The 41,769-nt window shown below is 72.7% G+C and carries 35 protein-coding genes and 1 tRNA gene (1 of these 36 only partly in view); 22 read left to right on the top strand and 14 right to left on the bottom strand.

Going from position 1 to position 41,769, the window contains the following annotated elements; translation table 11 throughout:
* The 4 genes from ACZ6RT_RS17755 to ACZ6RT_RS17770 form a co-directional block, all read right to left on the bottom strand.
* Positions 1-90, bottom strand: partial view of an NUDIX domain-containing protein gene (locus ACZ6RT_RS17755; protein WP_399194794.1) — the 5' end (the start) only. It extends 411 nt beyond the left edge of the window; the window shows 90 of its 501 coding nt (coding positions 1-90); it begins with the start codon at positions 88-90; the stop codon falls past the left edge of the window.
* Positions 91-233: 143 nt separating this feature from the next.
* On the bottom strand, positions 234-953 hold the full coding sequence (locus ACZ6RT_RS17760; RefSeq protein ID WP_470154721.1) for a cellulose binding domain-containing protein: 720 nt from the start codon (positions 951-953) through the stop codon (positions 234-236).
* Between the two features lie 359 nt (positions 954-1,312).
* A complete protein-coding gene (locus tag ACZ6RT_RS17765; protein ID WP_470154723.1) occupies positions 1,313-2,131 on the bottom strand; it encodes an NmrA family NAD(P)-binding protein in 819 nt (272 codons plus the stop codon).
* 372 nt (positions 2,132-2,503) lie between these two features.
* Positions 2,504-3,328 (bottom strand): helix-turn-helix transcriptional regulator, encoded by an 825-nt coding sequence (locus tag ACZ6RT_RS17770; RefSeq protein ID WP_470154725.1) that lies wholly within the window; start codon positions 3,326-3,328, stop codon positions 2,504-2,506.
* Between the two features lie 77 nt (positions 3,329-3,405).
* On the opposite strand from ACZ6RT_RS17770, the gene ACZ6RT_RS17775 reads away from it, so the two are divergent.
* Positions 3,406-4,389 carry an aldo/keto reductase gene (locus ACZ6RT_RS17775; RefSeq protein ID WP_470154727.1) on the top strand — a complete coding sequence of 328 codons (984 nt, stop codon included), beginning with the start codon at positions 3,406-3,408 and terminating at the stop codon, positions 4,387-4,389.
* Positions 4,390-4,425: 36 nt separating this feature from the next.
* On the opposite strand, the gene ACZ6RT_RS17780 is transcribed toward ACZ6RT_RS17775, so the two are convergent.
* Positions 4,426-4,608 (bottom strand): hypothetical protein, encoded by a 183-nt coding sequence (locus ACZ6RT_RS17780; RefSeq protein WP_399194787.1) that lies wholly within the window; start codon positions 4,606-4,608, stop codon positions 4,426-4,428.
* Between the two features lie 152 nt (positions 4,609-4,760).
* Positions 4,761-4,834 (bottom strand) — tRNA-Arg (locus ACZ6RT_RS17785).
* 481 nt (positions 4,835-5,315) lie between these two features.
* On the opposite strand from ACZ6RT_RS17785, the gene ACZ6RT_RS17790 reads away from it, so the two are divergent.
* From ACZ6RT_RS17790 to ACZ6RT_RS17805, 4 genes are all read left to right on the top strand, one after another.
* Positions 5,316-6,122: a phosphotransferase enzyme family protein gene (locus ACZ6RT_RS17790; protein ID WP_470154729.1), complete on the top strand. Its 807-nt coding sequence runs from the start codon at positions 5,316-5,318 to the stop codon at positions 6,120-6,122.
* Positions 6,123-6,174: 52 nt separating this feature from the next.
* Entirely contained in the window at positions 6,175-7,080 is a 906-nt protein-coding gene (locus ACZ6RT_RS17795) for a cobalamin biosynthesis protein (protein WP_470154833.1), read from the top strand.
* Between the two features lie 318 nt (positions 7,081-7,398).
* Positions 7,399-8,910: a cobyric acid synthase gene (locus ACZ6RT_RS17800; RefSeq protein ID WP_399194730.1), complete on the top strand. Its 1,512-nt coding sequence runs from the start codon at positions 7,399-7,401 to the stop codon at positions 8,908-8,910.
* Positions 8,911-9,093: 183 nt separating this feature from the next.
* Positions 9,094-9,312 (top strand): SHOCT domain-containing protein, encoded by a 219-nt coding sequence (locus tag ACZ6RT_RS17805; RefSeq protein ID WP_344895488.1) that lies wholly within the window; start codon positions 9,094-9,096, stop codon positions 9,310-9,312.
* Positions 9,313-9,471: 159 nt separating this feature from the next.
* Here ACZ6RT_RS17805 and ACZ6RT_RS17810 read toward each other — a convergent pair whose 3' ends face one another.
* Positions 9,472-10,506 (bottom strand): 1-acyl-sn-glycerol-3-phosphate acyltransferase, encoded by a 1,035-nt coding sequence (locus tag ACZ6RT_RS17810; RefSeq protein WP_399194728.1) that lies wholly within the window; start codon positions 10,504-10,506, stop codon positions 9,472-9,474.
* Between the two features lie 118 nt (positions 10,507-10,624).
* Positions 10,625-11,497 carry a patatin-like phospholipase family protein gene (locus ACZ6RT_RS17815; RefSeq protein WP_399194726.1) on the bottom strand — a complete coding sequence of 291 codons (873 nt, stop codon included), beginning with the start codon at positions 11,495-11,497 and terminating at the stop codon, positions 10,625-10,627.
* A gap of 186 nt (positions 11,498-11,683) precedes the next feature.
* On the opposite strand from ACZ6RT_RS17815, the gene ACZ6RT_RS17820 reads away from it, so the two are divergent.
* The 3 genes from ACZ6RT_RS17820 to ACZ6RT_RS17830 are packed head-to-tail and all read left to right on the top strand — an operon-like array spanning position 11,684 to position 14,566.
* On the top strand, positions 11,684-12,604 hold the full coding sequence (locus ACZ6RT_RS17820; RefSeq protein WP_399194724.1) for an ABC transporter ATP-binding protein: 921 nt from the start codon (positions 11,684-11,686) through the stop codon (positions 12,602-12,604).
* Entirely contained in the window at positions 12,573-13,376 is an 804-nt protein-coding gene (locus tag ACZ6RT_RS17825) for an ABC transporter permease subunit (protein ID WP_470154731.1), read from the top strand. The genes ACZ6RT_RS17820 and ACZ6RT_RS17825 overlap by 32 nt, the downstream gene beginning before the upstream one ends.
* Positions 13,376-14,566 (top strand): PucR family transcriptional regulator, encoded by a 1,191-nt coding sequence (locus ACZ6RT_RS17830; protein ID WP_470154733.1) that lies wholly within the window; start codon positions 13,376-13,378, stop codon positions 14,564-14,566. The genes ACZ6RT_RS17825 and ACZ6RT_RS17830 overlap by 1 nt, the downstream gene beginning before the upstream one ends.
* A 100-nt stretch (positions 14,567-14,666) precedes the next feature.
* Here the strand turns inward: ACZ6RT_RS17830 and ACZ6RT_RS17835 are convergent, their stop codons facing one another.
* Positions 14,667-15,626 (bottom strand): quinone oxidoreductase family protein, encoded by a 960-nt coding sequence (locus ACZ6RT_RS17835; RefSeq protein ID WP_470154734.1) that lies wholly within the window; start codon positions 15,624-15,626, stop codon positions 14,667-14,669.
* A 128-nt stretch (positions 15,627-15,754) separates the two neighbouring features.
* Positions 15,755-17,635, bottom strand: a complete 1,881-nt coding sequence (locus ACZ6RT_RS17840; protein WP_470154735.1) for a serine/threonine-protein kinase — start codon at positions 17,633-17,635, stop codon at positions 15,755-15,757.
* Positions 17,636-18,003: 368 nt separating this feature from the next.
* Between ACZ6RT_RS17840 and ACZ6RT_RS17845 the strand changes: the two genes are divergently transcribed.
* Positions 18,004-18,282 (top strand): DUF6504 family protein, encoded by a 279-nt coding sequence (locus ACZ6RT_RS17845; protein WP_344895512.1) that lies wholly within the window; start codon positions 18,004-18,006, stop codon positions 18,280-18,282.
* Positions 18,283-18,310: 28 nt separating this feature from the next.
* On the opposite strand, the gene ACZ6RT_RS17850 is transcribed toward ACZ6RT_RS17845, so the two are convergent.
* The 3 genes from ACZ6RT_RS17850 to ACZ6RT_RS17860 form a co-directional block, all read right to left on the bottom strand.
* The gene (locus ACZ6RT_RS17850) at positions 18,311-19,219 is read right to left on the bottom strand and encodes a DUF4328 domain-containing protein (RefSeq protein ID WP_470154737.1); all 909 of its coding nucleotides are present in this window, start codon (positions 19,217-19,219) and stop codon (positions 18,311-18,313) included.
* Between the two features lie 138 nt (positions 19,220-19,357).
* A complete protein-coding gene (locus ACZ6RT_RS17855; protein WP_344895518.1) occupies positions 19,358-20,008 on the bottom strand; it encodes a response regulator transcription factor in 651 nt (216 codons plus the stop codon).
* A 198-nt stretch (positions 20,009-20,206) separates the two neighbouring features.
* A complete protein-coding gene (locus ACZ6RT_RS17860) occupies positions 20,207-21,226 on the bottom strand; it encodes an LLM class F420-dependent oxidoreductase (RefSeq protein WP_470154739.1) in 1,020 nt (339 codons plus the stop codon).
* Between the two features lie 110 nt (positions 21,227-21,336).
* Between ACZ6RT_RS17860 and ACZ6RT_RS17865 the strand changes: the two genes are divergently transcribed.
* Entirely contained in the window at positions 21,337-22,857 is a 1,521-nt protein-coding gene (locus ACZ6RT_RS17865; protein ID WP_470154741.1) for a sulfatase family protein, read from the top strand.
* Here ACZ6RT_RS17865 and ACZ6RT_RS17870 read toward each other — a convergent pair.
* Positions 22,816-23,553 carry a FadR/GntR family transcriptional regulator gene (locus ACZ6RT_RS17870; protein WP_399194707.1) on the bottom strand — a complete coding sequence of 246 codons (738 nt, stop codon included), beginning with the start codon at positions 23,551-23,553 and terminating at the stop codon, positions 22,816-22,818. The genes ACZ6RT_RS17865 and ACZ6RT_RS17870 overlap by 42 nt on opposite strands.
* Before the next feature lie 58 nt (positions 23,554-23,611).
* Here ACZ6RT_RS17870 and ACZ6RT_RS17875 point away from each other — a divergent pair, with 58 nt between their 5' ends.
* The 12 genes from ACZ6RT_RS17875 to ACZ6RT_RS17930 all read left to right on the top strand — a co-directional run bounded on the left by ACZ6RT_RS17875 (position 23,612) and on the right by ACZ6RT_RS17930 (position 41,512).
* Positions 23,612-24,508, top strand: a complete 897-nt coding sequence (locus tag ACZ6RT_RS17875; protein WP_470154743.1) for a (Fe-S)-binding protein — start codon at positions 23,612-23,614, stop codon at positions 24,506-24,508.
* 62 nt (positions 24,509-24,570) lie between these two features.
* On the top strand, positions 24,571-25,956 hold the full coding sequence (locus ACZ6RT_RS17880) for a lactate utilization protein B (protein ID WP_470154835.1): 1,386 nt from the start codon (positions 24,571-24,573) through the stop codon (positions 25,954-25,956).
* 113 nt (positions 25,957-26,069) lie between these two features.
* Positions 26,070-26,780: a LutC/YkgG family protein gene (locus ACZ6RT_RS17885; RefSeq protein WP_470154836.1), complete on the top strand. Its 711-nt coding sequence runs from the start codon at positions 26,070-26,072 to the stop codon at positions 26,778-26,780.
* A 375-nt stretch (positions 26,781-27,155) separates the two neighbouring features.
* Positions 27,156-27,983 (top strand): sirohydrochlorin chelatase, encoded by an 828-nt coding sequence (locus ACZ6RT_RS17890; protein WP_344895537.1) that lies wholly within the window; start codon positions 27,156-27,158, stop codon positions 27,981-27,983.
* An 89-nt stretch (positions 27,984-28,072) separates the two neighbouring features.
* Positions 28,073-29,155: a nicotinate-nucleotide--dimethylbenzimidazole phosphoribosyltransferase gene (cobT, locus tag ACZ6RT_RS17895; RefSeq protein WP_399194702.1), complete on the top strand. Its 1,083-nt coding sequence runs from the start codon at positions 28,073-28,075 to the stop codon at positions 29,153-29,155.
* A 156-nt stretch (positions 29,156-29,311) separates the two neighbouring features.
* Positions 29,312-30,544: a uroporphyrinogen-III C-methyltransferase gene (cobA, locus tag ACZ6RT_RS17900; RefSeq protein ID WP_344895543.1), complete on the top strand. Its 1,233-nt coding sequence runs from the start codon at positions 29,312-29,314 to the stop codon at positions 30,542-30,544.
* A gap of 911 nt (positions 30,545-31,455) precedes the next feature.
* Positions 31,456-34,452: a GTPase gene (locus ACZ6RT_RS17905; protein ID WP_470154746.1), complete on the top strand. Its 2,997-nt coding sequence runs from the start codon at positions 31,456-31,458 to the stop codon at positions 34,450-34,452.
* Positions 34,449-36,089, top strand: a complete 1,641-nt coding sequence (locus tag ACZ6RT_RS17910) for a GTP-binding protein (protein ID WP_470154748.1) — start codon at positions 34,449-34,451, stop codon at positions 36,087-36,089. Before ACZ6RT_RS17905 ends, ACZ6RT_RS17910 begins: the two co-directional genes overlap by 4 nt.
* A 216-nt stretch (positions 36,090-36,305) precedes the next feature.
* Positions 36,306-37,295: a single-stranded DNA-binding protein gene (locus tag ACZ6RT_RS17915; protein ID WP_470154749.1), complete on the top strand. Its 990-nt coding sequence runs from the start codon at positions 36,306-36,308 to the stop codon at positions 37,293-37,295.
* 659 nt (positions 37,296-37,954) lie between these two features.
* Entirely contained in the window at positions 37,955-39,184 is a 1,230-nt protein-coding gene (locus ACZ6RT_RS17920) for a GGDEF domain-containing protein (RefSeq protein WP_399194693.1), read from the top strand.
* A gap of 25 nt (positions 39,185-39,209) precedes the next feature.
* On the top strand, positions 39,210-40,874 hold the full coding sequence (gene ettA, locus ACZ6RT_RS17925; RefSeq protein WP_399194691.1) for an energy-dependent translational throttle protein EttA: 1,665 nt from the start codon (positions 39,210-39,212) through the stop codon (positions 40,872-40,874).
* Positions 40,875-41,068: 194 nt separating this feature from the next.
* Positions 41,069-41,512 carry an acyl-CoA thioesterase gene (locus ACZ6RT_RS17930; RefSeq protein WP_470154751.1) on the top strand — a complete coding sequence of 148 codons (444 nt, stop codon included), beginning with the start codon at positions 41,069-41,071 and terminating at the stop codon, positions 41,510-41,512.
* Positions 41,513-41,769 lie beyond the last annotated feature (257 nt).

Consider the following 41,769-nt stretch of genomic DNA (forward strand, 5'->3'; position numbering starts at 1 on the left):
GACCAGCAACAGGCGGCCGTGGTCGTCGAAGAAGAGCGCCCCGGCCGCGGCGTGAGGGCTGGCCATGGGCGGGGCCCCTTGTTCGGTCATGGTGCCTACGGTACGGGAAGCACCTGGCGTGACGATCGCCCAGGTGACGTGCAGGCGGTGAGCGGGATCGGTGGGCCGGTGGCCGGGTCCGCCCCCTGACGACGGACCCGGTTCGGGACGGGCCGACGGCCGGGACGAGCGTCCTAGTCGTTGTCCTGCTCGACGGCGTCCCACAGGAAGGCGCTGCTGCCGGTGATCTGGCTGCTGCGGGAGTCGAACGTCGCCGAGCCGTTCACCGCGTCGTCGTCCTCGGCCGCCGTCACGGTGAGAGGCTGGGGGACGTCCCAGTTGTCCGGGGTGAAGGTCAGCGGCGGTCCGGCGGACAGGCTCGTGTCGCCGTAGACCCGCCCGGTTCCCACGATGACGTTGCCCGGGGGCCGCTGGCTGAGCCGTACCTGGACGCTCGCCGTGCCGCCCTCGGGCACCGTGAGGTCGGAGGGGGAGATGAGGATCCGCAGCCGCGGGGGTGAGGGCGAGGGGCTGGGTGAAGGGGTGGGACTCGGCACCAGCTTGACCGTGCACGGCACACCGTTGAGGGCGAAGTCCGTCGGCGGCGGGTTGCTACCGGTCCAGGTTCCGTTGAAGCCGATGCCGAAGGTCTTCCCGGAGGGGATCGATCCGCCCCAGGTGGGGTTTCTGGCGGTGACCAGCCGGTCGCTCTGGCTCCACTGCGCGCTGAAGCCGGTGGTGATCCGCTGGGTGCCCGGGAACGTGAAGGTCAGCGCCCAGTCCGAGAGCGGGTCTCCGGTGTTGGTGATGTCGATGAAGGCGGTGAAGCCGCCCGACGAGGTGCCCCAGGTGTGCGAGGTGTAGGTCACGGCGCAACCGACCGCCGCGTCGGCGGAGGCGGCCGTAGTGCCCATGACGGCCCCGGTCCCGGCCGCGAGGAGCGCGGTGGCCGCGGCCGATGTCAGAACCCTGTTCCGTAACGAACCCTTACCGAGTCTCACGAATGATCATCCTCCCGTTGAAAACCCCGTCGGCCGCCGCCCGTCCACGCCGGTGGTTTCAGGTTCGGACGGTTCCCGGAGGATGTACAGATACCGCCGTCGCCGTGCGGTCACCGCCTCCCCGGGGCCCGTACCAGGGCCTGGGCAGGGGTCTTGAAGACCTCGGGAAACACCTCCCTCCCACCCGCCGTCCAGGTGGGACGGCAGACGGAACCAGGTGAAAGTTTCACGTGGCGCCGACGACCTGAACCAGGGAGATCGGCCGACAGAGATCATCCTCCGGCCTGGAAACGGTCTGCGTGCTCGTCCGCCCACTGCGTGAACGTTCGTGCCGGACGGCCGGTCACCTGTGCGACCGTGTCGTCCACGGTCGTGGAGGAATCACTGGGCTCGGCATACCAGCCGACGACATACTCGGCGTCCGCCCGGGACACGCCGGTGGCCATCAGCCTGTCGATCGCCTGTTCGTGCGTTATCGGCTCGAAGGTGATGTCGCGGCGGACAGCTCGGGACAGGATCGCGATTCGCTCACGTGGGGTCAGCGCTTCAGGTCCGGTGAGGTTGTAGGACCGTCCTGCGTGGCCGTCATCCATCAGTGCGACGGCTGCCACGGCCGCGATGTCGGCCTCGTGCACCAGCGCGCTGGGAAAGTCGTACGGTTCTCGGACCACTCCCTCGGCTCGGATCGATTCGGCCCAGCTCAACGTGTTGGACATGAACTCCTGTGCTTCCAGCCGTGTCCACTCCACACCTGAGTCCGCCACCGCCTGCTCGACCGGGCCCACCCAGCCGCCCCACAGCACGGTGATGCGCTGAACGCCCGCGGCGACCGCCCGCTGGACCAGCTCGGGCCCGACCTCGGCCAGCCCCGCCGTCACCGTGATGTGCAACCGGCTGACGCCGTGGAGTGCGGCGTCCAGCTTCTCCGGTGTGTTGTGCGTGCCGGCCACGAGCTCCACCTCGGCCGGAAATCTTCCCGCGTTCGCCGCCGGGTCTCGCGTCAGAGCCCGAACCCGCTCTCCTCGGCGGACCAGCTCTGCCACAACGTGCCGGCCGGTGTTCCCGGTGGCACCTGTCACCAAGGTCGTCACAGTCGAGTCCCTAGATCGTCTTGTCCGGATGAGTCGCCGACGAGCCTAGAAACTCAACCGCACTCGAGGTCAAGAAGTCCGCCCGCCACCGGCGTGCCCGTCGGTCCGGTCGCTCACCTGACCGATGATCACTACCGCACCTGGCATCCTGAGCCGCTGGGGCCACGTCGCCCCGGACACAGGCGCTCACACAGCACCCCGGCACCCCCGGCACCCTCTGATGCCTCGTGCCCTCACCCGTACCGCCTCCATGTCAGGCGCAGCCCGCCAGGAGTTCCGCGGGGCGTTCAGCGGGGGTGTGATCAGGAGTCCGGCACCACAGAGTTTCGGCTGCCGCCGGTCGGTATCGGTTGCTGCTGAAAGGGGCCGCCCCTACCGCAGCAGCTCGGAGATCCGGGCCTGGTCCTGGTCCGTGGCGGTGAAGGTGACGAGTTTCTGCTCGGGTGCGTCGGCGACCTGAAGCACGACGTGGCGCAACTCGAACTCTCCGAGGGCCGGGTGGTACAGCCGCTTGATGCCGGAGCCCAGAGGTACGACTTTGTGCTGCGGCCACCAGTCCCTCACCTCGGGGCTCGCCGCGTGCAGGCGATCGAGCAACGTGCTGAAGCCGGAGTCACCCGGGTGCCGTGCAGCGGCCGTGCGGAATCGGCCGAGCAGCGCGGACGCCTCGCCCGGCCAGTCGACCATGACCTTCCGTGCGTCGGGATCGGTGAACATCCACCAGAGCATGTTGCGAGCCTCCGGCGGGCGGGCCGGCCAGTCGGTCCACAGCGCCCGGGCGGCCCGGTTGGAGGCCAGCACATCCCAGCACCGGCCGGTGACGTAGGTCGGGCACGGGTCGAGCCGGTCGACGAGCGAGACGACGGCGGGTGAGAGCGATTCGACGACGGCGGATGTCCCGGTGGGCGGAGCGCCGTGAACGAGCTCGTGGACATGGCTCCGCTCGGCGGCGTCGAGGCGCAGCGCCGCCGAGAGCGCGTCGAGCACCTGGCGCGACGGACGCACCTCGCGGCCCTGCTCCAGATAGGTGTAGTACGTCGGGGAGATGGCCGCGAGCTGGGCCACCTCCTCGCGGCGCAGTCCGCGGGTCCGGCGCCGGGTCCCCGCGGGCAGGCCGACGTCGGCGGGCTGAAGCCGCTCGCGGCGGGAACGCAGCAGGTTCCCCAGCTCTCTCGCCCTGATCGCGGAGTGAGACATCCTGGCACTTCCATTACTAGGAAAAACGACCTGTGGATACCAGGATAAGCCGTGGCTACGTTGCCCTCATGAACGTCATGAGCACACGAATCCTCGGGCCGGAAGGTCTCACCGTCTCTGCGGTCGGCCTCGGCTGTATGGGCATGTCCCAGGGCTACGGGGCGGCCGACGACACCGAGTCGATCGCCACCCTGCACCGGGCCGTCGACCTGGGCGTCACCTTCCTGGACACCGCCATGAGCTACGGCCGCGGCCACAACGAGCGGCTGCTCGGCCGGGCGCTCGCCGGACGCCGCGACAAGGTGGTCGTGGCCACCAAGTTCGGAATCATCCGTGATGACGACGGCGTACGGGTCGACGGCCGGCCCGAGAACGTCCGCGCCTACTGCGAAGCGTCACTGGCCCGCCTCGGCGTCGACCACATCGACCTGTATTACCAGCACCGCGTCGACCCGCAGGTGCCGATCGAGGAGACCGTCGGCGCGATGGCCGAACTGGTCACCGAGGGCAAAGCCCGACACCTCGGGCTGTCCGAGGCGAGCCCCGGCGAGCTCGAGCGAGCGGCCGCCACCCACCCGATCAGCGCGGCGCAGTACGAATGGTCGCTGTGGTGGCGCGACATCGAGGACGACGTGCTGCCCACGGCCCGGCGGCTGGGCATCGGGCTGGTCCCCTACAGCCCGCTCGGCCGAGGCTTCCTGGCCGGCGCCGTCACCGCGGACACCTTCGGGGCCGGCGACTTCCGCGGCGGCGACCCGCGGTTCCAGGGCGAGAACCTGGAGCGCAACCGGGCGCTCGTCGCCGAGGTGCGCCGACTGGCCGCCGAGCGCGAGGTGACCCCGGCTCAGCTGTCTCTCGCCTGGCTGCTGGCGCAGGGCGACGACGTCGTCCCGATCCCCGGGACCCGGCGCGCCGCGCGTCTGGCCGAGAACGCCAGGAGTGCCGAGATCGTGCTGTCCCCCGCCGATCGCGACCTGCTGGAGGCGGCCGTACCCCGGGCGGCCTGGTCGGGAGACCGCCGGGCGTTCGCCGCCCACCGCACCGTCCGGACCCCGGCCTGACCGGGCCCTACGCCATCCGTACCGGACGCGTCGACGTCACGATGGGCTGCTGATGGAGGGTTGCCTCGCCCGGCCGGACTCGGGTTCGTGGCGCTCACCCTCGGCGTTCATCACCGGACCGCCCCGGACGGCACTCGGCGGCGTCGCTGATGCCTCGACGGCGGGCGTGGCGGTGAAGGTCGTGTCGGAGACGCTCGGTCGCAGCAGGTTCTCGTCCACCGCGGATCTCTACACGTCGGTGATTCCCAAGGTCGTGGAGGCTGCGGAGTCCACGCTGGCCTTGATCCCGTGCCTTCCACGGCAGGCCGGCAGTTGGCTCGATGGTCTGGCAACGGTCCGCTGCGGTGGTCGTGGATCACTGTCGTACCCAGCGCACCCTGCAGGATTCGAACCTGCGACCGTCGGATTAGAAGTCCGATGCTCTATCCAGCTGAGCTAAGGGTGCTCCCGATCAATTGTGCATGATCCGGGGAGTGCCCACGTATCGGTTTCGGGGCTGTGTCGCGAAGGTCACTCCATGATTCCGTCATCTCCCGGCGGGTGGCCTTCCCTCCACCGGTCGGAGGGCGGGTACGGGGCGCCGTTCGGTCTCCTCCTGGAAGCCGCGTGCCGACCGCGGAAGCCGCGCACCGGCCCGGAGGTGGCGGGCCGACCTCCGGAAGCCGCAGCCCCCCGGAAGCCGCAGACCGCCCCCGGAGGTCGCAGACCCTCTGGAGGTCGCGGACCGCCCCCGGCCGACTCCCGGTCTCCCCTCGACCACCCCGAGATCGATCTTCGATCGGGCCGTCGGGACCGATCGGGCCGTCGGGACGGTCCCCACCTGCCCGCCGGGAAGCCCGCGACCGGCATCCGGCCCTTCCGCTCCGCCCACGCGGTCCGCCCGAATCGTTCCCGTCGGAAGGCGGACCGGTCTAGGCTCGTATGCCATGTTCGTCGCCACGGTCCGAGAGGAGATCCCCCTCCTGGGGGGTGACGTCACCGAGGGAGTGGTGCGGGTCGGGGACACCGTACGCCGTCCTCGCAGGCCCTCCACGGAGTCGGTGCACGCGTTGCTGCGCCATCTGGAGCGGTCCGGGTTCGAGGGTGCTCCCCGGGCGCTGGGCGTGGACGAGCAGGGCAGGGAGGTACTGAGCTACGTCGAGGGCGAGTCCGCGGCCAGGCCGTTGCCCGCGTACGCGCTCACCGGCGAGGCGCTGGTCGCGCTGGCGCGACTGCTGCGGCGGTTCCACGACGCCGCCGAGGGGTTCGTCCCGCCCGAGGGGGCCCGCTGGGAGGCGGGGTCCAACGACGACGCGGCCCCGGCCCTGGTGGGGCACTGCGACGTCAACCTCGACAACGTGATCTTCCGCGACGGGCTCCCGGTGGCGCTGATCGACTTCGACATGGCCAGGCCGACGACCAGGCTGTTCGACGTGGTGACCACGCTGCGCCACTGGGCGCCGATCGCCGATCCGGTGGATCTGGAGCCGCTCCAGCGCGAACTGGAGGTCGGCCCGCGGCTCCGGTCGTTCTGCGACGCGTACGGCCTGGAGGCCCGTGACCGGCGCCGTCTGCTGGACCTCGCCCGGCTCCGCTTCGACCGTTCCTACCACGCGATGCGGGTCAAGGCCGAGCGCGACTCCGCGGACGGAGGGTGGGCCCGGATGTGGGCCGGCGGGGCGGGTGAGCGCATCCGGCGGGCCTGTGCCTGGCTGGAGACACACCAGGATGAGCTTCATGAGCATCTCGTGTAGGAGATCGAAGGACGGGCGCCGGTACGGGCCGGGAAGGGCCGAAGGGCTGGGGATGCTCGCCGGGATCGCGATCGACGCGGTGTTCGCCGATCCCCGGCGCGGGCACCCGGTCGCGCTGTTCGGCACCGGCGCCGCCACGGTGGAGCGCCGGCTGTACGGAGACGACCGGTTCCGGGGCGTGCTGCACGTGGCCGCGTGCGTCATCCCGGTGGCGCTGCTCGGTCTCGCCGCGACCAGGCCGCGTGACCCGGTGGTCCGGGCCGTGCTGAGCGCGGCCGCGACCTGGGCGGTCGTGGGCGGTACCACGCTGGCCCGGGAGGGCACGGCGATGGCCGTCCTCCTGGAGGACGGTGACCTGGCCGGGGCCCGGGGGAGGCTGTCGCATCTGTGCGGGCGCGACCCGTCGGGGCTGGGGGCGCCGGGGCTCGCCAGGGCGACCGTCGAGTCGGTCGCGGAGAACACCTCCGACGCGGTCGTGGCCCCCCTGTTCTGGGGTGCGGTGGCCGGGGTGCCCGGCCTGCTGGCGTACCGGGCGGTCAACACGCTGGACGCGATGGTCGGTCACCGCAACGCGCGCTACGAGCGTTTCGGCTGGGCCGCGGCCCGTCTCGACGACGTGGCCAACCTCGTGCCCGCCCGCATCACCGGACTGCTCGCCGTGCTCGGTGCCCCCCTGGTGGGAGGGTCGGTCCGGGAGGCGGCGGCGGTGCTGCGCAGGGACGGCCACCGCCATCCCAGCCCCAACGCGGGCCGCTGCGAGGCGGCCTTCGCGGGCGCGCTGGGCCGCACGCTGGGCGGCGTGAACGTGTACGGCACCCGCGTGGAGCACCGGCCGGAGATGGGTGACGGGCCCGCGCCCTCGGTCGCGGACATCCGCCGGTCCGTACGGCTGGCGCGCGCGGTGGGCCTGGGGGCCGCGGCCCTGGCGGTGACGGCCCTGCTGCTGCGGCGCCGGTGAGGGGAACGGTCAGGTGCCGCCGCGGCGCCGGTGCAGGGAGCGGGCGGGAGAAGGCGCGGGGGCGGATGGGCGGCACGGTCGCGGGCCCGGCATGCTGGTCGGCATGACGGCCGATCCCACCGCAGGACCCCCCACGACCGCGATCCGTCCCGGACCGCCGCGCCGCACCGGCAGCGCCCTGCCCCCGGGTGACGGACCCGGCGCGTTCCCGGGCCGGACACCTCGCTCGCCGTACGGCCGCGCGCCCGCGGAAGCGGGAACGGGAACGTACGACGGGGACGTGCCGGTCGCGGGCCGGACCGGGGCCGGAGCCGGGGCGTGAAGGGGGCGCTGCTGGTCGCGGGGACGACCTCGGACGCCGGCAAGAGCGTCGTCACCGCGGGCATCTGCCGCTGGCTGGCCCGCCAGGGCGTGAAGGTCGCGCCGTACAAGGCGCAGAACATGTCGCTGAACTCGTTCGTCACCGCCGACGGCGCCGAGATCGGCCGGGCGCAGGCGATGCAGGCCGCCGCGTGCGGCCTGGAACCCACCGCGGACATGAACCCGATCCTCCTCAAACCGGGCAGTGACCGGCGCAGCCAGGTCGTGGTGATGGGCAGGCCGATGGCCGAGGTCGACGCCATGGAGTACTGGGACGTCAAGGAGCGGCTCCGCCGGGTCGCGGTGGAGGCGCTGGAGCGGCTGCGGAGCGCGTACGACGTGGTGGTCTGCGAGGGCGCGGGCAGTCCCGCGGAGATCAACCTGCGCAGGGGGGACATCGCGAACATGGGCCTGGCCCGTGCCGCGGACCTGCCGGTGATCGTGGTCGGCGACATCGACCGGGGTGGGGTGTTCGCCGCGCTGTACGGGACGGTGGCGCTGCTGGAACCCGCCGACCAGGCGCTGGTCGCCGGATTCGTGATCAACAAGTTCCGCGGGGCTCCCGAGCTCCTCGAACCCGGGCTGGACATGATCAGGGAGCTGACCGGCCGCCCGGTGTACGGGGTGCTGCCCTGGCTGGACGGTCTCTGGCTGGACGTCGAGGACTCGCTGGCGCTGGAGAACCGGCCCGCGATCGGGACGCGGGCCCCGTACGGACGCCAGACCCTCCGGGTGGCGGTGGTACGGCTGCCGCGGATCTCCAACTTCACCGACGTGGACGCGCTGGCCGCCGAGCCGGGGGTGACGGTCCGCTTCGTGACCTCGCCCGGCGAGCTGGAGGACGCCGACCTGGTGGTGCTGCCCGGCTCCCGGGCCACCGTCTCCGACCTGGCCTGGCTGCGCGCCACCGGCCTGGCCGGAGCCCTGCCCGGACGGGCCGTGCTGGGGATCTGCGGCGGCTACCAGATGCTCGCCAGGACCATCCGCGACGACGTCGAGTCCGGTGCCGGCCCGGTCGAGGGGCTGGGGCTGCTGCCCGCGACGGTGGAGTTCGCCCGGGACAAGACGCTGGGACGCCCGGTCGGTTCCGCCTACGGCCACCGCGTCGAGGCGTACGAGATCCACCACGGGGTGGTGACCGCCGACGGTGGCGAGCCCTTCCTGGACGGCTGCCGGGACGGCTCGGTGTGGGGGACCACCTGGCACGGAGCCCTGGAGAACGACGGCTTCCGCAGGGCGTTCCTCGCCGACGTGGCCGCGACCTGCGGACGGGACTTCGTCCCGGCGCCGGACGTGTCGTTCGCCGCGCTGCGCCAGGAGAGGCTGGACGCGCTGGGAGACCTGATCGAGCGGAACGTCGACACGGACGCCCTGCTCCGGCTACTGGAGGGCGGGGCACCGCCGGGGCTGCCGACGGTGCCACCGGGCGGGACCGGACGCGGGGCCCCGGACTTCTCCGCGGGCGGGTGAGCGAGGTCCGTTCAGGTGGAGGATCTGCTCCGGCGCGTGGCGGGGTCCGTTCCGGTGGTCGAGGGAATCGCTTCCGCCGGGCGAGCGGGCTCCGCTCCGGCAGGGGCGGGATGCGGCGCTTTCGGCGGGTAAAGTCGGCAGTGCCCCCGCCGGTCTCGACGGGCGCGACAGGGGAGGTCGCCGATGAGCCGCTTCATGATGTTGCTCTTCGTCATCGTCGTGATCGCCGCGGTGATCTTCGGAGTGATGCTGCTGGTGCGTGCCTCGGCGGCGCGTGCGGCCGCGGCGCGCGAGCCCGTCGCCGAGGACCCGCGGGCGATCCTCAAGCGCCGCTACGCGGCCGGGGAGATCGACGAGGACGAGTACCTCCGCCGCATGTCGGGACTGTCCCAGGACTGGTAGGTCGTCGAGCGGCCCGCCCGGCCGCCGTCCGCGCCGTCCTGGCGTCCATGCCGTTCACGTCCGCTCCGTCCGGACCGTCCGCTCCGTCCACCCCGTTCGGACAGCCCGTGCTGTCCGGGCCGTCCATCGCGACCCCCGGCCCCGTACCGGTGTCCGCGGTCAGGTCGTGGGGGCGGGGGCCGGGCGGTTCTCGGCGATCCAGGCGTCGATCTCGTCCCAGTGGTCGAAGAGCCAGCGGATCTGCTCCTCCCGGTCGCGGGGCACGTCGGCCGCGCGGACCCGCCACCACTTGGCCTTGATCTCGGCGCTGACCGGGAGGCGGTGCCAGATGTCGCCGAGGGTGACCAGGTCGTCGAGGCCGGTGTGCGCGACGAAGACCACGTCCGCCTGCGGGCAGGCCTCGATCGCGGCGATCGCCCCGTTGGGACGCGGGGCCATCAGGTGCTCCAGCTTTCGGGCCCGCGCGGCCTCGGCGGCCAGGCCCTTCTGCTCCAGCCGCAGGATGGCCCGCCAGCGCCGTTTGGGCGTGAAGTTCCCGCCCTCGGGAAAGATCACCAGGGCGTCGTCGGCGTCCATGCCGGAGGACAGGCGGCGGATCTCGTCCAGGATGCCGCTCTCGGCGGCCCTGTTCGGGACGAAGGCGTTCGGCAGGCGGTTGATCACCACGTCCAGCGAGGGGTCGAACTGCAGGGCCGCCTTCATCACGATCCTCGGGCGCCTGTTGTAGCCGGTGAGCAGGTGATGGATCAGCAGGAACGAGTCACCGGGACCGGCGTGGCGCGACAGCACGATGACGGGACGGGTCAGGCGGCGGGAGAGCTCGTCGGAGGTCGGGGTGGGCTCGTCGACCTCGACGCTCAGCCGGAAGATCCGCACGGCGGCCTCGTAGATCTTGGCCAGGAACCACCGGATCAGCTCGTAGTGGCGTTCCTGGTACTCGTCCCGGTTGAGGCGGGAGCCGAACCCGTTCGCCACCCACAGGCCCAGGCAGGCGCCCAGCATCATCGCCTCCAGCGTCAGCCAGGCCACCGCGAACCAGACCAGCCGGGTCCCGCGCCGCTGCGGGGGCGGCAGCCGGAGCGAGGCCGCGGTCACCACCAGCAGCCAGATCGGGAGCGTGATCACCGCTCCCACCGCGAGCACGACGATCAGCGGGGCGAGGACCAGGCGGCGGATGATGCGAGGAGGCAGCACGAGCGGCTCCTGCCGGTACGAAGGTGCGGTGTGGTCTTGGGTCCCTCACGAGCGGTGGTCCGGACGATGGTCCGGACGATGGATCGGGCGGTGGGTCGGACGGGGCCGGGCGGGTGGTTCAGGGCGTCCCGGCGGATCCGGGTGGATCCGGCACGCTCCCGGTGGACGCCTGCTCGGCCAGGTAGGCGGCCGAGGCCCGGTACGCCCGTTCGATGTATTTAGATATATGCGATAAATCTCGATAGCGCAGTTGGGAGAGATCCACCCCGGGACGGGCCTCGCCCCCCGAGGGCAGCACGTGAACCTCGACGTCCCCCGGCAGGGTGGCCATCTCCTCGGTGAAGCGGTGCCGACGGGCGATCTCGAAGGCGGTCATGCCGACCTCCCACGGCCGCTTCGGCACCGTCAGGGGACGCTCGATCCGGCCCACGTGCAGGACGTAGACCCGGCGCGCGCCGAGCGCGACGGCTCGGCCGATCGGGATGCTGTGCACCAGCCCGCCGTCGAGGAAGTGGTCGTCGCCGATACGGATCGGCGGCAGCAGGCCGGGAACCGCGCAGGAGGCCAGGACCGCCTCGACCACCGGCCCCTCGGTGAACCAGTGCGCGGCGGCGCGCTCGACACAGGCGGCCACGCACTGGAACGGCACGGCCAGGTCCTCGATGCGGGAGACCGGCAGGGTCCGGGCCAGCAGGCCGCGCAGGGGCTCGGCGGAGTGCAGGTGGGTGCCGCTCCGCGCGAGGGTGGACAACCGCGTCACCCACGAGCCCGCGAACGCGGTACGGACGATCTCCGAGCTCCACAGCGTGGTCAGGCGCGCGACCGCCTCGCCGGGGGCGGCGGCGACCACGACGCCGTTCAGCGCGCCCACGGAGGTGCCGACGATCACGTCCGGCGTGATGCCCGCCTCGTCGAGCGCCCGCAGCATGCCCACCTCGTGGGCGCCCATGACGCCTCCGCCCCCCAGGACGAAGGCGGTGTCCACGCTCATCGGTTCTCCTTGAGAGTGGAGGGAACGCGGCACGGTGCCGCACGATCCGGTGTGGGCATCACGATAGACCGCGCCGGGAACCACCGCGTACGCGGTGCGGGTTCCGGATCCGCGCAGTGAAGAGGGGGCCAACTGTGGGGATCCGGCCATGGCCCCGGCCGTGCCCCGGAGGGCACGATCGGGCACATGACAGCGGTGGTGCAGACCGAGGGGCTCACCAAGTTCTACGGCGGGCGCCGGGGACTTGAGGATCTCGACCTGGAGATCCGGCCCGGGGAGGTGTTCGGGTATCTCGGCCCGAACGGCGCGGGGAAGACGACCACGATCCGGCTGCTCCTGGACGTCATCCGTCCCACCAGGGGGCGGATGACGGTCCTGGGAGCCGATCCGCGGGACGCGGCCGTACGGAGCAGGATCGGCTACCTGCCCGGGGAACTGGCCCTGGAGGGCAGGGAGAACGCCGCGAGGTACCTCGCCTTCCTCGGCGCGGTGCGCGGCGGCGTGCCCGCGGGACGGATCGAGGGACTGGCCGAGCGACTGGAGGCCGACCTGTCGGCGCCCATGGGAAAGCTCTCCAAGGGCAACCGGCAGAAGATCGGCCTCATCCAGGCGTTCATGCACGAACCGGAGTTCCTGATCCTGGACGAGCCGACCAGCGGCCTGGACCCGCTGGTGCAGCAGGAGTTCCTGTCGATGGTCCGCGAGGTCCGCGCCTCCGGCCGGACCGTGCTGATGTCCTCCCACGTGCTGGCCGAGGTCGAGCACGTCTCCGACCGGGTCGGCATCGTGCGCTCCGGCCGGCTGGTCGCGGTGGAGGAGGTCGCCGCGCTCCGGGAGAAGGCGGTGCGCCGGGTGGAGTTCCACTTCGACGCGCCGGTCCCGCGCGAGGCGTTCGAGGACCTGCCCGGCGTACGGGACCTGCGGGTGGAGGGCGCCGGGGTGCGCTGCACGATCGACGGCCGCCCGGACGCGCTGGTGAAGGCGGCGGCGAGGTTCACCCTCGTGCACATGGTCAGCGCCGAGCCCGACCTTGAGGAGATCTTCCTCACCTACTACAGCGGAGAGGAGGCGCGTCATGCCCGCGCTGGTGTCGAAGAGCCTGCGTGACGACCGGAGGGCGCTGATCGGCTGGACGGCCGGGATCGGAGCGTTCTTCACGCTGTACCTGTCGTTCTACCCGAACGTCGCCGACAGCCCCGACCTGTACGGGGAGATCGCGCTCGACAAGTTCCCCGGGGCGATGCGTGACCTGATGGGCGGCCTGCAGGGCGGCTTCAGCAGCGGTTCCGGCTTCCTGCAGACGCTGGTCTACCAGCTGTTCGGGCCGCTGCTGTTCATCATGTGCGCCGCGGTGCTCGGTAACCGGGCGATCGCCAGGCCCGAGGAGTCCGGCACGCTGGAGCTGACCCTCACCCTGCCGATCACCCGGCGACGGCTGCTCCTGGAGCGCTTCGCGGCGCTGGCGCTCTCCCTGCTCGGGGTGGCCGCGGCCACCCTGGTGATCGTGCTGGTCCTGTCCGCGGCCGTCGGCCTGGGCGTCCCGGCGGACAGGATCCTGGCCGGTCACACCGGGGTCTTCCTGCTCGCCCTGTTCTTCGGCACGCTCTGCCTGACGGTCGGCGCGGCGATGAGGCGCCCGGGGGCCGCCCTGGCGGTGGTCGGGACGGTCGCCGTGGGCGGGTACGTGGTCGAGACCGTCGGCAAGGACGTGGCCGGGGTCTCCTGGCTGCGCTGGGTCTCGCCGTTCCACTACTACCTCGACGGCCGCCCGATCCAGCTCGGGTTCCCCGTCTGGGAGTATCTCGTGCTGGCGGGGGCGATCGCCGTGCTGGTGCTGGTCGCGATACCGGCCTTCGACAGGCGTGACGTGGGAGTCTGATGGACGAGCTGCTCGGCGGCCACCTCCGGGCGTTGAGGGAGGCGGCCGCCACCGGCAGGCCACCCGGCCGGGCCGAGCTCGACGACTGCCGCGTGGCCGGGACGCTGGCCGCCGAGCGGGGCCTGAGCGTGCGCGACCTGGTCGAGGCCGCGCTGGCCGGGGCCGAGACCGTGAACCCGGTTCCGTTCCCGGCCCTGCGGCGGACGGTCTCCGCCCTGATGGAGGGCTACGAGCACGCCCAGCGGTCGGCGCTGCGCCGGGAGGAGGCCGCGCGCCGGGAGTTCGTCGACGACCTGCTCCAGGGGCGTGCCGACCGGCTCGCCGAGCGGGCCGAGCACTTCGGGCTCCGCCTGGCCGAGACCTACGTGGTCGCCGTTGCCCGTCCCCGCGTCCCGGGAGCTTCCGGGGACGGCCCGGGACGTGCGGGCGACCCCACGGGCACCGCGCCCCCCGGAACCGCCGCGTCCCCCGGAACCGCCGCGTCCACCCGGACCGTCCCGGCCACCGGGACCACCGCGACGGCCAGGGCCACCGCGGCCGGCGGAACCACCGGAGCCACCGCGGCCGCCGGGGTCACCGAGGCGACGGCCCAGCGGATCGAGGAGGCGCTGATCACCAGGTTCGGCTCGCACAACGTGCTGGTCGCGGTCCGCGACGGGATGCTCGTGTGCGTCGCGCCGGGCGGCCTGACCGTCGCGATCGGCGAGTTCACCCACCACGTGCGCCAGGCGTTCGCACCCGGCTGGAGGATCGGGCTCGGCCGGCCGCACCGGGGCCCCGGCGGGGTGGTCACCTCCTACCGCGAGGGCGCCGGAGCCATCGGGCTCGGTGACCGGCTGGGGCTGCGCGCCCCCGTGCTCAAGGCCGCCGACCTGCTGGTCTTCCCGGTGCTGCTGCGCGACCGGGCGGCCATTGAGGACCTGGTGACGACGGTGCTCAACCCGCTGCTGGAGGCGCGCGGTGGCCCCGGGCCGCTGCTGGACACCCTGGAGGCCGTCTTCGCCTCCCAGGGCAACCAGACCGCGGCCGCCCGCAGGCTCGGCGTCAGCACCCGGGCGGTCACCTACCGGCTGGAACGGATCCGCCGCCTCACGGGCTTCTCGCCGGACGACTCCACCCAGCGGTTCACCCTGGAGACGGCGGTCCTGGGGGCCCGCCTCCTCGACTGGCCCGCCCACCCGCTGGGCTGACCACCCGCTGGGCCGACCACCGCGCCCGCGCCCCCGCGCCCTCGGGGCCCCGTACGGCCCCCGGGACCCACCGGCACCCCGGCGGACGCTTCCGAGGGCGTCAGGGGATCAGCAGCACCTTGCCGGTCGTGCGGCGGGCCTCCAGGTCCTCGTGGGCACGGGCGGCCTCGTCCAGCGGGTAGCGCCCGGAGACGTGCACCCGCAACCGCCCCGAGGCCACCCACCCGTACAGGTCCGAGGCCCGCCAGGTGAGCTCGTCGCGGGTGGCGACGTACGCGTTCAGGGTGGGACGGGTCAGGAACAGCGAGCCGTTCCGGGCCAGGAGCTGCGGGTCGAGGGGCGGCACCGGGCCGCTGGCCTGGCCGTACAGCGCCATCATGCCGCGCGGGCGCAGCGAGGCGATGCTCTGGTCGAAGGTGGCCGCGCCCACGCCGTCGTAGACGACGTGCACGCCGGAACCGGTCAGCTCGCGGACCGCCTCGGAGAAGCCCCCGTAGCGCAGCACCTCGTCGGCGCCCGCCCGGCGGGCCAGCTCCTCCTTCTCCTCGGTGGAGACCGTGCCGATCACCCGGGCGCCGCGCAGCTTGGCGATCTGGGTGAGCAGCAGTCCCATGCCACCGGCGGCGGCGTGCACCAGCACGTCGTCCCCGGCCTTCACCTCGTACGTGGAGTGGGTCAGGTAGTGCGCGGTCAGCCCCTGCAGGGTGACGGCCGCCGCGATCTCGGGCGTCACCCCGTCGGGTACGGCCAGCAGCTTGGAGGCCGGCACCACGACCCGGGAGGCGTAGCTGCGCGGCACGCCCGCCCAGGCCACGGTGTCGCCGACGGCGAACCCGCGGACGTCCTCGCCGACCGCGGCCACGGTGCCCGCCCCCTCCTCGCCGGGCACGAAGGGCAGCGCGAGCGGGTAGCGTCCCATCCGGTGGTAGACGTCGATGAAGTTGACCCCCGCCGCGGCGACGTCGACCAGCACCTCGCCCGGGTTCACCTCGGGGTCGGGGTGGTCGGCGCAGGTGAGGACCTCGGGTCCGCCGGTGGCGGAGACGACAATGGCGCGCATCTGCTGAACTCCTTCGGTAGGTCGGGTCCGCTCATCCTCCCGGGTCCCGTACGGGTCGCTCGCCGCGGGTCTCCCGCCCGGAGCCGTCCGGCCGCCGGGCCGGAGCGGAGGACACGAGGCGTTCCCGGTCAGGGTTTCCCGGTGGTGGCGGGGCCGTGCAGGGTGAAGTTGTCGAACGCGACCCTGAGCACGGCGCCGCTGTTCTCGCCCACCCGGGCGATCACGCCGACCAGCCCGTTGGGCAGCGGGTTGGTGTCGAGGTAGGTCTGGACCTGCTCGTCGCCGACCCACATGGTCAGCTGCACGCCCCCGTCGACCCCGGTGCACTCGGCCGACAGGCGGGTGGTCCCGCCCTTGGGCAGGTCGATCTTGACGGGTTTGGTGAGCTCGCCCCCGGCGTCCTTGACGGCCTTGCGGATCCGCGCGTTCCCCGTGGTGTCCAGCAGGAACTCGTACCGGGTCGCCTTGTTGTCGTCCTCGCCCCGGCAGAACAGCCCGTACTCGCCCACGCCGATGCTGCCGGGGCGGATCAGGATGTCGGTGCCGAGCAGGATCCGGCTCGGCGTGACCGGTGTGGGGCTCGCCGTGGGATCGGGGGTCGCGGGCGGCGCGGGGACGAAGGGGATCGGGGCCTGCTCCCGCTTGACGGCGGACTGGCCGCTGACGTCGATGGCGTAGTAGCCCTGGGGGGCGTAACCGTAGCTGCTGACCAGCGGGTTGTAGGCGCCGCCGCTCCAGCCGGTGCCGCTCTGGGTGAAGTCGTCCTGGTAGAGCAGGGCGAGGTTCTCGGGCGGGCCGCCCGGTGAGAGCGCCATGCGCACGCCGAGCGCGCCGCCCGCGACCAGCAGGAGCGCCGCGACCGCGCCGACGGCCAGTTTCCGCCGCCCGGTGACCGATCCGGGCCGGCCGGTCCCCGGGTCGCCCGGCCCGGTGCCGAGCAGGGTGTGTCCGGGGCCCTGGTGCGAGGAGGGCGCGGTCGGCGGCACGTCGGAGACCGTCCGGCCGGACCAGGTGAACGCCGGGGCCGCGGTGCCGGGCCCGTGGAAGGCGCCGCCCGGTCCGGGGGCGTCCGGCCCGGGGCCGGCCGGTCCCGGACCGGCGGGCGGGCCCGCCGGTCCGCCCGCCGTCCAGGGGCCGCCCTCCCGCGCCGGTGCCGGCCCCTGCCAGGAGGCGCGTACCGAGTGGGCCGCCTGCTCGGGCGCTGCGGAGCGGCCGACCAGGTGGTCCAGCAGCTGCTGGGAGGTGGGCCTGCGCCGGGGGTCCTTGGCCAGGGCGTGGCCGACGATCCCGCGCAGCGCGGGTTCCATGTCCTCCAGGGAGGGCTCGGTGTTGAGCACCTGGTACAGCACCGCGGGCAGCGCCTCGCCGCCGAACGGCGCCCGGCCGCTGGCGGCGAAGGCCATCAGGCAGCCCCACGAGAACACGTCGCAGGCGGCCGAGACCGGTTCGCCGCGCAGCACCTCGGGCGCCATGTAGCGGGGGGTGCCGAGGATCTCGCCGGTCCCGGTCATCCCGCTGAGCGTGTCCAGCGCGCGGGCGATACCGAAGTCGATCACGCGGGGACCGACGGGGGAGAGCAGCACGTTGGAGGGCTTGAGGTCGCGGTGCACCACCCCGGCGCCGTGGATGGCGGTCAGCGCGGTCGCCACCCCGACGGCCAGCGCGTCCAGGCTGGAGCCGCGGAGCGGCCCGCCGGAGTCGACGGCCTCCTCCAGGTTCGGGCCGGCGACGTACTCGGTGACCACGTAGAGCTGGTCGCCGTCGAGCGCCGCCTCGATGACCGCGGCCGTGCAGAACCTGCGGACCCGCTGCGCCGCGTCGGCCTCGCGGCGGAAACGCATCCGGAACCGCTCGTGCTGGCTGTACTCGGGGTTGATGACCTTGATGGCGACCTGCTGCCCGTCGGGGGACGCGCCGAGGTAGACCGTGCCCATCCCGCCCCGCCCCAGCCTGCTGAGCACGCGGTATCGGCCGATCTGCAGGGGTTCGTCGGGACTGAGGTTGTTCACCCTTGTACCTAACCGCATACGCCGTCACATGAGGGGATCAGCCTACCGATCCGTTGTCGCGCGTCGGCGGTCGCAACAGCGGCAGCCGCACTTTTTCCCGGCCGTCCGCCGCCGGTGCGTCCCGTGTGGCGGGGGAGCCCGTGGTCGTACGCCGGTCCGGGGCCGGAGAGCCGGTGATGCCGGAGTGCGCCGTCCATGCCGATCGGCCCGGCGTACGGCGTGACCTCCGGAGTCCGCGCCCCGGCGGGCACCGGCCCTCTCGTGAGCGGCCCGGTGACTTGCGTCCGGCGGCGTGAGAACGTATGTTCGATACTCCAGGCCCGCCTTCCCCCGGGTGCTCGTCCGAAAGCCGCGGGGAGAAGACCGTTGTGAGCAGACTCTACGGCGACCCTGTCGAGGTGTGGACCCGCGAGGGAAGGCCCGTCCAGTTCGTCTGGCGCGACCGTCTCTACACCGTCCACCGGGTCCTCGACCACTGGGTGGTCGCACGCGAGTGGTGGAAGATCTCCGAGACCGATCCGGGAGAGCGCCGGTTCTGGCGGGCCGAGGCCGCCACGGGCGGCCGGGCCGGTACCTACGAGCTCCGCTTCGACACCGCGGGCGCCGACTGGCTGCTGGTCCGGGCATGGGACGACGCCCCGCCCTGATCGCCCTGTCCCGATCTCCCGCCGGGGTTCACTGCCCGGCGGGGTGGACCTCCTGGGCGCGTTCCCGCCGGACGGGCTCCTGTGCGGTCTGCGGCACCTGCTCCGGGGCCGGTCGCCCGGCCCGTCGCGGCCCCTCCTCGCGGGTGTCCGCCTCCCGGGAGCCGGTCGGGGGGACGGGCGGGGAGGCCGACGGGGCGGTGGACGCGGAGACGGGAGGGGAGTCCTGCGGGTCCGGGGACGCGGATGCGGTCGTGGCGAGGGGCGCGGACGTCTCCGCCGGAGGCCGGGAGAGGCGGCGTCCGGCCGGTTCCCGGTGACGGTGCCCGGCGCCCGCGGCCTGGACGGCGCTGATCTGCCGGACGGTCGCCCCGCAGAGCAGGGAGGCGACCACGACCGCGGTCAGTTCGAGCATCCCGAAGCCGGTCAGGCTCCCGCCCCCGTGGGAGGCGCCGGGCCAGAGCCGTACCAGCACCAGGGTGAGCGCGACCAGCCAGCTCAGCCACCACGCGGACAGCAGCGCCACCCAGCGCTCGCGGCGGTCCAGCGGCGGCCGGGAGGCCCACCAAAGCCGGTCGACCAGCAGCGCGGGAGCGAACAGGTTGACCACCGGCACGAGCCAGCTCGCCAGGACCGGGAAGATCGCGGGCAGGTCGGCGTACCGGCGGGCGCGGACCAGCCAGTTCAGGTACGCCACCGCGCACGCGATCGCGGCCCCGGCGAAGAGCATGATCAGAATCGCGAAGACGGTGACCGCTCCGAAGACCGCCTCCGCGCCCGGGGACCGGGGGTCGCCACCGAGCCTGGAGATCTCCACGACCAGGCGCCTGCCGCGGGCGCGCTCGAACACCACCAGGGCGGTGGCCGCGAGCACCAGCGCGGTGAGCGCGAGGTAGACGGCCGAGGTTGCCCTTTTCTGTAGAGATGGGATAGAGCGCATGTATATCTCCCCCCGCCATGCGCCGAGGACCTGCCTCTTTCCTATCCCGTAGGCTCTTCCGCTAATCGGACCCGTCCGGCCCGTCCGTCCCGCGTTGCCCCTCCGGCCCCGTTTCCCGCCTGTTTCCCGCGGCTCCGCTCAGCTCACGACGCCGGACTCCCAGGCCCACGCCGCGGTCTCCACCCGGTTCCTCGCGCCCAGCTTCGCCTGGATGCTCCCCAGATGGGTCTTGACGGTGGAGAGCGAGACGAAGAGCTCGGCGGCGACCTCCTGGTTGGTCCGCCCCCTGGCCACCAGCCGGACCACGTCCAGCTCGCGCTCGGTGAGCGGCTCGGCCGGGGGCCGGCTCGCCCCGGACCGCGGATGGGCCAGGTGCGCGAGCAGGCGTACGGTGACCGACGGCGAGACCAGCGCGTCACCGGCCGCGGCGGCCCGGATCGCCTCGATGAGCAGCGTCGGCCCGCTGTCCTTGAGCAGGAAGCCGGTCGCGCCGGCCCGCAGCGCGCCGTAGACGTACTCGTCCAGGTCGAAGGTGGTGACGATGACCACCTTCATCGGGTCCGTCACCCCCGGCCCCGCCAGGATGCGGGTGGCCTCCAGGCCGTCCAGCTTGGGCATCCGGATGTCCAGCAGGCACACGTCGGGCCGCAGCCTGCGCGCCAGCTCGACGGCCTCGGCGCCGTTGGCGGCCGTCGCCAGGACCTCCATGTCCTGCTGGGCGTCCAGGATCATCTGGAACCCTGTCCGCACGAGCTCCTGGTCGTCAGCGATGAGCACCCGAATCGTCACCTGATGGATTCTGCCAGCCCGCGCGAGGGGCGGGATCGGACATCCGGCCGATGCGCCCGCGCGGACGGCGGTCCCGGACCGTCCCGGACCGGCCCGCCTGGTCCGGAGTCGGCCTGGATCGGAGTCGGCCCGGATCGGTGTCGACCCGGGCCGGTCGGCGGGTGCGGCGCCGGTCGGCGGGGTGCGACGGCGGGGTCGCTAGCCGAGGACCAGGTCCCGGATCGCCCGCAGGGAGGTCTCGTCGCGGGGGCCCATCACCAGGAGGTTGCTCACCGGGCTCTTGCGCCACGGCTCCAGGCGCTCGCGGATCCGGCCCACCGGGCCGACCAGAGAGATGCCGTCGGCCAGCTCGTCCGGGATCGCGCGGAACGCCTCGTCCCTGCGGCCGGCCAGGTAGAGCGCCTGGATCTCCTCGGCGGCCTCGGCGTAGCCCATCCTGCCGATGATGTCGGCGTGGAAGTTGCGGCTCTTGGCGCCCATGCCCCCGATGTAGAGGGTCAGCATCATCTTGACCCCGTCCAGCGCCGCCCGGACGTCGTCGGTGATCAGTGTCATGACCATGGCGGCGATGTCGAAGTCGGGCCCGGCTCCGGCCAGCGAGGGGCCGTACATCTGCTCGATCTTCTCCGGGAACACGAAGAGCGGCAGCCAGCCGTCGGCGATCTCGGCGGCGAGCGCGACGTTCCTCGGGCCCTCCGCGCCCAGGTAGAGGGGGATCTCGCGGCGCAGCGGACGGGTGATCAGCTTCAGCGGCTTGCCCAGGCCGGCGCCACCGGGGTAGGGGAGCGGGTAGTGCTCGCCGTCGCTGGTCACCGGCTCCTCGCGGCGCCAGACCTTCCGCATGATCTCGACGTACTCGCGGGTGCGGGCGAGCGGCTTCGGGAACGGCACGCCGTACCAGCCCTCGACCACCTGGGGGCCCGACGCGCCGATGCCGAGCAGCAGCCGTCCGCCGGTGAGGTGGTCCAGCGTCATCGCGGTCATCGCCGTCGCCGCCGGGGTCCTGGCGGAGATCTGCACCACGGAGGTGCCCAGTTTGATGCGGGACGTCCGTGCGCCGTACCAGGCCAGAGGGGTGAAGGCATCGCTACCGTATGCTTCTGCCGTCCATACGGACTCGTACCCCAGCCGCTCGGCGGCCTGGACGAGTTCGGTGGCGTCGTCGGCGTTCCGCTGCCAGTAGCCGAGGTTCAGGCCGAGTCTCAGGTCGGTGCTCACGGGGACCTCCTCGCGACATGCGCCGGACGCGCCCCATAATTAGAACACGTTCTATATTGCTCGGTCGAGTGTGAGGTGTCGAAATTCGTTCTCCAGGGAAGCGTGCATTTGTGCTCAGCGCCGCTCGTAAACTCCTCTCCCTGATCTCCCTCCTCGTGCTCGCCCTGGCGCTCGCCGCCGCCGGGACGACCCCGGCGGTGGGAACGGTCCCGGCCGCGGCACAGGCGGCGGGACGGCCCAACATCGTGCTGATCCTGGTCGACGACCTGGAGGCCGGGGACCTGCGGAGATTTCCCAACATCTCCGCGCTCCTCGGTCAGGGCGGCACCAGGTTCGACCGGTTCTTCGTGACCAACTCCTGGTGCTGCCCGTCACGGGCGTCGATCATGCGATCCCAGTACGTGCACAGCCACGGCGTGCTCACCAACACCGCCCCCGAGGGAGGTTTCACCAAATATCATCTTTCGGGGTTGGAACGCTCCAACATCGGGACGTGGATGAAGTCGGCCGGATACCGGACCGGCCTGATGGGCAAGTACCTCAACCACTACCCCGGCGGCACCACCGCCGCCGCCTACGTGCCTCCCGGCTGGGACGAGTGGGACGTGCCCGTGCGCAGGCTGTACGAGGAGTACGGCTACACGCTCAACGAGAACGGCACGCCGCGCGCCTACGGGTTCACCCCGCAGGACTACCTGACCGACGTGCTCAGCGCCAAGGCCGCCTCGTTCGTCTCCCTGCCGGACGACGACCCGTTCTTCCTCTACCTCGCCCCGGTCGCCCCGCACAACCCGGCCAACCACGCCGCGCGGCACGCCGCCGCCTTCGCGACCGAGGTGGCCCCACGCCTGCCCTCCTACAACCAGCCGGACGTCTCCGCCGAGCCCCTGTGGCTCAGGTCGCTCCCGCAGTTCGGGGCCGGGACGGTCCGGCGGATCGACCGGCAGTACCGGAACCGGCTGCGGGCCATGCTCGGCGTGGACGACATGGTCGGCACCCTGGTGGAGTCCCTGAGGGTCTCGGGAAAGCTCGACGAAACGTACATCTTTTTCGCTTCCGATAACGGGTTCCACCTGGGCCAGCACCGGATCGCGCTGGGCAAGACCACGCCCTTCGACGAGTCCATCCGGGTCCCGTTGCTGGTCCGCGGCCCGGGGGTGCGACCCGGTGGCGTGGTCGGCGACCTGGCCGCCAACGTGGACCTGGCCCCGACCTTCGCCGACCTGGCCGGGATCACCCTCCCGGACTTCGCCGAGGGGCGCTCCCTGCTCCCGCTGCTGCGGGGGGAGCGGCCGTCCTCGTGGCGCCGGAACGTGCTGCTGGAGTTCAACCGGCCGATCAACCCGAACTCGGCCCGCCAGACGCCGGTCCCGGCCTACCAGGGGATGCGGACGGCCCGGCACACCTTCGTGCGCTACTCGACCGGCGAGTACCAGCTCTACGACCTCGTCGCCGACCCCCACCAGCTCCGCAACATCATCGCCGAGACCCCGCTGCCGGTGATCGCCGAGTTCAACCGGCAGCTCGACGCGCTGGTCTCCTGCTCGGGCGCCACCTGCCGCAGGGCCGACGCGGCCGAGCCGCCCGTGCTACCCGCCGGACCCATGCCGCTCACTCCCTGGGGGCAGTGAGATGCCCGGGTAGGCCCGCCGCAGGTGCGCCTCCACCGCGGTGGACGCCTCGGCCGCGTCCCCTCCGGCGATCGCCCGGTGGATCCGGCGGTGGTCGGCCATCAGCCCGGCCGTGTCGCCCAGGCGCTCGACCGCCTCGATCGCGTACCGGCGGAGCGAGTCGCGCAGCGAGAGCATCATGGCGGTGGTCAGCCTGTTCCCCGACGCCTCGGCGATGGCCACGTGGAAGGCCGTGTCGTGTTCGACGAACTCCTCGGCCGTCGTCGCGGCGTCCATCCGCTCCAGCGCCGCCGTCATGGCCGACAGGTCGGCGCCGCGCACGGCGGCGTGCGAGGCCGACCACCGTTCGATCATCAGGCGGGCGTCGACGACCTCCTCCAGCGAGAGGCTGGACAGGCCGAGGTGCAGCCTGAGCAGGTCGCTCAGGGCGTCGGCCGGCCGGGAGATGAGGAAGGCGCCCGCGTCCGGCCCCCTGCCCACCTGGGACGACACCACCCCCAGCGTCTCCAGGACGCGCATCGCCTCGCGTACCGAGGAACGGCTCACCCGCAGCTGCTCGGCGAGCTGTCGTTCGCCGGGCAGGCGGTCGCCGACCGTGAGGCCGTCACCGGCGATGCGCCGCTCGATCTGGGCGATCACGTCCTCGAAGGCCCGGGTACGCCGGACCGGCTGCCAGCCGCTCAACAGGCCCTCCACCTTGTGGGGAATATGGTCAGACCATACTGTGGTCAGACCATAGAACGGAAGGAGCGCCGTGCGCGTCGCCCTCTTCATCACCTGCGTGAACGACACGCTGTTCCCCGGGACCGGGCGGGCGGTCGTCACGCTGCTGCGCCGCCTCGGCTGCGACGTCGAGTTCCCCCAGGCGCAGACCTGCTGCGGCCAGATGCACGTCAACACCGGGTACCCCGACGAGGGCAGGCGGCTGGCCGCGCACTTCCTGGACGTCTTCGCCGGGTACGACGCGATCGTGGCGCCCTCGGGGTCGTGCGCGGCGATGGTCCGCGAGCAGTACCCCCGGCTGGCCCGTACCCCCGGGACCGCGCCCGCCGCGCCCGCCGCGCCCGCCGTGCCCGCCACGACCTCAAAGGACACGGTCGCGGCGGGCACGGCGAAGGGCACGGCCACGGTCACGTCCGGAACGGCCGGCGGCCCCCCGCCGGGCCTGGTCACCGGGAGCCTCGTCCCCGCCGCCGGGCCGGGCTCGTTCGCCGCCGCGGTCGCCGAGACGGCGCCGAAGGTGCACGACCTGTCGGAGTTCCTCGTCGACGTCCTCGGCGTCACCGACGTGGGCGCCTACTTCCCGCACCGGGTGACCTACCACCCGACCTGCCACTCGCTGCGCGGCCTGCGCGTGGGCGATCGGCCCACGCGGCTGCTCCGCCAGGTCAGGGGGCTGGAGCTGGTCCCGCTCCCGGGCGCCGAGGAGTGCTGCGGCTTCGGCGGCACCTTCGCGGTGAAGAACCCCGCGATCTCCGCGGCCATGTGCGCGGACAAGGTGCACAACGTCACGGCCACCGGCGCCGAGGTGCTCTGCGCCGCCGACAACTCCTGCCTGATGCACATCGGCGGGACCCTGCGGCGCCAGCGCGCCGGAGTGAGGATCATGCACCTCGCCGAGATCCTCGCCGCCACGGAGGTGACCCGGTGAACGCCCCCGGCCCCCGGAACGGGACGGCGCGCGGTCCCGCGGCGGGCGGCACGTTCCTGGGCATGCCCGCCTTCCCGGCGAACGCCGCCGTGGCCGTGCAGGACTCGCAGCTCAGGTACAACCTGCGCAAGGCCACCCGGACGATCCGCGGCAAGCGGGCCGCCGTGGTCGGCGAGCTGCCCGACTGGGCCGAGCTCCGCCGGGCGGCCAAGGAGATCAAGGACCACACCCTGCGCGACCTGGAACGCTACCTGCTGCGGATGGAGGAGGCCGTCACCGCCGCGGGCGGGCACGTCCACTGGGCCGCCGACGCGGCGGAGGCCAACAGGATCGTGGCGGACCTGGTCAAGGCCACCGGCGAGACCAGCGTGGTCAAGGTCAAGTCCATGGCCACCCAGGAGATCGGCCTCAACGAGGCGCTCGAACAAGAGGGCGTCACCGCGTACGAGACCGACCTGGCCGAGCTGATCGTCCAGCTCGGCGACGACTGGCCCTCGCACATCCTGGTCCCGGCGATCCACCGCAACCGCTCGGAGATCCGTGAGATCTTCCAGAACAGGATGGCCGACTGGGGCCGCGCCGCGCCCGAGGACCTGACCGACGAGCCGCGCGCCCTCGCCGAGGCGGCCCGCCTGCACCTGCGCGAGCGCTTCCTGTCGACCAAGGTCGCGATCTCCGGCGCCAACTTCATGATCGCCGAGACCGGCACGCTGGTGGTCCTGGAGTCCGAGGGCAACGGGCGGATGTGCCTGACCCTGCCCGAGACGCTGATCAGCGTGGTCGGCATCGAGAAACTGCTGCCGAGCTGGCAGGACCTGGAGGTCTTCCTCCAGCTGCTGCCCAGGAGCTCCACCGGTGAGCGGATGAACCCCTACACCTCCACCTGGACGGGCGCGGTCGAGGGGCAGGAGTTCCACCTGGTGCTGCTCGACAACGGCCGCACCGACGTGCTGGCCGACGAGGTCGGCCGCCAGGCGCTGCGCTGCATCCGCTGCTCGGCCTGCCTGAACGTCTGCCCGGTCTACGAGCGCGCCGGAGGCCACGCGTACGGCTCGGTCTACCCCGGGCCGATCGGCGCGATCCTCACCCCGCAGCTGCGCGGCACCGCCTCGGAGCTGGACGCGTCGCTGCCGTACGCCTCGACGCTGTGCGGCGCCTGCTTCGACGCCTGCCCGGTCGCCATCGACATCCCCGAGGTCCTGGTCCACCTGCGCGGCAAGGTCCGCCACGCGCGTGCCGAGCGGCTGGGCATGCGCGCCGCGGGCTGGGTGTTCGACCGCCCGGCACGGCTGGCGGGCGTCCAGCGGCTGGGCGGGCGCCTGCGCAGGTTCGTCCCGGGCCGCCTGCCGGGACCGCTGTCGGCCTGGACCGACACCCGCGACGTCCCCGACATCCCCGCCGAGTCCTTCCGCGACTGGTGGAACCGTACCGACGGAGGCACCCGATGACCGCCGCAACACCCGCCGACGGAGCGAGCGGCACGGGAAGCACAGGAAGCGCGGGAAGCGCGGGAAACACCGCAAGCACGAGAAGCGCCGGAAACACCGGGAGCAGGGAGCGGATCCTGGCGAGGATCCGGGCCGCCGTCGCCGGAGCCCCGGAGGTCGAGATCACCCGCGCCTACCGCGGGTCGCCGCTCACGACTCCCGTCCCGGCCTCGGTTCCGACCTCGGTTCCAAGCTCGGCTCCGGCCTCGGCTTCGGGCTCGGTCCCGGTCCCGGCCTCGGGCTCGGTTCCTGTCCCGGTGGATCGGGCGCGTGCCGGGGATACGGAGGTCGTGGAACGGTTCGCGGAGCGGGTGGCGGACTACCGGGCCGTCGTGCACGTGGTGGACGAGGGCGAGGCGGCCGCGACGATCGCGGCGGCGCTGGCCCGGCGGGGTGCGGCCCGCGTGGTGGTCCCGGACGGCCTGCCGCCGGAGTGGGCGCCCGCGGATCCGGTCACCGACGATCCGCCGCTGAGCGCGGCCGAGCTGGACGAGGTGGACGGGGTCCTCACCGGGTGCGCCGTGGCGATCGCGGAGACCGGCACGATCGTGCTGGACACCGGGCCGGGACAGGGACGCCGGGTGCTGACGCTCGTCCCCGACTACCACCTGTGCGTGGTGCGCGCCGGGCAGATCGCGGCCGGTGTCCCCGAGGCGGTCGGCAGGCTCGACCCGTTCAGGCCGCTGACCTGGATCAGCGGTCCCTCGGCGACCAGCGACATCGAGCTGGACCGGGTGGAGGGCGTGCACGGGCCGCGCACCCTGGAGGTCGTCGTCATCCGCTGAGGCGCGTCCGTAAAGCGGCTCGTGAGCCCGGCCCGCGGTGCCCGCGAGGACGGGTCCCGTCCGGCCTCGGGGCACCCGCGAGGACGGGTCCCGTCCGGCCTGGGGACACGGCCCGTACGGTCCGCGGTCCCTCGGCCTGCCCGGGGGATCCGGCACGATCCGCGCGGTGCGGCTGGACGTCCCGCGCACGCCCGGTTACCGTGCCAGGACGTGGCATCCGGCGGGTCCCATGACCACGAGGCCCGCCGGCCGCCGCGACCGATGTTAAAAAATGCATTTACCGATCCGTTACCTGCCCATGAGACGCCGCGATCGGATATTGTCGCGATTCGCACTCGCGTAACCCCAGGTCAAGGTCATTGGAGTCCTGTTTCCATGAAACCGCCGCTGCTGCTCATCGGGCAGGGCTCGCACGATGACAGTGGATCTGCTGAGTTCGGCAGGTTCGTCCACCGGCTCCGCTGCCGTCTGGACCGGACGGCGGCCGACGTCTCCGGTGGCTACATCGCCAGGGCCAGACCGCGCCTGAGCGACTCGGTCGCCTCGCTGGTCGCGCGGGGGCACCACCGGATGGTGGTCCAGCCGATGAGCCTGACCGGTGACGTGCGGCTCGGCGCGGACATCCCCACCGCGATGGCCCGCGAGCAGGAGAGGCACCCCATGCTGACCTGCGACCACGGCCGCCCCCTGGGCTCCGACCCCCGGGTGCTGGCGCTGCTCGCCGAGCGCCTGGCCGACGCCGCCGCCGAGGTCGCCAGCCTCCGGCTCGTCCCGGTGGCCGCCGGGCCTTTCGACGACGAGCCCGAGCGCATCGAGATCGGCGAGACCGCGGTGGTCCTGGTCGGGGACGGCTCGACCAGCCCCGAGACCAACGCCGACGTGCACCGGGTGTCCCGGCTGTTCTGGGAGATGCACGCCCACGAGTACATGACCGTGGAGACGGCCTTCGTCTCCCTCACCCCGCCCGGCGTCCCCGGTGGCATCGAGCGCTGCCGCCGCCTGGGCGCCAAGCGCGTGATCGTCGTGCCGTACCTGCTGTTCGCCGGGAGCCTGCTCGACCGGATCTGGGCGCAGGCCATGGCCTACGCCGCGGGCCACCCGGGGCTGGACGTCCGCTGCGCCGACGTCATCGGCGACTGCGAGGGCCTGGCCGACGTGGTGATCGACCGCTACGAGGAGGCGGTCAGCGGCATCATCTGGTGATCCGCGGCCGTCCGGACGTCGTCCCTTACCCGGCTTCCGGTTTTTCCGGACTTTTCCTGAAACGACGTTTCCGCGAGAGACTGGATCACATGACCATTCTTGAGGAGACCGTCGCGGCGATCCTTCCCGCCGACCCGGCGGCCGTCGCCGACGCCCGAGCCCACCAGGACCGCCTGACCAAGCCGCAGGGCGCGCTCGGCGCCCTGGAGGACGTGGCGGTACGGCTGGCCGGAGCGGCCGGGGTCAGCCCGCCGCCGCTCCCGGCCCCCGCGGCTCTGGCGATCTTCGCGGCCGACCACGGCGTCCACGCCAGGGGCGTGACCCCGTGGCCGCAGGAGGTCACCCTGCAGATGGTCGGCAACTTCCTCGCCGGGGGCGCCGTGGCCAACGCCTTCGCCACCCAGGTGGGCGCCTCGGTGACGGTCGTCGACGTCGGCGTGGCCGCCGACCTCGACCCCGCGCCCGGCCTGATCGTCAGCAAGGTCGCCCACGGCACGGCCGACCTGTCCCGCGGTCCGGCGATGACCCGCGAACAGGCGGTCGCCGCGCTGGAGGCCGGGATCGCGGTGGCCCGCGACCTCGTCGCCCAGGGTGCCCGCTGCCTGGTCACCGGGGACATGGGCATCGCCAACACCACCGCCTCGGCGGCACTGATCTGCGCCTTCACCGGCCGGGACGCGGCCGTCGTGACCGGCAGGGGGACCGGCGTCGACGACGAGACCCTGACCCGCAAGGTCGAGGTGGTCCGCGAGGCCCTGCGGGTGAACGGCCTGGAGCGCGGGCCGGGCGAGGCCCCGCCGGTGCCCGCGCTGGAGACGCTGGCCGCGGTCGGCGGCCTGGAGCACGCCGCGATCGCCGGATTCGTCCTGGGCGGGGCGGCGCTGCGGGTGCCCGTCATCCTGGACGGCGTCATCGCGGGGGCCGCGGCGCTGGCCGCCGCGGCGCTGGCCCCCGACGCCGTGGACCACTGCGTGGCCGGGCACCGCTCGGCCGAGCCGGGCCACGCCATCGCCCTGGAGCACCTGGGCCTGCGCCCGCTCATCGAGCTGGGGATGCGGCTCGGCGAGGGCACCGGCGGCCTGCTCGCCCACCCGCTCGTCTGTGCGGCGGCCAGGGTCATGCACGAGGTGGCGACGTTCGATTCCGCCGGGGTGACGGACAAGACGGCCTGACCTGCGAAAGCCCCGGAGAGCCGATCGACGGTGGACGGTCGGCCACCCCTTGACATCTGTTAACACCGTGGCAGCAAAGGCGGGGCCGCCAGCCGGTAGGTTTACCTCCTAGCACGCCCCGCTTCACCGTCACTCGCGAACGGGAGATCTGTCGCCATGTCGCCCTACCTGCTCGGCCTGCGTCTCTCCGGGCGGCGGGTGCTCGTCGTGGGCGGCGGGCACGTCGCCCAGCGCCGGGTCCCGACGCTGCTCGACGCGGGTGCCCTGGTCACCATCGTCTCGACGAGCGTGACGCACGCCCTCGACGACCTCATCGCGACCGGCCGCGTGACGTGGGAGGCCAGGCGCTACCAGGTCGGCGACGTCGACGGGGCATGGCTGGTCCAGGCGTGCACGAGCGACCGCGCGGTGAACGCCGCGGTGGCCGCGGAGGCCGAGGCCAAGCGGATCTGGTGCGTACGCGCCGACGACAAGGACGCCTCGGCCGCCTGGACCCCGGCCAGCGGCAAGGTGGACGAGATCAGCGTGGCGATCACCGCCGGGGGCGACCCCCGGCGCGCCGCCGGGATCAGGGACGCCGTCGTCGGGGCCCTCAGGGACGGCACGGTCGGGGCCCGGCGCAACCGCGCCAAGCCGGTGGGGGTCGCCCTGGTCGGTGGCGGGCCCGGCGACCCGGGCCTGATCACCGTACGCGGACGGCAGCTGCTGGCCCAGGCCGACGTGGTCGTCGCCGACCGCCTCGCGCCGCAGGCCCTGCTCGACGAGCTCTCCCCGGACGTCGAGCTGATCGACGCCGCGAAGATCCCCTACGGCCGTTACATGGCCCAGGAGAGGATCAACGAGCTGCTCATCGAGCACGCCAAGCAGGGCAAGTTCGTGGTCCGGCTCAAGGGCGGGGACCCGTTCGTCTTCGGCCGCGGCGGCGAGGAGATGCTGGCCTGCGCCCGCGAGGGCATCCCCGTCACCGTGGTCCCCGGCATCACCAGCCCGGTGGCGGCGCCCGCCGCCGCCAACGTGCCCGTCACGCACCGCGGGGTGAGCCAGGAATTCCACGTGATCTCCGTACACGTCCCCCCGGGCGACGAGAGATCAACCGTCGACTGGCCCAATCTGGCCAGATCCGGTGGCACGCTGGTGCTTATGATGGCGGTCGAACGGATCGGAGTGATCGCCGAGACGCTGATCCACGACGGACGTTCGCCGGAGACTCCCGTAATGGTGGTACAGGACGGTACTCTTCCCACCCAGCGAGCTCTTTACGCCACGTTGTCCACCGTGGCGGAGCGCGTGAGCGCGGCTGGGATTCGGCCACCTGCGATCGTGATCATCGGCGATGTCGTGAAGGTCGGCCAGGAGGTCGAGATGGTTCGAGCGGAGCGAGTACCGTGATATCGGCTTCCAACTGGCCTCCCCAACAAGGGGGCGGCCGTGATCCTCGCCTCGCCGGCACCCCCCAGGAACCATCCGACGACGCCCCGCCGGACGACACCGAATCCCCCGGCGAGCAGACGGTCTCCTTCGGCGCCATCCGTCCCGACGATGACGCCGCCTCCATCCGCGCCCGGCCACCCGGGGGAACGACCGATCCGGCCCCGGCCCAGGGCTCTCCCGACGTCCACCAAGGACCGCAGGGCGGTCCCGCCACGACCTTCCGGCCTGCGGGCCCCGTCCCGGCCCCGGGCCGGCCCGCCGGTCCCGCCGCACCCAGGGCCTCCGGCGGGGCGGACAATCCCTCGGCCCCGCCCGCCTCCGCCGAGGCCATGGCGGCCTTCCGCGCCGCCGCCGCCGCCGCCCAGGCCACGATCGACGCCCTCACCGCATCCCGGGACGCGGCCCCCAGATCCGCTCCGCCCGGCGGGCGTCCTGACGCCTCACACGGCGCCCCCGCCTCCGGCCCCCCTCCTCACCCGCCAGGTCACGGCACCTCCGTTCCCCCGTACGGCTCGCGCGGGGGTGGCCCCGTCGCACCCGGTACGGTCCCGGGTGCTCCCGCCCGTCCCGGAGCCCCCGCTCCTGCCCGTCCCGGGCCCCCGGCCCCCGCTCACCCGGCGGCCCGGCAGGGGGGAGCGCCCGGTGCGGATGCTCCCGGCTCTCCCCGGCGCACGGGTGCGCCGCACCAGCAGGCGGGCGCCCCGGGTGGCCCGCGAGAAGGCGGGCCCGCCGCCCCGGGCGCGGTCTTCCGGCCGGGCGCCCCCGTGCCGTCGGCCGCCCCCGTACCGCCGGGCACGCACGCCCCCTACCCCGCCGGTCCCGGCGCGCGACCCCCGGGTCCCGTCCCCGGCTCCCAGGGTGGGCCCGGCATGCCCCCTCCCGGTTCCGCCCCCGTCCCCCACGACGGTCCCGGTGCGATCTTCCGGCCTGGTGCCCCCGTACCACCGGCGACCCCGCTCCCGCCGCAGGCCCGTCCCGCCACCGGTGACCCGGGTGACGTCGCCACGGCCTCTCCCGGGGCGCCGGGAGCGCTCTTCCGTCCGGGAGCCCCGGTCCCTCCGAGCGCTCCCCGGAGCGGGGGCCCGGCCACGTTCCTCCCCGGTGCCCAGCAGGAGCGGCCCCACGCGGACGCCGCCCCACCGCTCCGCGCCGGCAGGCCGCGGGAAGAGCCCGAGCAGAACGGGCCTGAGCAGGGCAGACCCGAGCAGGACCAGAACGCGACACCGGGCGAGAGTCCCGGCCTGTCCGAAGGCACCGAGGAGGCGTCCCGGCAGGAGCGTTCCGCTGGTTCCGAGACCGCTGCTCCCGAGACCGCTGCTCCCGAGACTGCTGGTTCTGAGACCACTGGTCCCGAGACCGACGAGTCCGGTTCCGGGTCCCGCGAGCCTGGGCTCGATGAGCCCGGGGCCGGCGAGTCCGGGTCCGGTGAGCCCGGGTCCGACGGCTTCGGGGACGAGCGTTACGACGGCTCGGAGAACGAACGCTCCGACGACGCCGGGAACGAGCGTTCCACGGACGATCGCCCCGCAGGTGAGCGTTCCGGAGACGCCGCGAGGGGCAACGCCGAGGCGCCGAACGCCGAGGGTGTCGAAAACGACTCCGCGGACATCCCGCCCTCGCGTGACAAGGTCACGCCCTCGGACGAGCACGAGATCGTCGAGATCGTCGAGATCCTCGAGATCCTCGAGATCCGGAACGACGTACGAGACGGCACCGGTACCGGCGTCATCGACGGCGAACTCCGTGACGGCGAGCCCGAGAGCACCGAGTCCCGGAGCGGGGAACGGCCCGCCGAGACCGGGGAACGAGTCCGGGACGAGGCCGACGGGGTCGACGGGGTCGACGGCAGGACCGGTGGCGGGACCGATGACGAGGTCAGGGCCGACATCGGGGCCGGGGGCGAGGACGGAGCAGGGTCCGCCACCTCCGAAGACGACGGTGCCGATGGCGCCTCCACCGAGACCGACACCCCGGCCGACACCGACACCATCACCGACACCCCAGCCGACACCGGCACCCCGGCCGACACCGGCACCTCCGACCACCCCGGGAGCGAGCTCTCCGACACCGAGGCGTCCGGCGACGGTGACGGTGGTCACGAGAGCGGCCACGACGAGGAGGAAGGCAGCGGCGAGAAGGCCCGGGACGCAGAGGGCGCGGAGCCGCAGGAGCGCGTACGGGAGACGCCGCTTCCGGCCGCCGTCTCCAAGGCCCTGAGCAGCGCGCTCACCGCCGTCCGCATCGGCGTGACCGACCTCACCTTCGGCCTGGACCTCCCCGGCGCCGACGAGGCCAGGAAGGTCCAGGCCGAGATCCTGGCCCAGCTCGACGACTACGTGATCCCCCGCGTCCACACCAGCACCGCGCCCGCGCTCATCGTGGTCGCGGGCTCCACCGGCGCGGGCAAGTCCACGCTGCTCAACACCCTGGCCAACGCCAAGGTCAGCGCGACCGGCGTACGCCGTCCCACGACCGGTACGCCCGTCCTGGCCTGCCACCCCGACGACCACGAGTGGTTCGCCAAGGGCGAGCTGCTCGGCGGCCTGCGGCGGCTCGGCGAACCCGACCCCGAAATGTCCTCGGGCGGTCTGGTGCTCGTCTCCACCGAGCACCTTCCCGCGGGCGTGGCCCTGCTGGACACCCCCGACATCGACTCGGTCGTCGAGGAGCACCACGAGATCGCCCACCGCATGCTCGACGTGGCCGACCTGTGGATCTTCGTCACCACAGCCGCGCGGTACGCCGACGCCCCGGCGTGGCGGCTGCTGCGCCTGGCCAAGGAGCGCGGTGCCCGGCTGGCCATCGTGCTCTCCCGGGTGCCTCCCAAGTCCCGCGAAGTGATCGACAAGCACTTCGTGAGGATGCTCACCGAGTACGGCCTCGGCGAGGTCGACCGGTTCGTCGTCCACGAGAGCAAGGTCGTCGACGGCATGCTCCCCGACGACGAGGTGACCGAGCTCCGGCGCTGGCTGGACGAGCTCTCGGTCGACGAGCGCCGCCGCGAGCAGGCCGTGACGGCCACCCTGAACGGGGTGCTCAACAGCTTCCGTACCCGGATACCGGCTCTGGCCAGGCAGCTGGAGGTCCAGGTCGCCCTGCGCAGGGACCTGCGCGCGGACGTGGACACCGCCTACGCCCGCGCCTTGGCCGAGATCGACGAGAAAACCGGCAACGGCTCGCTGCTCCAGGGGGAGGTGCTCGCCCGCTGGCAGGACTTCGCCGGTTCCGGTGACCTCATGCGCACCCTTCACCTGCGCAGGCCCGGTCGTTTCGCGGGCAAGGCGAGCCAGCAGGCGCCCGAACGGCTCAGCGCCCTGAAGTCCGCGCTGCGGGCGGGGCTGGAGTCGGTCGTCGTCTCGGCGGCGCACCGGGCGGCCGAGGAGGCGGCCTCGCGCTGGCTGAACCGTCCGGGCGCGCAGGAGGTCCTGGCGGCGGTCCCCGACTCGGGCCGCGCGTCCGACGAGCTGCTGCGCCGGGCCGGCCGGACCATCGGGGCCTGGCAGGATCACATCATCGAGCTGATCCGCACCGAGGGCGTGACCAAGCGGTCGGTGGCCAGGGTGATCTCGTTCGACGTCGAGTCCCTGTCGCTGATCCTGACCATAGGGCTGCTCGGGTACGGCTCCTCGGACGCGCGGAGCGGTCCCGGCGCGCTGCCGCAGCGCCTGGTGCACGCGCTGCTCGGCGCCGAGTCGCTGCGCAACATCGGGGTGAAGGCCCGGAGCGATCTCCGTGCCCGGATCGGCCTGCTCTTCGACGACGAGACGGCCCGTTACGTCCAGGCCCTCGACGGGGCCGGCATACCCGACGAGGCCGCGGCCACGCGTCTCTACCAGGCAACGTACAACCTTGAGGTCGCCCGATGAGTGTTGGCACCACCCAGGCACGCCAGGGGCTCGGCGGACGGCTCGCCGCGCTGGCACGGATCGTGGAGCTGGGCCCGGGCAGGGTCGAACCCGCGTTGCTCGCCGAGTCGGGGCGGCTGCTGCTCCGTGCCGGTGAGCGGCTCAAGCTCTCCTCCGACCACACCGTGGTCGCGCTCGCCGGGGGCACCGGGAGCGGCAAGTCCACGCTGTTCAACTCGATCTCCGGCCTGGAGCTGTCACCCACGGGGGTCCGCCGCCCGACCACGGCCCGTACCCACGCCTGCGTGTGGGGGCTGGACGGTGCGGGCCCGCTGCTGGACTGGCTGCAGATCCAGTGGCGGCACCGGTTCGCGCGGGCCAGCGCCCTGGACCGGGGCGAGGGCCGGCTGAACGGGCTGATCCTGCTCGACCTGCCCGACCACGACTCCATCCGCGCGCTGACCGACACCGAGGCCGACCGGCTGATCCAGGTCGCCGACCTCGTCGTGTGGGTGCTCGATCCGCAGAAGTACGCCGACGCCTCCACGCACCGGCGCTACGTGACCGACCTGGCCGGGCACGAGGCTGTGACGATCTTCGTCCTCAACCAGTCGGACCGGCTCGACGAGGACGAGCTGGCCGAGTGCGTCGCGGACCTGGACGGCCTGCTCCGCCGGGAGGGGGTCGAGCATCCCGTGATCGTCGCCACCTCGGCGATCACGGGCAGCGGCGTCGACGAGCTCACGTCCGTCCTCGCCGAGACCGTCTCCGAGCGCAGGGCCGCGGTCCAGCGCCTGGAGGCCGACCTGGACCGGCTGACGCTCCGCCTGGCGAAGGCCGTGCCCGCCGACGGGGACCCCGCCCCGCCCTCCTCACTCGACGACGCCCGCCGGATCGGCCTGACCGACGCCCTCTGCGACGCGGTCGGCGTCCCCGCCGTCGGTGAGGCGATGGAGAACGTGTACGCCGCGCGCTCCGCCGAATGGGTCGGCTGGCCCTACGGCCGCTGGATCGCCAGGCTCCGCCCGGACCCCCTGAACAGCCTGCGGCTGGGGGACCTCAGGGACGAGATCCGCGGCCTGACCGGTGGTTCGGTCAGCGCGCAGCCCGCCGAGGTGGACACCGCCGTCCAGGCCCTCGCCGACGGCCTCACCTCGGGTATGCACGAGGCGTGGCGGAACGCCATCAGGGACGCGGCCCGTTCCCGGGTGGCCCAGCTGCCCCAGGTGCTCTCGGAGGAGCTGTCGGAGGTGGCGCCCCGCCTGGACAGGGTTCCCGGCTGGTGGCGGCTGCTCCTGGTCTGGCAGTACCTGCTGGTGGTGCTCTTCCTGGCCGGGCTCGTCTGGGTCGGCGTGGCGCTGGCCTACGGTGTGTTCGAGCTCGGGACCCCGCCCGAGGCGCTGGAGTTCTTCGCCGACGTGACCTCGCTGCCCTGGGTCGGGCTGATGATGTTCTCCGTTCTCGGGCTCGGGGCGCTGACCGCGTTGGCCAGCCGCAACTTCGTGGTGCTCGGTGCGGGCAACGAGCGTGACGCGCTGGAGCGCGAGATGCGCCGCAGGGTCGGCGGCGTCGCCGAGAGCATGGTGATCGAACCGGTGGAGCGGGAGCTGACCCGCTATAACGAGTTCTATTCGGCCATGCGGAGCCTGCGGGGCTGATCCCGTCCGGTTCTCCCCGCCGAGACCCCTGTGCCGAGCCGTCCCCTTCGGTCGTGCCGATCGAGGGGGCGGTGTCGGCCGTCGCCGACCGTCCACAGCCTCGCCCCGGGATCCGGGGTTTTCCACAGAACCAGGTTCGGGGGCCTGCGGGAGGGACGGTAGGAGCCATCGTGTCTTTCAGCCGCCGGCAGTCAGCCGGCTCCCATGGGAGGCACGATGAACGACATCCATGTCACGCTGACCGGTAATGTCGCGGCCCCGCCGCGCCAGCACACCTTCCCCGACGGTTCCCGGGTCACCTCGCTCAAGATCGCTTCGACGAGCCGCTACTTCGACCGGGAGAACCAGCAGTGGCGCAACGGGGAGACCACCTACTTCGGGGTCCGCTGCTTTCGCGGGCTGGCCGACAACGTCGCCCAGTCGGTCCGGCTGGGCCAGCCCGTCATCGTCCAGGGCAGGCTGCGCATCCGCGAGTTCACGCATGAGGGGGAGCGCCGGTTCATGCCCGAGGTGGAGGCCGGCTCGCTGGGCCACGACCTGCGCTGGGGGCTCGGAAGCTTCAGCAAGCCACAGCGTGGCGGGCCGATCCCTGCCCTGGGCAGCGCGGAGCGGAGCGAGCTCGACCGCGAGACGTCCGACTGGGCCATGAGCGGCGGCGTTCCCGTCGGCTCCGACGCCCTGGCCGCGGCGAGGCCCGGCTCCGGTGCCCGGCCGGGCGGGGAGCCCGGATCCGACGGTGAGATCACCGGAGGGTCCGGAGCCGGTGGTGAGACGACCGGGGAGGCGCCGTCCGAGGAGGACGGGGCCGCGCAGAGCGGGTCCGCAGGCGTGGCGGCCGGGGGGATCTGGGAGGCCGGGGAGATCGGGGAGACCGGGTCCGCCGGTGCGGCGCCGTGGGAGATCGGGGCGCAGGCCGTCCCGGGCGCCGAGCCGGCCGTGACGGCCGAGATCTTCGCGGAGATCGCCGGGAGCACCCCGCACGCGATGGGGAACGGGGTCCCGGCAGCGGAGCCCGCGCAGGGGGAGGTCCCGAGCCGCAGGCGCAGGACGACGGCGAAGGGGGCGGCGAGGCGAGCGGACGCCACGGCGGGAAGCGGTCCCGCCCGGGGGGCCGGGGCGCTCGCGACCGTGCCGGACGAGGAGAAGGTCTACCCCGCCGTGGACGACGAGGTCCCCTGGCCGGTACGGGAGCACGTGGCGGCCTGAGCCGTGCCACCACGGGAAGGCCCGGGCCGCGGGCCTTCCCGTCCGGCAGGCGGTCCGTCGTCCCGTCGTGGGTCCGGTCGTGGGTCCGGTCGCGGCCAGGTCGCGGGCCCGGTCCTGGGCCTGTCGTCCGGTCGGCGGACGCCGGCGCCAGATCGTTGACCTGGGACGGGGGAGAAGGTGGAAAAGAAAAAGGGCCGAGGCGCAGGGGAGCTCCGGGGCGGAAGGGGAATACAGGAGGCAAGGGGAAGCCGGGGGGAAAGAGGGCTCCGGGGTGAAAGAGAGGGCCTGGGACGGGCTGAGCGAGGGGGCATCGGCCGGACGCGGTCGGCGCCCGCCGCGGCAGGCGGCGACGCCGAGATGAACCGGCCGATGGTCTTGCCCGTGTCAGATGCCGAGACATCCGTTAGGTCCAGGTCACGCCCCGCAGCATGGCTTGCTCCTTTCCCACACGGCCCGCTCGCGGGCGAGCGGTTTCCAAGTCATGGATCAACCGGCGGGTTGACCCACTTCGTCAACGTAGCGGTTGCCGTCGCGCGACGCACACTCCGCAACTATTGTGTTACACATCGTTAGTCGGAGAGGGGGACGACATGGCGGCTCCCGGTCACACCTCGGTGAAAGCGCGCGACGGCGTGACGGCCTTGGTCGATCGATGGCCCTTGCTCGGGCAGCGTCGCCCGCTGGTCGCCTATCTGTGCGGATTGGTGACGCTGGACGCCGTCGTGATCGTGTACTTCGCGACGTCCGGTGTCTTCCGCTGGTCCGATCTGCTGACCTTCACCGCGCTGATGGCGTGCGGGGCCGTGTGCATCGAGGCGACCCGCAGGCTCGGCATGCCCGCGGGCGTCTACCGGGACCTGCTCTCCGCCTGGTGGCTGCCCGCCGCGCTGCTCCTGCCGCCGCTCTACGCCCTCCTGGCGCCCATACCGCTGCAGTTCCTGCTGCAGAAACGGGTGCGCGCGACCGTGGTCTACCGGCGGGTCGTCAGCTCGGCGGCGATCGGGCTCGCCGGATGCGCGGCCTCCCTGCTCTTCCACGCCACCGCCGGTGACCTCAACGCGCTGGTCAGGGGCGACGGAAGACCGATCCTGGTGGCCGTCGGCTGCGCGGTCCTGTTCACGGTGATCAACACCGCCCTGATCGCCGTCGCCGCCCACACCGCCGACCCCGAGAGCCACTGGCGGGAGGTCCTGTGGAACCGGGAGAACCTGCTCCTGGACGTCGTGGAGCTCTGCCTGGGCGTCCTGGTCTCCATCACCTGCGGGATCAACCTGGCGCTGCTGGTCCTGGCCCTGCCACCGGTGGTGCTGCTCCAGCGCAGCCTGCTGCACGCCCAGCTCCAGGCGGCGGCCCGCACCGACCTCAAGACCGGCCTGCTGAACGCTGCGGCCTGGCACCGCGAGGCCGACACCGAGATCGTCAGGGCCCGGCGCACCGGGGAGACGCTCGCCCTGCTGATCGTCGACATCGACCACTTCAAACGGGTCAACGACACCTACGGCCACCTGATCGGCGACCAGGTCCTGGTCGGCGTGGCCGACACCATCCGCAGCCAGCTGCGCGACTACGACGTGGTGGGCCGGTTCGGCGGCGAGGAGTTCGTCGTCCTGCTGCCCAGGGCCGACGTGACCGAGGCGCGCAGGGTGGCCGAGCGGCTCCGCTCCCGGGTGGGCAGGATGGCCGTCCCGGCCGACGACAACATGATCACCGTGACCATCTCGGTCGGTGTGGCGATCATGAGCGTGCACGGGGACGACCTGATCGAACTGCTCGCCGCGGCCGACCTAGCCCTCTACCGCGCCAAGGAGCTCGGCCGCGACCAGATCTGCCTGCCCGCCACGGTCGTGCCCCCGGCCCGCAGGCCCGGATCCGAGGCCGCCCCTAGCTGAACTTTCCAGGCCCTAAACTAAAGGCATGCCGGAGTACATCTACACACTGCAGCGCGTGCGCAAGGCGCATGGCGACAAGGTCGTCCTCGATGATGTGACGCTGTCGTTCCTGCCGGGCGCCAAGATCGGTGTCCTGGGCCCCAACGGCACCGGAAAGTCGACGCTGCTGAAGATGATGGCGGGCCTGGAGCAGCCGTCCAACGGCGACGCCCGGCTCATGCCCGGCTTCACCGTCGGCATGCTTCAGCAGGAGCCCCCCCTCAACGAATCCAAGACCGTCCTCGGCAACGTCGAAGAGGGCGTCGCCGAGACCAAGGCGATGCTCGACCGCTTCAACGAGATCGCCGAGCTGATGGCCACCGACTACAGCGACGAACTGCTCGACGAGATGGGCAAGCTGCAGGACGCCCTCGACCACCGCAACGGCTGGGATCTCGACAGCCAGCTGGAGCAGGCGATGGACGCCCTGCGCTGCCCCCCGCCGGAGGCCGAGGTCACCCAGCTCTCCGGTGGTGAGCGCCGCCGGGTCGCCCTGTGCAAGCTCCTCCTGGAGCAGCCCGACCTGCTGCTGCTCGACGAGCCCACCAACCACCTCGACGCCGAGAGCGTCCAGTGGCTCGAGTCACACCTGGAGAAGTATCCGGGCACCGTCCTGGCGGTCACCCACGACCGTTACTTCCTGGACAACGTGGCCAACTGGATCCTGGAGCTCGACCGGGGCCGCTGCCACCCCTACGAGGGCAACTACTCCACCTACCTGGAGGCCAAGGCGGCGCGGCTCAAGCTCGAGGGCCAGAAGGACGCCAAGCGCAAGAAGCGCCTGGAGGAGGAGCTGGAGTGGGTCCGCTCCAACGCCAGGGCCCGCCAGACCAAGAGCCGGGCACGTCTCCAGCGCTACGAGGAGATGGCCGCCGAGGCCGACAAGCACCGCAAGCTCGACTTCGAGGAGATCCAGATCCCGCCGGGCCCGCGGCTGGGCACCACGGTCATCCGGGCCGAGAAGCTCACCAAGGGCTTCGAGGAGCGGGTGCTGATGGAGAGCCTCTCCTTCGACCTGCCGCGCAACGGCATCGTCGGCATCATCGGCCCGAACGGTGTCGGCAAGACCACCCTGTTCCGGATGATCACCGGCAGTGAGACGCCCGACAGCGGTGAGATCGTGATCGGCGACACCGTCAAGATCTCCTACGCCGACCAGAGCCGGGGCGGGATCGACCCGTCCAAGAACGTCTGGGAGGTCGTCTCCGACGGGCTGGACTACATCAAGGTGGGCCAGGTCGAGATGCCGTCCCGCGCCTACATCGCGGCCTTCGGCTTCAAGGGGCCGGACCAGCAGAAGAAGGCGGGCATCCTCTCCGGTGGCGAGCGCAACCGGCTCAACCTCGCCCTGACCCTGAAGCAGGGCGGCAACGTGCTGCTGCTCGACGAGCCCACCAACGACCTCGACACCGAGACGCTCTCCAGCCTGGAGAACGCGCTGCTGGAGTTCCCCGGCTGTGCCGTGATCACCTCGCACGACCGGTGGTTCCTGGACCGCATCGCCACCCACATCCTGGCGTGGGAGGAGGGCTCGAACTGGTTCTGGTTCGAGGGCAACTACGCCGACTACGAGAAGAACAAGGTCGAGCGCCTCGGGGCCGACGCGGCCCGGCCGCACCGCGTCACCTACCGCAAGCTCACCCGGGACTGAGGGCCGCTCCACCGTTCCCGGCGCCCGGACGGGCGCGAGTGAAGGGCCGTCCGGGCCGGTGCGGGAACGGGCCGTACGGACGGGATCAGGGGCCGGCCGCCGATCGAGGCGGTCGGCCCCCGGTCATTCCGGGACGCGACCCGGGATGCGCCCCGGCGTGCGGCGGCCGCCGAAGGGTCGCTACGGTTTCGGGTGTGTTTGAACAGAGCGTCGCGGACGGGGTCGGCCGGGATCACCGGCACGTGTTCTCCAGGGCCGTCAGGTTCGCCGACATCGACTCGCTGGGACACGTCAACAACGTGCGGTTCCTCGACTACCTGGAGGACGCGCGGCTGGCGATGTTCCACGTCGACCCCCACCACGAGGGCATCGCCCCGTTCCGGGGACTCGTGGTCGCCCGCCACGAGATCGACTACCGGCGTCCGCTCACCTTCCGCCTCGACCCCGTCCGGGTGGAGTCCTGGGTGACGGAGATCAGGCCGGTGCGGTTCACCCTCGCGTACGAGATCCGTGACGACGAGGAGGTCTTCGTCAGGGCCGGGTCGGTGCTCGTCGCCTATGACGTGGAGCAGGCCTCTCCCCGGCGGCTGAACCAGGACGAGCTGGCCTATCTGCGCAGGTTCACCGCCGACGGCTGAGGGCGGCCCGGTGACGCCGCCGCGGGGCACCCGACGGGGACTCCCGAGGCCGCCGCACGCCGGAACCCGTACCGCGCCCGGAACCCCGTAGCCCGGAACCCCGTACCGCGTCCGGAACCCCGTACCGCGGGAGTCCCGGCGCACGCCAAGGCGGAATGCCCGGCCGGTGGGGGGGGGGCCGGGGGGGGGGGGGGGGGGGGGGGGGGGGGGGGGGGGGGGGAGGCCAGAACTAACTTTCTGGCACCACAAGTGTCCCC

Source organism: Streptosporangium sp. NPDC050148, from assembly GCF_055586505.1.

What these genes read in the sequence shown, in the direction of transcription:
- ACZ6RT_RS17760 (WP_470154721.1), bottom strand. Translation starts at nt 953, where the DNA reads ATGGGCACTACGGCCGCCTCCGCCGACGCGGCGGTCGGTTGCGCCGTG.
- ACZ6RT_RS17770 (WP_470154725.1), bottom strand. Translation starts at nt 3,328, where the DNA reads ATGTCTCACTCCGCGATCAGGGCGAGAGAGCTGGGGAACCTGCTGCGT.
- ACZ6RT_RS17775 (WP_470154727.1), top strand. Translation starts at nt 3,406, where the DNA reads ATGAGCACACGAATCCTCGGGCCGGAAGGTCTCACCGTCTCTGCGGTC.
- ACZ6RT_RS17790 (WP_470154729.1), top strand. Translation starts at nt 5,316, where the DNA reads ATGTTCGTCGCCACGGTCCGAGAGGAGATCCCCCTCCTGGGGGGTGAC.
- ACZ6RT_RS17795 (WP_470154833.1), top strand. Translation starts at nt 6,175, where the DNA reads ATGCTCGCCGGGATCGCGATCGACGCGGTGTTCGCCGATCCCCGGCGC.
- ACZ6RT_RS17805 (WP_344895488.1), top strand. Translation starts at nt 9,094, where the DNA reads ATGAGCCGCTTCATGATGTTGCTCTTCGTCATCGTCGTGATCGCCGCG.
- ACZ6RT_RS17815 (WP_399194726.1), bottom strand. Translation starts at nt 11,497, where the DNA reads ATGAGCGTGGACACCGCCTTCGTCCTGGGGGGCGGAGGCGTCATGGGC.
- ACZ6RT_RS17820 (WP_399194724.1), top strand. Translation starts at nt 11,684, where the DNA reads ATGACAGCGGTGGTGCAGACCGAGGGGCTCACCAAGTTCTACGGCGGG.
- ACZ6RT_RS17825 (WP_470154731.1), top strand. Translation starts at nt 12,573, where the DNA reads ATGCCCGCGCTGGTGTCGAAGAGCCTGCGTGACGACCGGAGGGCGCTG.
- ACZ6RT_RS17830 (WP_470154733.1), top strand. Translation starts at nt 13,376, where the DNA reads ATGGACGAGCTGCTCGGCGGCCACCTCCGGGCGTTGAGGGAGGCGGCC.
- ACZ6RT_RS17835 (WP_470154734.1), bottom strand. Translation starts at nt 15,626, where the DNA reads ATGCGCGCCATTGTCGTCTCCGCCACCGGCGGACCCGAGGTCCTCACC.
- ACZ6RT_RS17850 (WP_470154737.1), bottom strand. Translation starts at nt 19,219, where the DNA reads ATGCGCTCTATCCCATCTCTACAGAAAAGGGCAACCTCGGCCGTCTAC.
- ACZ6RT_RS17880 (WP_470154835.1), top strand. Translation starts at nt 24,571, where the DNA reads ATGCCCGCCTTCCCGGCGAACGCCGCCGTGGCCGTGCAGGACTCGCAG.
- ACZ6RT_RS17890 (WP_344895537.1), top strand. Translation starts at nt 27,156, where the DNA reads ATGAAACCGCCGCTGCTGCTCATCGGGCAGGGCTCGCACGATGACAGT.
- cobT (WP_399194702.1), top strand. Translation starts at nt 28,073, where the DNA reads ATGACCATTCTTGAGGAGACCGTCGCGGCGATCCTTCCCGCCGACCCG.
- cobA (WP_344895543.1), top strand. Translation starts at nt 29,312, where the DNA reads ATGTCGCCCTACCTGCTCGGCCTGCGTCTCTCCGGGCGGCGGGTGCTC.
- ACZ6RT_RS17905 (WP_470154746.1), top strand. Translation starts at nt 31,456, where the DNA reads ATGCCCCCTCCCGGTTCCGCCCCCGTCCCCCACGACGGTCCCGGTGCG.
- ACZ6RT_RS17910 (WP_470154748.1), top strand. Translation starts at nt 34,449, where the DNA reads ATGAGTGTTGGCACCACCCAGGCACGCCAGGGGCTCGGCGGACGGCTC.
- ACZ6RT_RS17915 (WP_470154749.1), top strand. Translation starts at nt 36,306, where the DNA reads ATGAACGACATCCATGTCACGCTGACCGGTAATGTCGCGGCCCCGCCG.
- ettA (WP_399194691.1), top strand. Translation starts at nt 39,210, where the DNA reads ATGCCGGAGTACATCTACACACTGCAGCGCGTGCGCAAGGCGCATGGC.